Here is a 56,932-nt window from a genome sequence, read left to right as displayed (position 1 = left end):
GGCACCACGAACGCCGCGTACAAGCTCGACCTGCCCGCGACCCTGCTCGACGGCTACGCGCAGCAGCAGGCCACCGCCGTACCGGCCACGCCCGGCCCCGACGGCAAGCCGCCGGCCTGCAGCAACGGCACCGCCGTCGCGGGCAGTTACATCAAGCAGCAGACCAGCATGCTGCAGGTCGTCGGCTGCTACGGCTCGGTCGCGAGCCCGTCCCTCGTGATGACCGCGCTGGAGGCCGAGATCGTCGCGCCCAAGAAGATCGGCACCACCAGCATCACGTCCACCTGGCTCAGCAGGCCGACCGAGTACCCCGTGGGCCGGACGAACAGCTCCGGCGCGAAGCTCAAGTGCGGCGTCATCAACTCGTCCGCCACCAAGGCCGCCGCCGGGGGCACCACCGTCTGCTTCTGGGCCGACCGCTCGACCGCCGCCGAGGTGGTCTTCGGCGACCTGGGCCTCACCGGCAAGAAGCTCACGCCCGCCGAGGCCGCCGAGAAGACCGCCGCGATCCGCGAGGCCGTCCTCGTCAAGAAGTGAGCCCGCCGGCGGCCGCCGCGGCAGCCAGGCTCCTCGATCCCCTCGTCGAAAGGACGTCCGGTGTCCGAGCAGAATCCGTACGGTGCCCCACCCCCGCAGCCCCAGCCGTACGGGGCCCCGCCTCCCGCGTTCGGCCCGCCCCAGCCCCCGGCGTACGGATACCCGCAGCAGCCGGCACCGCCCTACGGCGCCCCGGCCGCGGGTTTCGGCGTTCCGCAGCAGCAGCAGCCGTGGGGCGGCGGGGTCGTGCCGCCGCCGCAGAAGTCGCGGCGCGGACTCTGGATCCTGCTGGGCTGCGTGGGCGGCGCGATCCTCGTCGGCGGCGGACTGCTGGGGTACTTCGTCTACGGCGTGACGTCGACGACGTCGAAGTACACCATCGCGCTGCCCCCGTCGTTCCAGGGGCTCCCGCGGGACGACTCCAACCCCCTCGCGCAGAAGCTCGAATCGGGCCTGGAGGACTCCCTCGGCAAGGGCGAGAACGCCTGGTCGCCGACGCCGGTCAGCACGGTGTACACCGACGGGAAGAAGGTCGTCGCGGTCTTCGGCGGCTACGGCACCGTGCTCTCCCCCCGCAGCCAGGTCGACGACTTCTACGTCAACTTCGAGGAAGGCGCCCGCACCCAGGGCACGACCTTCAGCGACCGCCGGGACTTCGACCCGGGCCCGCTCGGCGGACGGCTCACCTGCGAGATCATGCACGCCCCGGCCGAGGACGACAGCCTCTGCACCTGGGCCGACGGTTCGACGTTCGTCGCGATGCTCACCGGCGAGGTCGACCCGGACGGCGAGGTCGACCTCGACGAGGCCGCGGCCGCCGCGCTGGAGATGCGCAGGATCGCCGAAGTCCCCAAGTAGCCCTGCACCCACGGCACCCACGGCGAAGGCCCCCGCGGACCGGATGGTCCGCGGGGGCCTTCGCCGTGCAGGTCGTCGGGCGACGGTCAGGCGCTCTTCTCGCGCCGCTCCCGCTTGATCATGTCCCGCGGGACGAGGGTCGGGATCGCGTGCTTGGAGACGACGTCCCCGGTCACGACCACGCGGGCGACGTCCTGACGCGACGGCACCTCGTACATCACGGACATCAGCACCTCCTCCATGATGGCGCGCAGACCGCGGGCACCGGTGCCGCGCAGGATCGCCTGGTCGGCGATGGCCTCCAGGGCGTCCCGCGTGAACTCCAGCTCGACGCCGTCCAGCTCGAACAGCTTGCGGTACTGCTTGACCAGGGCGTTCTTCGGCTCGGTCAGGATCTGCAGCAGCGCCTCGCGGTCGAGGTTGTGCACGCTGGTGATCACGGGCAGACGGCCGATGAACTCGGGGATCATGCCGAACTTCACCAGGTCCTCCGGCATGACCTGCCGGAAGTGGTCGCTGGAGTCCGACTCGCGCTTCGAACGGATCGTCGCGCCGAAGCCGATGCCCTTGGCACCCGCGCGGCCCTCGATGATCCGCTCCAGACCCGCGAACGCACCGCCCACGATGAACAGCACGTTGGTGGTGTCGATCTGGATGAACTCCTGGTGCGGGTGCTTGCGGCCGCCCTGCGGCGGCACCGAGGCGGTGGTGCCCTCCAGGATCTTCAGCAGCGCCTGCTGCACGCCCTCGCCGGAGACGTCACGCGTGATCGACGGGTTCTCGCTCTTGCGGGCGACCTTGTCGATCTCGTCGATGTAGATGATCCCGGTCTCGGCCTTCTTGACGTCGTAGTCCGCCGCCTGGATCAGCTTGAGCAGGATGTTCTCGACGTCCTCGCCGACGTAGCCGGCCTCGGTCAGCGCGGTGGCGTCCGCGATCGCGAAGGGCACGTTCAGCATCCGGGCCAGCGTCTGCGCGAGCAGCGTCTTGCCGGATCCGGTCGGGCCGAGGAGCAGGATGTTCGACTTGGCGAGCTCGATCGCGTCCTCGCGACCCGCGCCGGTGCGGCTGCTCTCGCCTGCCTGCACGCGCTTGTAGTGGTTGTAGACGGCGACGGACAGCGCCTTCTTCGCCAGGTCCTGGCCCACCACGTACTGGTCGAGGAACTCGTAGATCTCGCGGGGCTTCGGCAGCTCCTCGAAACGGACCTCCGAGGACTCGGCGAGCTCCTCCTCGATGATCTCGTTGCACAGGTCGATGCACTCGTCGCAGATGTACACGCCAGGCCCGGCGATCAGTTTCTTCACCTGCTTCTGCGACTTGCCGCAGAACGAGCACTTGAGCAGGTCGCCACCGTCTCCGATGCGTGCCACGAGGTGCTTCCCCTTCGCCAGGGGCCCCGCAGCGGTCCGGGGCCTGGTGCTGTGGACCGGCTGCGCCATCGGCGGTCGGTCTCGCTATCCGACGGTACTCTGCCGAGGCGGCAATTCCGCCGACTTCGGCAGCTCTGCCCTACGCCCTGGGCGAATTGATACCGAACAGAAGCCGTCTCACGGGCATGGGCCCGTCTACTGCATTGTGCCCGTCCGACCACCCCGGCCGGAACGGATCGGGGCGGGGCGTACGTCACGGTGCCGTGTGCACCGTTGTACCACCCCGCCCCCGACTGCTCCGTGCTCAGGCCGTGAGCGACGACTTGCGCGTGGAGATGATCTGGTCGATCAGCCCGTACTCCAGGGCCTCCTCGGCCGTGAGGATCTTGTCGCGCTCGATGTCCTCGCGGACGACCTCGACCGGCTTGTTGGAGTGCTTGGCCAGCATCTCCTCCAGCTGCTCGCGCATCCGGAAGATCTCCTTGGCCTGGATCTCCAGGTCGGACACCTGACCGCGGCCCGTCTCGGTGTACGGCTGGTGGATCAGGATGCGGGCGTTCGGGAGCGCCATGCGCTTGCCCGGCGTACCGGCCGCCAGCAGCACCGCGGCGGCGGACGCCGCCTGGCCCATGCAGACGGTGGTGATGTCGGGCTTGACGTACTGCATGGTGTCGTAGATGGCGGTCAGCGCCGTGAACGAGCCGCCGGGCGAGTTGATGTACATCTGGATCTCGCGGTCCGGGTCCATCGACTCCAGGCACAGCAGCTGCGCCATGATGTCGTTGGCCGAGACGTCGTCCACCTGCGAGCCGAGGAAGATGATGCGCTCCTCGAACAGCTTGGCGTACGGGTCGTACTCGCGGATGCCCTGCGAGGTGCGCTCGACGAAACGCGGGACGATGTAGCGGCCCTCGGCACGGGCGCCCTGGAACTCGCCGCGCGGCGTGTAGGGAGTGTTCATGGGGTGTTGGGTCCTCCGAAGCGTACGGTCAGGGAGTCTGCTGGCGGGAGCGGTCAGGACGCTCCGCCGCCGGTGCCGCCGCCGCCCGGGACGTCCGCGGCGCTGTGCATGATCTCGTCGATGAGGCCGTACGCCTTGGCCTCCTCCGGGGTGAACCACCGGTCGCGGTCGGAGTCCGCGGTGACCCGGTCGAAGGTCTGGCCGCTGTGGTGCGCGATCAGCTCCGACATCCGCTTCTTGGTGCGGAGCAGCTGCTCCGCCTGGATCCGGATGTCGGAGGCCGAGCCGCCGAGGCCGGCCGAGGGCTGGTGCATCAGGATGTTGGCGTTGGGCAGCGAGAAGCGCTTGCCCTTGGCACCGGCGGTCAGCAGGAACTGGCCCATGGAGGCCGCCATGCCCATCGCGATGGTCACCACGTCGTTCTTGATGTACTGCATGGTGTCGTAGATCGCCATGCCGGCCGTGATGGAGCCGCCCGGCGAGTTGATGTACAGGAAGATGTCCTTCTCCGGGTCTGCGGCCAGGAGGAGGAGCTGCGCGGTGATCTTGTTGGCGATGTCGTCGTCGACCTGCTGGCCGAGGAAGATGATGCGCTCGTTGAGCAGCCGGTTGTAGACCTGGTCGCCCAGGCCGCCGAGCACGTCACCGGCGGCGGCGCGGGGCGCCGTCAGGCCATCCATCTGCATCTGCGGGAACGTCACTTAGCCACCTGCTCAGTCGATCTGCGTGTGTGTCGCTGTCCATCGACCCTAACGCGCAGGCCGGGCCGCAGAATCCCCCACGCAGAACTGTTCGCTGTGAGCGCAGGGTGCACGCGGGAATACGGCAGCGGCCCGGACACCGTGCGGTGTCCGGGCCACTGGAGGCCGATCGGCGGGATCGGCGCGGGGAGGATCAGGCCTCGTCCGCGACCTCGACGGTCTCGACGGCGTCGGACGCCTCGGTCTCGTCCTCGTCGTCCTCGAAGGAGACGGCCTCGCCGTTGCTGTCGGTCACCTTGGCGGCCTCGACGACCAGCGCCAGCGCCTTGCCACGGGCGACCTCGCCGACCAGCAGCGGAACCTGGCCGCCCTGGACGATCTGCTGCGCGAACTGGTCCGGGGTGAGACCCGAGCCGGCGGCGCGGCGGATGAGGTGCTCGGTCAGCTCCTCCTGGGAGACGTTGAGCTCCTGCTTGGCCACGATCTCGTCCAGGACGAACTGGGTCTTGATGCCCTTCTTCGCCTGGTCCGCGGTCTCCTGCTCGTAGTCCTCGACGGACTTGTCCTGGGTGGCCAGGTAGGCCTCGATGGTCAGGCCCATCGGCTCCAGCTGGTGGTGCTCCAGGTTGTGCTTGCGGGTCTCGACCTCGTCCTTGAGGAGCTTCTCCGGGTACTCCATCTCCACCCGGGTCAGCAGCTCGTCGAGGACCTTCTCCTGGGCCTGGGTGGCCTGGTCGAACTCCTTCATGCGCTCCAGGCGCTTGGTGGAGTCGGCCTTCAGCTCCTCCAGCGTGTCGAACTCGCTCGCCAGCTGGGCGAACTCGTCGTCCAGCTCGGGGAGCTCCTTCTCCTGGACGGCGGTCACGGTGACGGTGACCTCCGACTCCTTGCCGGCCTCGGTGCCACCCTTGAGCTCGGTGGTGAAGGTCTTGGACTCGCCGGCCGACAGGCCGACGACGGCCTCGTCGATGCCGTCCAGCAGGCGGCCGGAGCCGATCTCGTAGCTCACGCCGGTGGCGGTGCCGTCCTCCGGCACCTCGCCGTCGACCTTGGCCTCCAGGTCGACGACCACGACGTCGCCCTCGGCGGCGGCGCGCTCGACGTCCTTGACGGAGGAGAAGCGCTCGCGGAGCTGCTCCAGCGACTTGGCGACGTCCTCGTCCGACACCTCGATGGCGTCGACGGTGACGGAGATCTCCGAGAAGTCAGGCAGCGTGATCTCGGGGCGGACGTCGACCTCGGCGGTGAACTTGAGGTCACCACCGTCGGCGATCCGCTCGACACCCTCGATGTCCGTGATGTCGGGCTGGCCGAGGACATCGATCTTGATCTCGTCGACGGCCTGCGTGTAGAAGCGCGGCAGGGCGTCGTTCACCGCCTCCTCCAGCACGGCGGCACGGCCGAAGCGCTGGTCGATGACACGAGCCGGAATCTTGCCCTTGCGGAAGCCCGGGACCGAGACCTGCTGGTTGATCTTCTTGTACGCCGCGTCGAGGCTGGGCTTGAGCTCCTCGAAGGGCACCTCGACGGTGAGTCGAACCCGGGTCGGGTTCAGAGTCTCGACGGCGCTCTTCACGGTTAGGTCTCCTATTGGGCTTGCGGTCGGGTTGTCTCCGCCCGACGTCGCCGGCCGGTAGGCCGATCGGGCGAGACGGGCGATGGGCGGTTGGGGCTGCATCTCCCGTACGGGGGTGGACGGTGAGCGTGACTCCTCGCCCTCGGGCGGTCGCGGTCCGTGTAATCGCCACAGGCACCACCGCCAGCGGTCCATCCTACCGGTACCACGAAAGCAACAGGGCCCCGCCCGCCTGACGAGACCCTGCCGAAACTGTCGGGGTGGCCGGATTCGAACCGACGGCCTTCCGCTCCCAAAGCGGACGCGCTACCAAACTGCGCCACACCCCGTAGTGCCGAGAGGAAGAGTACACGCCGGTCCGGGGCCCCTCCGCGCAATATCGGAGGCCGCCCGGGCGAAAGCGGTGTGCATTTCGCCGACCCGACCAGGTAGGCTGGCCAACGTCCTCGCGGCCGACCCCGGCCCGGGGGCGACGTGCCGTCAACGCACGCATGCGGGCGTAGCTCAATGGTAGAGCCCCAGTCTTCCAAACTGGCCACGCGAGTTCGATTCTCGTCGCCCGCTCCACCGCCCCGGCCCCAGCTCAGCGACATGATCGCGGAGCTGGGGCCGTTGTCGTTCGACGGCCCGTCAGGGCGGCGTGCCCGTTCCGCGCCCGTGCCGCGCCCGGCCGGACCGGTCGTGGTCCCGCCCTGCCGCGCCCGGCCCCGCTCCGAGGAGGGCCGGGGCGCGCGGGAGTCCGCACGGGCGGGCGGGGCTGCCGGTGCACCCCCGGCGTGCGCGCGGTCGCACGGCCTGCCGCCGGTTCGGGCCACCCGTCCCGGAGCGGGCGGCGATCCCCGGACCCGGCCGGAACGGCCCGACGGAAACGGCCCGACGGAAACGGCCCCGGGTCGGCGGGTGGACCGCCGGCCCGGGGCCGTTTCCGTGCTGCGGCCGAGGTCAGCCCAGGTAGTGACGGACCACACGGGCGGCGTACGCGTCGGTGTCGAGCATGCCCGCGCGGGCGGAGTCGGAGCCGCCGTCGTTGGAGCCCACGGTGTTGTCCTGGCCGGCGTTGAAGATGTCGTCGCCCGCGAGCTGGTTGAAGTTGCCGATCACGATCGTCGGGTTGAAGGAGTCGCTGTCGGCGACCGCGGACGCGGCCGGCAGGCAGGCGGCTCCGGTGACGGCCAGGAGAACGGCGGCGCGGCGGAGTGCTCGGGTCATGAGGGGTTCCCTTCCACGTTCCACGACGGGGTTTGTCGTGGCTGCGACAGTAAAAGGAAGGGCGCGCGGCCCCGGGGACGTTCGGCCGGTCGGTGGCGTGTTGACGCCGCACGCCCCGGCACGGGAAGCGCCGCGAGGGCGGAGGCCGGGGCGGACCGGACCGGGACCGGGAACGCGACCGGGAACGGGACCGGGGCCGGGAACGGGACCGGAACGGGGACGCCCGGCGGAACGACGGAACGGCGGAGAGGAAAAGGCCGAGGCCCGGCCGGGGATCCGTGGATCTCCGGCCGGGCCTTCGGGTGGCGCGGGGTGCGTCAGACGCGGACGCCGTGGGCGGCGAGGTACGCCACCGGGTCGATGTCCGAGCCGTACGACGGGGTGGTGCGGATCTCGAAGTGCAGGTGCGGGCCGGTCACGTTGCCGGTGGCACCGGAGAGGCCGATGACCTGGCCGGCGGTGACGGTCTGGCCGACCGAGACCTTCAGCGCCGAGAAGTGCGCGTACTGGGAGTACTTGCCGTCGGCGTGCTTGATGACGACGTTGTTGCCGTAGGCGCCGCCCCAGCCGGCCTCGACGACGGTGCCCGCCGCGATGGCGTGGATCGAGGTGCCGGTGCTGACCGCGAAGTCGACACCGGTGTGGTAGCCGCTGGACCAGTTGGAACCGGCCTTGTGGTACGGGGTGCCGAGGCCGGAGGAGACCGGCGCGACGTAACCGGAGGTGGCGGCGGGCGCCTTGGCCTCGGTGGTCGGGGCGGCGGGCTTGGCGGCCTCGGTCTTGGGCGCGGCCGGCTTGGCGGCCTCGGTCTTGGGCGCGGCGGGCTTGGCGGCCTCGGTGGTCGGGGCAGCCGGCTTCGGGGTGCTCGCGACCGGGGCGCGGTGCTCGGAGCGGGAAGCCGCGGCCGAGTCGGCCTTCTTGGTCTCGGCCTGCGGCGCGGCCGCGGCGGCCTGACCGGAGACGGAGAGCTTCTGGCCCGGGAGGATGAGGTTCGGGTTGCCGCCGATGACCTGGCGGTTGTCGTCGTACAGCTTCTTCCAGCCGCCGTCGACGTGCTGCGCACCGGCGATCTTGGACAGGGTGTCGCCGTGGACGACCTGGTACGAGGCGGCCTGCGCCGGGGCGGCGGCCGGGGCCGCGGCCGGGGCGGCGGCCGGGGCGGCAGCGACGGGGGCCGCGGCCTGGGTGCCGGCGCTGTGGGCGCTGGCAGCGGTGACGGGGATGGCGATCGCAGCGGCGGCCACACCGGTGGCGACGGCGACGCGGGACAGACGGGTGCCCAGAACGGACATGGAGTTGTTCCTCTCCTACGCCTACGAGGTGAGCTGTCGGGTTCGGGCTGGGAGATCGCCCGGTCGCGGAAAATGACGCGACTTCACCCCAAGCCGTCCCGGAACTACCGGGCGCGGCACTTACCTTGGGTCCCCCGCTCCTGCCGTGCACAGATGGTGCGTGACCCCGGGCAGCGGCAGGACTCGGCGTTCCACCCGGTGGCCCGCCCGGTCGGTGGCCGGGCAGACCATGAGAAAAACCTATGGACCGCTCCGCTGGCAAGCCGCCCCCTCCGAGGGGCCGTCACGAGCACTCCCGGCGGTCACTCTCCGCCGGGGCGAGGTGGGCAGAGCGCAGTCGCCGCAGTGACCGTGCGTATCCGGATCATGTCCGCGCGGGAGATTCCGCACCCCGCGTGGCCGGCCGGTCGCGGCGGGGCACGGATCATGCGCACCCCGGTGACCCTGGTCACGAGGGCCTCCCGGAGGCCCTTTCCGGGCCCGCCGGACGTCCGGGGAACCGCGTCCGCGGACCGGTGTCACCGGGCGGACGTCCGGCCGATAGCCTCGCTCGCGAGCGATGTTCGACCCCTTTTCGAGCAAGGAGCCCCTTTTGCGGGCGCAGGCCAGGCTGGAGACGGTCCAGCGCAGCGTGATCCGGGAGATGGCCCGGTACGGGCAGCGGTTCACGGTGGACGGCAGCGTGCTGCGCGGGCCCGGCACGACGGCGGTGGCGGTCCGCGAGCACCCGGGCGAGGACGGCGCGGTCGGCCACGTCGACCTGGGCTTCGTCCTGCGGCTGGGGCAGGCGGACGGTCCGGTGATCTGGGACTGCACCGCCGGGCGCGGCCGCACGGAGGAGGAGAAGCTCGACAGCGCCGTGCGCATGTGGGCGACGACCACCGCGGCGGCCGTGGTGGAGATGCAGGAGCGCCGCGGCGAGCACGGCGACCACGTGCGGCCCGGGGAACTGCCCGGGTGGCACGCCGTGCAGGGCCCGGCGGCGGTGTTCGGCTTCGGGAGCGACCGGCTGGCGGAGTGGCTGGCCGGCAACCAGCTGCTGCCCGCACTGGCGGACGCCCTGCGGCCCGGGCTGCCGTCGACCGGGGTCACCGGGGTGAAGGTGTTCCTCGGCGGCCGGGCCGGCGAGGAGGTCGCGGAGGTGCGGGTCGACGGCACCGTGTCGGAGCCGGCGTCGGCCGCCCTGCGCGCCCTCGGCTGGCCGCGCGGCGAACGCCTCTGCTGGGCACGGCTGTTCGTCCTGCTGGTCCCGGACGGGCAGGAGGCGCAGGCGGTGCCCGCCGGGTCGGCTCCGGCCCCCGGGGCGGCACACGGCGGCCCGGGGGTGCTGCGGCGCGGCCTGCTCGCGCGCTGGCGGCAGGCGCGGCCCGGGCGCTGACCTGGCCGCGCGGAAGCGGCGGCCGGGTCGGCGCTGCGGTCAGCTGGCCACGGAGGAGATCGTCTTCGCGAGCTGGCTGAGGAAGTCCTGGATCGGCTTGGCCGCCGTGGACTGGCTCACCATGAAGCCGAAGAGTGCTGCGATGATCGCGTGACTGGTCTTCAACTGCTTGTTGCGGATGAAGATCACGACGATCACGCCGAACAGGAACAACGCGGAGACGGAGAAGGCCACCCGGACTCACTTCCTCAATCTGTGGCGGGGGTTCTTGCTGGAACCCCGTGTCGAAGCCGGACCGCGGCCTGCGCCGACCGTCCCTGGCACGAGTCGGCCGATCCCGTCGCCATGGAGGTGCCCTGCAGGACCCGGCCGCCTGCTGCCTGCCGCACGTGCCGCCCCCCATCCCCCGAGCTCCGACCAGCCCACCCGGACTCAGTGTGGTCGTTCGTGCTGCCTGCGTAAAGGACTTGCCGGAAGCACGGGGCCCGGATCCTGCCATGTGAGACGAATTTCCGCCGACCGAGACGATAGCGGAAGCCTTCTGACGAAGCGTCCGCGGGGGCGGGGTGAACACGCCTCATTGGCCAACAAGCAGGCCCGGGCGGTGTGATCCATCCGGGGGAGGCTCCGCCAGAATGGCCGAAGATCACCTCCCAGGGGTTGACAGGTGCTACTGCCGCCACACCAGCAGCACGGCGCGGTCGTCGTTGACGTCCTTGGCCACCGTCTCGATGAGCCGGCCGGCCGCGCCGCGGAAGCCGTTCACCACCAGCCGGTCGGCCTCGCCCATCAGCCGGTCCATGCCCTCGGAGAGGTCCCGCCCGGGGATCTCGACCATGCCGTCGGTGCAGAGCATCAGGAGGTCGCCACGGTCGAGCCGGCCGCGCACCGCCTCGAACTTCGCACCGTCGTAGATGCCGAGGAGCGGCCCCTCCTGCGACTCCTTGACCTCCCAGCGCCCGGCACCACCGAGGCGCTGCATGCCCGGCAGGTGTCCCGCCGACAGGAGTTCGTACTGGCCGGTGTCGAGGTCGAGCACGAGGTGGACGGCGGTCGCGAAGCCCTCCGCCCAGTCCTGGCGCAGCAGGTAGCCGTTGGCGGCGGGCAGGAAGTCGTGGGCGGGCAGCGATCCGAGGAGGCCGCCGAACGCGCCGGAGAGCAGCAGGGCGCGGGAGCCGGCGTCCATCCCCTTGCCGGAGACGTCGGCGAGCACGACCTCAAGCACCCGGCCGCCGGGGCCGGTGCGGGTGGCGACGACGAAGTCGCCGGAGAACGACTGGCCGCCGGCCGGGCGCAGCGCCATGTCGGCGTACCAGCCGTCGGGGAGCTGCGGCACCTGGCTCTGGACGCGCAGCCGCTCGCGGAGGTCGAACAGCATGGTGCCGCCGCCGCGCCAGGGCACGCCGACCCGGCTGCGGAACTGGGCGAGCAGCAGGCCGGCCACCCCGACCGCGCCGACCACCAGGGCGGCGCCGGGGGTGACGCCGTAGACGTAGGCGTCCGGGTCCTCGCTGGCGATCCGCTCGCCGGTGTGGACGAGCGATTCGGCGGAGAGTCCGAGTGCGGCGGCCGCGTACAGCAGGACGAGGGTGGCGGGGCGCAGCAGCAGGGAGCCGGCGAGCACCGGCAGCACCAGGGCGGTGGGCGGCACCCAGGCCGGGATCCAGATGTTGAGGACGACCAGCAGCGGGACGGCGGCGAGGAAGAGTGCGAAGGCGAGCCAGTCGGGGGCGGCGCCGCGGAAGTAGTCCACCCCGGTCCGGCGCAGGGTGCGGCGGGCCCGGCGGAGCCTCGCCCGCAGCCGGGCCGTCACGGGCTCCCCGGCCGCGTTCGCGGTGGGGCCCGTCGCAGTGCTCCCGGGCGTCGCGCCCTGCGTGCTGCCAGCCATGGGGTCCGACCTTATCCACCGGTGCGGTCCGGCGTCGACGCTCCTGCCGGGGTGGTGTGCGCAGTCGCGCCGGGCGGGGCGGGTTTCGGCCGGGTGCGCCGTGGGCTCCCGTGGAGCGTCCCGGGGGCGTGCGCGGGGCGCTGCGCGCCGGGTGGGGCCGGGGGGGCGGGCTTCCGGTCCGCGCCGGGGCGGCCGGGAAGGCCGGGTGCCGGGCGGGAGGAAGAGGAGGGGAGGCGGGCCGGGGTGCTCACGGCCGTCCGGACGCGGTCCGGTGGTGGTGCACGGTCGTTGCTGCCGCACGGCCCTTGCTGGACCGTGCGGCAACGGGTCGGAGGGATCAGCCCTGGGGGTGGTGGGCCGGGATCGGCGGGAGCTCGCCGGTGGTCTCGTACTCGCTCAGCATGTCGATCCGGCGGGTGTGCCGGGTCTCGCCGCTGTAAGGGGTGTTGAGGAAGATCTCGACGAACTTGGTGGCCTCGTCGGTGGTGTGCATCCGGCCGCCGACCGAGATGACGTTGGCGTTGTTGTGCTCGCGGCCGAGAGCGGCGGTCTGCTCGCTCCAGGCGAGCGCGGCACGGACGCCCTTGACCTTGTTGGCGGCGATCGCCTCACCGTTGCCGGAGCCGCCGATGACGACGCCCAGCGCCTCCGGGTCGGCGGCGGTGCGCTCGGCGGCGCGAAGGCAGAACGGCGGGTAGTCGTCCTCGGCGTCGTAGATGTGCGGGCCGCAGTCGACCGGCTCGTGGCCTGCTCCCTTCAGCCACTCGACGAGGTGGTTCTTCAGTTCGTATCCGGCATGGTCGGAGCCCAGGTACACGCGCATGACCACGAGTGTGGCATGCGCGTGCACGGGCCCGCGGGAGGGGGCCGGACGCAGTCGGCGCGGCGGGCCGACGGTGGGTCAGCGGCGGCCGGCGAGCTTCCAGGCCAGGGGCAGGGCGCCCATGGCGAGCAGGGCCTTGAGGGCGTCGCCGACGAGGTACGGGTAGAGGCCGAGCTCGGCCGCCCTGGCCGGCGACACGTCCAGCGAGACGGCCAGGTAGGGGACGCCGACGGCGTAGATGGCGAGGGTGCCCAGCACCATGGCGCCGGCGGTGCGCAGCGGGCTGCGGTCGGCTCCGCGGCGGGCGAGGGCGCCGGTGAGGGCGGCGGCGAGGACGAAGCCGATGACGTAGCCGAGGCTGGGGGCGGACCAGCCGGAGGTGCCCTCGGCGAACCAGGGCAGGCCCGCCATGCCGGCCAGGAGGTAGAGGCCGAGCGAGGCCACGCCGCGGCGGGTGCCGAGGGCGGTGCCGACGAGCAGGGCGGCGAAGGTCTGGCCGGTGACCGGGACGGGCGAGCCGGGGACGGGCACGGAGAGCTGGGCGGCGAGGCCGGTGAGGGCGGCGCCGCCGGCGACGAGGGCGAGTTCGCGGGCCTGGCTGCCGAGGCGGGTGGTGGCGCGGGGCAGCAGGTCGGCGAGGACGGGGGTGCCGGTGATCGGCGTGGCAGTGGCCATCGGGGGCTCCGCTTCGGGCTCGGCGCGCACGGCGGCGTGGCGCGGTCGGGTGATCACTCGTGAACCTACGCCGTGTCACCGGACCCGGTGGTCTCCGCATGCGACAAAGCGTCAGGGGCGGGAGTTGTGGGGTCCGGCCTGCGACGAAGCCCACATCGACGGGTGCGCGGGTGAAGGTGTAGGCACCGTGCGTGACGGACATGTCCGGATTTCGGGCTCCGGCCGGATCGCCTTGGCGTGTCCATCACCCATGCCGAATAGTGGACAGCTCGCTCCGGAATCCGACGACCACAGGACACGCCTGATGACGACCCCCTCCCCCACGCCCACCCTGGAGCGGCCGGCCGAAACGCCTGCCGCCGAAGGCCGGCTGGCACCGGGCCTCAAGCCTCGCCATCTGTCCATGATCGCGCTCGGCGGCGTCATCGGCGCCGGCCTCTTCGTCGGCTCCGGCGCCGGCATCGCGGCCGCCGGACCGTCGATCGTGCTGGCCTTCGCGCTCTCCGGGGTGCTCGTCATGCTGGTCATGCGGATGCTCGGCGAGATGTCGGCGGCCCGGCCCGCCAGCGGCTCCTTCTCCGTGCACGCGGAGCGCGAGATCGGCCCGTGGGCCGGGCTCACCGTCGGCTGGATGTTCTGGACGCTCCTCTGCGTCGGCGTCGCCGCCGAGGCGATCGGCGCCTCGAAGGTGATGCAGGGCTGGTTCCCCGGGGTGCCGCTCTGGGTGTGGGTGGCCGTCTTCATGGCCTTCTTCTGCGGCAGCAACCTCGCCGCGGTGAAGAACTTCGGCGAGTTCGAGTTCTGGTTCGCCGCGGTGAAGGTCGCCGCGATCGCCGCGTTCCTGGTGATCGGCGTGCTGGCCGTGCTGGGCCTGCTGCCCGGCAGCGACAGCCCCGGCACCGCGAACCTCACCGGTCACGGCGGCTTCCTGCCGAACGGCACGACCGGCCTGGTCACCGGCCTGCTCGCGTCCGTCTTCGCGTACGGCGGCCTGGAGACCGTCACCATCGCCGCCGCCGAGTCGAAGGACCCGCGGCGCAGCGTCGCCGTCGCGGTGCGCACCGCGATGTGGCGGATCGCGCTGTTCTACGTCGGCTCGATGGCGGTCATCGTCACCCTGGTGCCGTGGGACGACCCGTCCGTGCGCGAGCCCGGCCCGTACGTCGCGGTGCTGGACGCGCTGGGCATCCCGGGCGCCGGCCAGGTGATGAACGTCGTCGTGCTGATCGCCCTGCTGTCCGCGATGAACGCCAACATCTACGGCTCCTCGCGCATGGCGTACTCGCTGGTGCAGCGCGGCCAGGGCCCGAAGGCGCTGGCACGGACGGGCGGCGGGGTGCCCCGCCGGGCCGTGCTGGCCTCCTCGGCCTTCGGCTTCCTCGCCGTGCTCCTCAGCTACTGGTGGCCGGACACCGTCTTCACCTGGCTGCTCAACATGGTGGGCGCCGCGGTGCTGGTGGTGTGGGCGTTCATCGCGGTCGCGCAGCTGCGGATGCGCCGCCGGCTGGAACGCGAGGCGCCGGAGCAGCTGACCGTGCGGATGTGGGGCTTCCCGTACCTGACGTGGGTGGCGCTGGCGGGCATCCTGGCGGTGCTCGGGCTGATGCTGCTCGACGAGGACAACCGGGTGCAGCTCTGGTTCACCGCCGGTCTGGCCGCGGTGCTGGCCGTGACCGGGCTGGTCCGCGGGCGGCGGCAGGCCGCCTGACCCGGCGGCGGGTACGGCGAGGGCCCGGCGCGGAACGCGCCGGGCCCTCGCCGTACCGTCACTCGAAGGACGGGCCGGCGGTGCGGGTGCGCTTGATCTCGTAGAAGCCGGGGGTGGAGGCGACGAGCACCGTGCCGTCCCACAGGCGGGCGGCTGCCTCGCCGCGCGGGGCGGGGGTGACGACCGGGCCGAAGAAGGCGACCCGGTCGCCGTCGGGGCCGTCCACGGCGATGACCGGGGTGCCGACGTCCTCGCCGACCAGCGTGATGCCCTCCCGGTGGGAGGCGCGCAGGGCGTCGTCGTAGGCGTCGGTGTCGGCGGCGTCGGCGAGCTCGACCGGCAGGCCGGCGGCCTCCAGTGCGGCCTCGATGGTGGCGCGCTCGTTCGGCAGGCCCTGGTTGTGGAAGCGCAGGCCGAGCTCGGTGTAGAGCCGGCCGAGCACCTTGTCGCCGTGCGCCTGCGCGGCGGCGATCAGCACCCGGACCGGGCCCCAGCCCTGGTCCAGCAGCTCGCGGTACTTCTCGGGCAGGTCACGGCCCTCGTTGAGCACCGACAGGCTCATGACGTGCCAGCGGGTGTCCACCGGGCGCACCTGCTCGACCTCCAGCATCCAGCGGGAGGTCATCCAGGCCCAGGGGCAGATCGGGTCGAACCAGAAGTCGGCGATCTTGCGGGAGTCGGCAGTCGTCACGGACGGCGTCCTTCGGTCGAGGGGTCGGTACGGGAGTCCCGGAGCGTGCCCCGGTCCCCCGGATGGCAACAGCGCGCCCCTGCGGTTGATTCCGTGCGCACCACCCGGGTCCGTGCCGGGGCCGGGCGGACCCGCCGTGAAAGGATGCCCCAGGCCGGGCCCACCGGTCCGGCCACCGCATCACCTCACAGCGTGCGATCCGGACAAAGGAGTACCGCCGTGCCGGGCAAGAACCTGAGCCGCGAAGAAGCGCAGCAGCGGGCCGAGGCGATCGGGGTGGAGAGCTACCGCGTCCATCTCGACGTGACCTCCGCGCCCGACCCGGCGGCCGCCACCTTCCGCTCCACCACGACCGTCGTGTTCCGCTGCGCCGCGCCGGGCACCGACACCTTCGCGGACCTGCTGGCGCCGCGGGTGCACGCGGTCACCCTCAACGGCCGCGCGCTCGACCCGGCCGTGGTCTTCGACGGGGTCCGGGTCACCCTGCCCGGTCTGGCCGCGCACAACGAGCTGACCGTCGTCGCCGACTGCGCGTACAGCCGCACCGGCGAGGGGCTGCACCGGTTCGTCGACCCGGCGGACGACGAGACCTACCTGTACACGCACTTCGAGCCGGCCGACGCCCGCCGGGTGTTCGCGAACTTCGAGCAGCCCGACCTGAAGGCGCCGTTCACCGTGTCGGTGACCGCCCCGGCGGCGTGGGACGTGTACGCGAACGCGGTGCACGAGGAGATCACGGCGGACGGCGCGGCCCGCACCTGGCGGTTCGCCCCGACGAAGCCGATCTCCACCTACCTCACGGCGGTCGTCGCCGGGCCGTACCACGTCGCCCGCGACCACTACAGCCGCGAGCTGCCGGACGGCGGCGTGCTGGAGATCCCGCTCGCCGCGACCTGTCGCCGCTCGCTGGCCCCGCACTTCGACCCGGACGAGATCTTCACCGTCACCAAGCAGGGCCTGGACTTCTTCCACCAGGAGTTCGACTACCCGTACCCCTTCGGCAAGTACGACCAGTGCTTCGTGCCGGAGTACAACATCGGCGCCATGGAGAACCCGGGCTGCGTGACGTTCCGCGAGGAGTACGTCTTCCGCTCGAAGGTCACCGAGGCCGCGTACGAGGGCCGGGCCAACGTCGTGCTGCACGAGATGGCGCACATGTGGTTCGGCGACCTCGTCACCATGAAGTGGTGGGACGACCTGTGGCTGAAGGAGTCGTTCGCCGACTACATGGGCTCGCTGTCGCAGAACGAGGCGACGAAGTACCGGGCGGTGTGGATCACCTTCGCCAACCGCCGCAAGGCGTGGGCGTACCGGCAGGACCAGTTCCCGACGACGCACCCGATCACCGCGGACATCCGCGACCTGGAGGACGCGAAGCTCAACTTCGACGGCATCACCTACGCCAAGGGCGCCTCCGTCCTCAAGCAGCTGGTGGCGTACGTCGGCCGTGAACCGTTCCTCGCGGGCGCCCGGCAGTACTTCCGGCGGCACGCGTACGGCAACACCCGGCTCGCCGACCTGCTGGAGGCGCTGGAGACGACCAGCGGCCGCGACCTCACGGCCTGGGCCGCCGCGTGGCTGCAGACCTCCGGCGTCAACGTGCTGACCCCGCAGGTCACGGTGGACGCCGAGGGGCGCATCACCGAACTCGCGATCGTCCAGGACGGCTCGGTGCCGCGCCCGCACCGCGTCGCGGTGGGCCTGTTCGACCGGGACGCCGACGGCGGCCTCGTGCGCACCGCGCGGATCGAGCTGGACGTGACCGGCACCCGCACGGTCGTCGCCGAGGCCGCCGGGCGGCCGCGGCCCGCACTCGTGCTGGTCAACGACGACGACCTGACGTACTGCAAGGTCCGCTTCGACGAGGGCTCGCTGGAGACGCTGCGCACCTCGCTCGGCGAGATCCGCGACGACCTGGCCCGCGCGCTCGCGTGGTCCGCGGTGTGGAACCTCACCCGCGACGGCCTGATGCCCGCCCGGGACTACCTCGGCCTGGTGCTGCGCTTCGGCGGCGGCGAGTCCGACATCGGCGTGCTGCAGTCGCTGCACCTGCAGGCGAAGGCCGCGCTCGACCTGTACGCCGACCCGGCGTGGCGGGCCGCGGGCGGCCGGCTGCTCGCCGAGGGCGCGGTGCGCGAACTGCGGGCCGCCGAGCCGGGCAGCGACCACCAGCTGGCGTGGGCCCGCTTCGTCGCCGTCGCGGCCGACGGCCCGGAGCAGCTGCAGCTGGTGCGCGGCCTGCTGGAGGGCACCGCGCGCATCGACGGCCTGGACGTCGACCAGGAACTGCGCTGGACGCTCTGGCTGGCGCTCGCCGCCGGCGGGGCGGCGGAGGGCCCGGAGATCGAGCGGGAGCTGCAGCGGGACAACACCGCCAGCGGCCGCCGCCAGCTCGTGCAGTGCCTGGCCGCCCGCCCCACCCCGGAGGCGAAGGCCGCCGCGTGGTCGGCCGTCGTCGACTCCGACGAGCTGCCGAACGCCCTGGTGGAGGCCGAGATCGCGGGCTTCGCCCAGGCCGGCCGGCGGGACCTGACGGCGGGCTTCACCGCACCGTACTTCGCGGTGCTGGAGAAGATCTGGGAGCAGCGGTCGATCGAGATCGCGATGCGGATCGTCGGCGGGTTCTTCCCCCGTCACCAGACCGAGCCTGCCGTGCTCGCGGCGACGGACGAGTGGCTGGACGGGCATCCGGCGGCCGCGCCGGCGCTGCGCCGCCTGGTGACGGAGTGCCGTGACGACCTCGCCCGGGCGCTGCGCGCGCAGGAGTGCGACCGGGTCTGACCGCCGGAACGGCTGCGGCCCCCGGCACGGCTGCGGCCCCCCGGCCCGGAAGGGCAGGGGGGCCGTCGGCGTACCGGGCGGCTGCTACTTGAGCGTGGCCGAGGTGAGGCCGGACTGCACCTGGCGCTGGAAGGACAGGTACACCACCAGCACCGGCAGCATGGCGATCGTCATGCCGGCGAAGAGGGCCGGGGCGTCGCTCTTGTAGCCGGACTGCAGGGCGAGGTTGACCAGGCCCTGGGCGAGCATCGAGTGGTCGGACTCGCCGGCCGTGGTCGGCTGCATCAGGGTGACCGGCAGGATGTACTGGTTCCACTGGCCGAGCACGTTGAAGATGCCCACGCTGATCAGGCCGGGCTTGGCCATCGGCACCATGATCCGGAAGAACGCCCGGGTGTGCGAGCAGCCGTCCAGCATCGCCGCCTCGTGGACGGCGGTCGGCAGGGTGCGGAAGAACGAGTGCAGGAAGAACACGGTGAACGGCAGCGAGTACGCGACGTACACCAGGATCAGGCCGAGGTAGCTGTTCAGGCCGAGGTACGGCGAGATCTCACCGAGGTTGCGGACCATGAAGAACAGCGGCACGAGGGCCAGGTAGACCGGGAACATCGCACCGGCCACGAACGAGAAGTAGATCACCCGGTTGCCGCGGAACTCGTAGCGGGCAAGCACGTAGGCCGCCATCGCGCCGAGCAGCATGGTGAGGGTGAGCGAGCCCGCGAGCACGATGAGGGTGTTGGCGAAGAACCCGCCGATGCCCTTGGACCACGCCCGGGCGAAGGAGTCGAAGCCCCAGTGCGTCGGCCAGCTCCAGGCGGAGCCGTTGATCTGCGAGTCGGTCTTGAACGCGCCGAGCACGACCCAGGCCAGCGGGAAGAGGATCATCACGGCCCAGACCGCGAGGAAGCCGTGCGAGAAGACGTTGAGGATGCCGCCGCTCTCGGCGAAGCGCTCCGTCCGGCCGGCCGGACGACTGCGCTGGGCCGGTACGGCGGTGGACTTGTCGATGCTGGTGCTCATGGCCAGGCCCCGCTCAGTACTCGATCCGCTCGCGCCGGGTGACGCGCAGCGAGACGACGGACAGGATGAGGGTGAAGAAGAAGATCACGACACCCATCGCGCAGGCGTAGCCGGCCTCGCCGAAGGCGAGGAAGTTGCGCATCAGATACGTCGACATCAGCTCGCTGTGGTGGTCGGGTCCGCCGCCGTAGGTGCGGCCCGGGGTCATGCTGGCCACCAGGGCGAAGGCGTCCATCGCGACGATCGCGAGGTAGACCCAGGCCGTCTGCACGGTCTCCCACAGCAGCGGCAGGGTGATCGTGAAGAACGTCTGGCCGCGCTTGGCGCCGTCGAGCAGCGCCGCCTCGTAGATGTCCTTGGGGATCGACTGCATGGCCGCGGAGAAGAGCACGAGGTAGAAGCCGACACCGCCCCAGACCAGGATGCCCAGGATGCACCAGAGCACCAGGTCGGGGTCGGAGAGCCAGGCCACCGGGTGCTGGGCGTCGACCAGGCCGGCCTTGATCAGCACGCCGTTGAAGAGGCCGCTGCCGTCCGTGCGGTACACGGCCTGCCAGAGCACCGCGAGGATCGCGATGGAGAGCACCTGCGGGAAGAAGAACACGACCTTGTAGAAGGCGGCCCCGCGGACGCCCTGCACCCCGCCGGTGCCTCCCTTGCCGCCGACGTTGAGCATGAAGGCGAAGAAGAGCGCGATCAGGATCGTCGCGACGGGCAGCACCGCGAGCAGCAGGAGGTTGTGCCACAGCGCGCCGAGGAAGACCTCGTCACCGAAGAGTTTCGTGTAGTTGTCCAGGCCGACGAAGTTCATCTCCTGGCTCTGCCCCGACCAGTCGGTCAGGGAGTACCCGAAGGTCTGCGCGTAGGGCCAGAGCACCAGCCCCACGTACAGCACGATCGGGAGAAAGAGGAACCCCACGATGAAGGGGTACTTGCCGTGACGCATGGGTCACTTCTCCTGTCCGTCAGGGTGACGCACCGGGGGCGGTTCGGGGCCCCCGGTGCGTCCTGTTCCTCCGCCGGTCAGGCGGTCTTGTTCTTGGCGGCCGACTCCTTGGCGCGCTTGATCCACTCCGCCGGAGTGATGCGCTTGGCCATCAGCTCGCCCGAGGCGTTCTGCAGGTCCTCGTCGAACTTCGAGGCGGTGTTCGGGTACTGGTAGTTGAAGGTGTTCGCACCGGCGGCCGTGAGGGCGACGACGGTGGAGGCGGTGCCCGGCTTGAGCTTGACCTCGGGGCCGACGCCGTCCTTCAGGCAGGTGAGGCTGTTGGCGGTCTGGGCGAACTTGCCCGAGGCCTCCTTGGTCAGCATCATCCGGAGGAACTCGAGACCGCCGGCCACGTTCTTGGCCTTGGACGGGACGATGAAGGGCTCGCCCGCACCGGCGCGGATCGCCTCGAAGGGCAGCTTGTCGCCGGGCAGCGACGGCATGGGCAGGAAGACCATGTCGAAGTCGGCCGGGGTGGTGGCCAGCTGCTCGTTCTCCAGCCAGGAGCCGGACGGGATGAACGCGGCCTTGTACTGGTTCCAGGCGGTCTGCGACTCGGTGTGCGTCATGCCGTTGGTGCCGGGGAGGAGGAAGTCCTTCTCGACGATCTGGTAGAACGCCTCGACGACGGTCTTGACGGCCGGGTCGTCCCAGGCGGCGGCGTCGAGGGCGTCGATGCGCTTCATCAGGTCGAGGCCGCCCTGCTTGGCGATCATGTCCAGGAGCGCGACGTTGATGTAGTACGGGTACTTGCCCTGGTGGGCGAGGGGCGCGATGCCCTTGGCCTTGATCTTGCCGCAGAGCTCGATGAACTCGGCCCAGGTCTTCGGGGCCGTCCAGCCGTTGTCCTTGAAGAGCTTGCCGGAGTACCAGAAGCCCCAGACGGTGTAGACGTAGGACAGGTTGTAGACCTTGCCCTTGACCGTGCCGGACTCGATGGTGCCGGGCATCAGGACGTCGCGGATCTTCTTCGACGGGTCGTCGATGTACGGCGCGTCGAGGAGCGGCTGCAGGTCGGTGAGCTGGTTGGAGTCGGCCAGCACGTCGAGCTTGATCTGCTTGTTGCCCGAGTCGTCGATGACGTCCGGCGGGGAGCCGGCGTTGAAGCGCGGCTGCAGCTTGCCGGTGACGTCCTGGTCGGCCTGGTGGTTGATCTTGGCGCCGGGGTAGCTCTTCGAGTAGATGGCCTCGAAGGCCTTGGCGTAGTCGCTGCCGTAGCCGCCGTTGAAGATGAAGACCTCAAGGCCGTCGGCGTCCTTGACGCCGAACGGGTTCTTGGCGTCGGTCAGGTTGTAGCCGCCGGCCGCCTTGTCGCCCTTGTCGCTGCTGCCGCCGGTGCCGCCGGCACACGCGGTGAGCAGGGATCCGCCGGTGGCGGCCAGCACGGCGATGCCTGCGGCGCGCTTGAAGATGTCACGCCGGTTGTACTCGGTTGCAGAGCCCATGAGTGCCCCTAGCCCCTCGATGTCCAAGAAGATGGGTGATGCCTCGGGGTATGACGAGATGTCAATTCCCGTTGAGAAAGGCCCGCCTGGCGGCAAGTGCGCCGGTCAAAGGCGTGCGGTCGATGCGCAAAGGTATAGTCCACTGTTCATCCTGCGGCAATAGCAGGGCCGCTGGATGGGTCACGTTGGGAGTCAAAGCGTTGCGGGCGGTGCAGCATGTGCAATGCGCAGGGAGCCTGCCCGATAGCCGGTAGACGGCCCGGACACCGAGAAGATAGCGCGCTGATGCTCGTTTGGACATAGAAACGCGCAGCTTCGCGCATCGGCGATCGAAATCGTGATGCGAGACGCTGCGCGTGGAAGGGCGGAAGCGGGGGGCGCGCCGGGACCGGCACGCCCCCCGTCGGGTCACGGCCGCCCGAAGCCGCCCTGCAGACCCCTGTCGACGGCCGCCACCAGGGAGCCCTGGGCGTCGTCGTTGTCCAGCGACCAGGCCATCACCCCGCCGAGCCCGAGCGCCCGGACGTAGCGCGCCTTGCGGGTCAGCAGCTCGGGCGTGTCGTACGTCCAGAACTCCGTCCCGTCGTACTTCCAGGTCGCGCCGTGCAACCGGTCGTCGTGGACCGTGCCGGGCAGGTCCTTGATCAGGCGGTAGGGCAGGTTGCCGCCCTGCGCGAGGCCGGTCGCCGCCTGGTAGAGGCCCGCCGTGCCGCCGTCCGCCACGCCCGTCCAGCCGTAGCCGTAGAACGGCACGCCGAGCACCGCCTTCTCCGCGGGGAGGCCCCTGGACAGGTAGTGGCGCACCACGCGGTCCACGCTGTAGCCGGCGTTCTGCGGCGACGGGTCGGCCCGGTCGGAGAACAGGTTGGCCTGGTGGTTGGTCGGCCCCTGGGCCTCCCACGGGCCGTGCAGGTCGTACGTCATCAGGTTGAGCCAGTCGACCGAGCGGGCGACCCTCCCGATCTCCAGCTGGTCGGCCTTGGCCTCCCCCGCCGGGACGGCGGCCGTCAGCAGGTAGTGGGCGTGCCGCTTGCCGCCCAGCGCGTCCAGCTGGCGGCGGAACTCCTGCATCAGCAGCGTGTAGTTGCGGCCGTCCTCCGGACGGACGACGTTGCCCGGGTCGCCGCCGCCGCCCGGGTACTCCCAGTCGATGTCGATGCCGTCGAAGACCCCGGCCCCCGCACCGGCCCCGCCCTCGGCGGACCCGAGCTGCGGCAGGTCGCCCTTCACGTACAGGTCGATGCAGGACGCGACGAACTTCCTGCGGGCGGCGTCGGTGGCCGCGGCGTCCGAGAAGTACTTCGACCAGGTCCAGCCGCCGAGCGAGATCACGGCCTTGAGCTGGGGGTTCTTCGCCTTCAGCTTGCGCAGCTGGTTGAAGTTGCCCTTCAGCGGCTGCTCGGCGGTGTCGGCGACGCCGTCCACCGACTCCTCCGCGCCGACGGGCCGCTGGTAGTCGGCCCAGGCGTCACCGACGCCGGCGGCGTTGGCCTCGAAGCAGGTGCCGTCGGCGGAGACGTTGCCGAAGGCGTAGTTGATCACGGTGAGCCTGCCGGCCTGGCCGGACTCCTGGACCTTGCGGGCGGTGGCGCCGCTGTAGACGCCCCACTGGGTGAAGTAGCCGACCCGCTGGCCCTTCAGGCGGGGGGCGGGGTGGTCGTGGGCCTGTGCGGCCGCCGGTGCGGCGAGCACGGTGGCCAGTGCCACCGCGAGGACTGCTGAGGTGCGTCTGGGCATGCCCGTGGCCTTCTCCGAGTCGGCATCAAATGGTCTGGACCAAGCTGAGACAGAGGTTTAGTCCATCGGCCGGGCCGCGCACAAGGGGGCCGACGCACCGTCAACCGCCCACCGGCACAACGCCGGTCCCGCGGGCCGCCCCGCGGAAGGTCCGCGGACGGCCGTCAGCCGCGTGACGCCGGCGCCGGCACCCCGGCGCCCCCGCCGGCTCGCCCAGCGCCTCCTGCCGCCCCGTGCGCACCGTCAGGCAGGGCCGGCACCGGTCCGGCCACCTCCGGGCCATCCGCAGCGCGAAGCGCACCGGCGTCGTCCAGGCCGTCGCCGCCATGTGCGCCAGGGTCTCCTGCACCGTGCGCCCGGCGCAGAGCGAGGGCGTGGCCCGCTGTCCGGGCGTCGGCCGCTCGGCGTCGGCCGGCGGCGCCCGCCGCTCGGCACGGATCACGGGCCGGGGGTCACGCGGTGCCGCCACGCCTCCGCCGTACGACGACGAGGGCCGGGCCGCACCCCCTGCTGTCAGGGGGTGCGGCCCGGCCTCCGGGTCACTGCGGTGCTCAGCCGATCAGGCTGCGCAGCACGTACTGCAGGATGCCGCCGTTGCGGTAGTAGTCCGCCTCGCCGGGGGTGTCGATGCGCACGACCGCGTCGAAGGCCGTGCTGGTCCCGTCCGCGCCGACCGCGGTGACCTTGACGGTCTTCGGGGTGCGGCCCTCGTTGAGCTCGGTCACGCCGGAGAAGGAGAAGGTCTCCTCGCCGGTGAGGCCCAGCGAGTCGGCGGTCTGGCCGGCCGGGAACTGCAGCGGCAGGACGCCCATGCCGATCAGGTTCGAGCGGTGGATGCGCTCGTACGACTCGGCGATGACGGCCTTGACGCCCAGGAGCGCGGTGCCCTTGGCCGCCCAGTCGCGGGACGAGCCGGAGCCGTACTCCTTGCCCGCCAGGACGACCAGCGGGGTGCCGGCGGCCTGGTAGTTCTGCGAGGCGTCGTAGATGAACGACACCGGGCCGTCGGCCTGGGTGAAGTCGCGGGTGTAGCCGCCCTCGGTGCCCGGCGCGATCTGGTTGCGCAGGCGGATGTTCGCGAAGGTGCCGCGGATCATGACCTCGTGGTTGCCACGGCGCGAGCCGTAGGAGTTGAAGTCACGCTTCTCCACACCGTGCTCGGTGAGGTACTGCGCCGCCGGGGTGCCCGGCTTGATGTTGCCGGCCGGGGAGATGTGGTCGGTGGTGACCGAGTCGCCCAGCTTGGCCAGCACGCGGGCACCGGCGATGTCGGTCACCGGGCTCGGGGTCTTGGCCATGCCGTCGAAGTACGGGGGCTTGCGGACGTAGGTCGACTCGGCGTCCCACTCGAAGGTGTTGCCGGTCGGCACGGGCAGCGACTGCCAGCGGTGGTCGCCCGCGAAGACGTCCTGGTAGCCCTTGTCGAACATGGCCTCGTCGATGGAGCCGGCGACGGTGTCGGCGACCTCCTGCTCGGACGGCCAGATGTCGGCGAGGAAGACGTCGTTGCCGTCGGCGTCCTGGCCCAGCGCGTCACGGGTGATGTCGACGTTCATGTTGCCGGCGAGGGCGTACGCGACGACCAGCGGCGGGGACGCCAGGTAGTTCATCTTGACGTCGGGGTTGATCCGGCCCTCGAAGTTGCGGTTGCCGGAGAGCACCGAGACGACCGCGAGGTCGGCCTGGTTGACGGCGGCCGAGACCTCCTCGGGCAGCGGGCCCGAGTTGCCGATGCAGGTGACGCAGCCGTAGCCGACCAGGTTGAAGCCCAGCTTCTCCATGTACGGGAGGAGGCCGGCCTTCTCGTAGTAGTCCATGACGACCTTGGACCCGGGGGCCAGGGTGGTCTTGACCCACGGCTTGACCGTGAGGCCCTTCTCCACGGCCTTCTTCGCCAGCAGGGCGGCGCCCAGCATGACGGAGGGGTTCGAGGTGTTGGTGCAGGAGGTGATCGAGGCGATCACGACCGCGCCGTTGTCGATCTCGTAGGACGAGCCGTCGGGGGCGGTGACGGCGGTCGGCTTCGAGGCCTCGGCGGAGTAGGTCGGCAGCGCCTCCGCGAACCTGTCCGCGGCCTCGGCCAGGATCACGCGGTCCTGCGGGCGCTTCGGGCCGGAGATCGACGGGACGACGGTGGAGACGTCCAGCTCCAGGTACTCGGAGAAGACCGGCTCGACCGACGGGTCGTGCCAGAGGCCCTGCTCCTTGGCGTACGCCTCGACCAGGGCGAGCTGCTGCTCGTCGCGGCCGGTGAGCTTGAGGTAGTTGATGGTCTCGGCGTCGATCGGGAAGATCGCACAGGTCGAGCCGAACTCCGGCGACATGTTGCCGATGGTGGCGCGGTTCGCCAGCGGGATCGAGGTGACGCCCTCGCCGTAGAACTCGACGAACTTGCCGACCACGCCGTGCTTGCGCAGCATCTCGGTGATGGTGAGCACCAGGTCGGTGGCGGTGGTGCCGGCCGGGAGCTGGCCGTTGAGCTTGAAGCCGACCACGCGCGGGATCAGCATGGAGACCGGCTGGCCGAGCATCGCGGCCTCGGCCTCGATGCCGCCGACGCCCCAGCCCAGCACGCCCAGGCCGTTGACCATGGTGGTGTGCGAGTCGGTGCCGACACAGGTGTCGGGGTACGCCTGGCCGTTGCGGACCATGACGGTGCGGGCCAGGTGCTCGATGTTGACCTGGTGCACGATGCCGGTGCCGGGCGGGACGACCTTGAACTCGTCGAACGCGGTCTGGCCCCAGCGCAGGAACTGGTAGCGCTCCTTGTTGCGGCCGTACTCGATCTCGACGTTCTGGACGAAGGCGTCCGGGGTGCCGAACTTGTCGGCGATGACGGAGTGGTCGATGACCAGCTCGGCCGGCGCCAGCGGGTTGATCTTCGCCGGGTCGCCGCCGAGGTCCTTGACGGCCTCACGCATGGTGGCGAGGTCGACGACGCAGGGGACGCCGGTGAAGTCCTGCATGATCACGCGGGCGGGCGTGAACTGGATCTCCTCGCTCGGCTCCGCCGCGGCGTCCCAGTTGCCCAGGGCGCGGATGTGGTCGGCGGTGATGTTGGCGCCGTCCTCGGTGCGGAGGAGGTTCTCCAGCAGGACCTTGAGGCTGTACGGCAGCCGCTCGGAACCCTCGACGGCGGAGAGCTTGAAGATCTCGTACGACTCGTCGCCCACCTGCAGCGAGCTGCGGGCGTCGAAGCTGTTCGCGGACACGACTGACTCCTTCTGGGTCCACCCGATGGTAAGGTAAGCCTTAGCTAAGCCCACCCTGCCGATACGGAAGGCGTGCGGCTCTCGGCAACTATCTTGATATCAAGATAAATCATAGTGTGAACTTATCTCGATGTCGAGATAAACCATAGTGCATGCCCGCGCACGCCATCACCTCAGGCAGGGCCCTTCCGGGACGCGCCACGGCACCCCTCCCAAACTTCACCCGCCGCCCGTGCGGCGCAAGTGCGCGGGGGCGACGGAGCCCGGACACCTCCCCGGAACACCTCCCCGACACGCCGGCCGGACCCGCACCGCAGCTAGGGTGTCCCGATCCCCACCCGAGCCGCGCACGTCCCGCACCGGCACCGCCCGCAGGACGACGGCACCACGCCGCCGAGGAGCCCGCCCGTGATCGTCGTCGACGCATCCGCCCTCGTCCTCGCCCTGGCCGACGACGGCCCGCGCGGCGACGGGGCCCGCGCCGAACTCGCCCGCGACACCGCGTGGGCCGCACCCGACCACGTCCTCATCGAGTGCATGCAGTCGCTGCGCGGCCTGCTCCTCGCCCGCCAGGTCACCGCCGAACGCGTCACCGAACTCGCCGAACAGCTGCCCGCCCTGCCGATCCGGCGGGTCGACGTGGCCCCGCTGCTCCGACGCGTCTGGGAACTCAAGGACAACCTCACCCCGGACGACGCCGCGTACGTGGCGGTCGCCGAACAGCTCGGGGCCCCCCTCGTCACCGCCGACCTGCGGCTGATGCGGGCCAGCGGCCCCCGCTGCGAGATCCGCGGCATCGACGCGGGCGGCAACACCGCGGCAGGCCGGACCACCCCGTCCGGGTGACGCCACGGCACGCCGCCGCGCCACCCGCCCGGCCGGACGCCACCGTGGGACGGCCCACCCGAGCCGCGGCGGGCCCGCCCGACGAGAGGCCCCCGATGCCCGTGCCGTTCGCCCCCGCCCTGCCCGCACTGCTCCTCCTGCCCGCGCTGGCGGCACCCGCCACCGTCGTGGACGCGGACTTCGACCCGGCATCCGCCTTCGTACGGCCGACCGCCATCAGCCACGCACCCGACCTGGTGCCCTACGGGGCCCACGTCCGGCTCACCGCCACCCGGGCCCCGGGTGCCTCCACGGTCGCCCTGGAACTCCGCGGCCTCGCCCCCGCGCTCGACCTCGCCGCACACGTGCACACCGGCCGCTGCGGCGCCGACCCGGCCGCCTCCGGACCGCACTACCAGAACGTGCCGGACCCGGTGCAGCCCTCGACCGACCCTGCCTACGCCAACGACCGCAACGAGGTCAGGCTGGCGCTCCGCACCGACGGCACCGGACAGGCAGCCGCACGGACGGCGGTCGGCTTCGCCTTCCGCCCGGGCGGGGCGCACTCCCTGGTGCTGCACACCGGCCACCGGATCGGCACCCACCCGGCGGGCGAACGCATCGCGTGCGTCGACGTCGACCTCTGACCCGTCGGCACAGCGGCGCGACGGCGGGCAGGGCCCGGGGCCGGTGCCGGCGGGCGAGTGGGTCAGTGAGTGTGCGGGTGGATGGATGGGTGGGTGGGGGTCAGGAGCCGAGCGTCGCGACCATGACGGCCTTGATGGTGTGCAGCCGGTTCTCCGCCTGGTCGAAGACCACCGAGTGCGCCGACTCGAACAGCTCGTCCGTGCACTCCAGCTCGGCCATGCCGGTCGCCTCGTGCATCTGCCTCCCGATCTCGGTACCGAGGTCGTGGTACGCGGGCAGGCAGTGCAGGAAGCGGACGGCCGGGTTGCCGGTCGCCCGGACGGTGTCCATCGACACCTGGTACGGCCTGAGCATCTCGATGCGCTCCGCCCAGACCTCCTTGGGCTCCCCCATCGACACCCAGACGTCGGTGTAGAGGAAGTCGGCGCCGGCCACGCCGTCGGCCACGGACTCGGTCAGCGTGATCCGGGCACCGGAGGTCTCGGCGAGGGCCTGGGCGGCCTTCTGCACCTCCGCGGCGGGCCAGAGCTGCTCCGGCGCGACGATCCGGACGTCCATCCCGAGCAGGGCACCGGTGATGAGGAGCGAGTTGCCCATGTTGTTTCGGGCGTCGCCGAGGTAGGCCAGGGCGACCTCGGAGAAGGGCTTGGCGCAGTGCTCCTGCACGGTCAGCACGTCGGCGAGCATCTGGGTCGGGTGCCACTCGTCGGTCAGCCCGTTCCACACCGGCACCCCTGCGTTCGCGGCCAGCTCCTCGACGATGTGCTGGCCGTGGCCCCGGTACTCGATCCCGTCGAACATCCGGCCGAGGACCCGCGCCGAGTCCTTGATCGACTCCTTGTGGCCGATCTGCGAGCCCGCCGGGTCGAGGTAGGTGGTGGTGGCGCCCTGGTCGTGCGCGGCCACCTCGAAGGCGCACCGGGTGCGGGTCGACGTCTTCTCGAAGATCAGCGCGATGTTCTTGCCCCGGAGCCGGGGCTGCTCGGTGCCGGCGTACTTGGCGGCCTTCAGCTGCGCGGCGAGGTCCACCAGGAAGCGGAACTCCTGGGGAGTGAAGTCGAGCTCCTTGAGGAAGTGCCTGTTCCGGAGGTTGAACGCCATGCCGGGCTCCTGGGTCATCGGATACTTGAATGGGAAGTGTATACGACGGCCCGAATTTGTATGCAGATGGCGGCGTGTGATTCCGTCCGGCCGCGCGGGACACCGCCGGAGCGCGGCCGGACCAGGCCGGTCCGCCCCTGCCGCGTGCGGCAGGGCCGGACCGGCGGTCAGAGACGCGGGTCGACCGGCTCCGACTCCAGCGCGAGCACCGCGAAGACGGGCTCGTGGACCCGCCACAACGGCTCGTTCGCCGCCAGCCGGTCGAGCGCCTCCAGGCCGAGCGCGTACTCGCGGAGGGCGAGCGAGCGCTTGTGGCCGAGGAACCGCTGCCGCAGCACGTCCAGCGACTCGGTGTAGTCCGGGCCGTAGATGATCCGCAGGTACTCGCGGCCGCGGACCTTCACCCCCGGCTGCACCAGTCGGCCCGCGGCGTCGCGCACGAGGGAGGCCACCGGCTTGACGACCATGCCCTCACCGCCCGCCGCGGTCATCTCCTCCCACCAGGCGATGCCGGCGGCCACGGACGCGTCGTCGGCGGTGTCCACCAGCAGGCGGCCGGTGCCCTGCAGCACCGGCGCCTCCGGATCGTCCGCGGCGACCAGCCGGTCGATCCAGTCGAGGTGCCGGTCGTGCGGGAGCACCGCGAGGTTGGCCCCCTCGGCGGCGAGCAGCTGGAAGGGCGCGAGCCGGATGCCGCTGAGCCCTTCGGTGGGCCAGCAGTAGCGCCGGTACGCGGCCGTGAACGCCTCCGCGTCCAGGGCACGGCGCCGCTGCCGGGCCGTCAGGTCGGCGACGTCCAGCCCGCGGGCGGCCGCACGCTCCAGCGCGTCCACCACCTGCGGCAGCGCGGCGCCCGCGGCCGCGCCGACCGCGGCGTACTGGCGGCGCAGCAGGTCGGCCGCCTTGAGGGACCACGGCATCAGCTCGGCGTCCAGGAGCAGCCAGCCGGTGCCGAGCTCGTCGAAGAGCCCGGCCCGCTCGGCGGCCGTCCTGACCCGGTCGAGGACCGCCCCGGTGAGCCCGTCGTCCCCGAGGAAGGCCCGACCGGTACGGGTCCAGATCGCGCCCGGGCCGGAGAGGCCGAACCTCTTCTCCAGCGCGGCCTCGTCCCGGGCGACCAGCACGACGGCCCGGGAGCCCATGTGCTTCTCCTCGCAGACCACGTGCTGCACCCCGTCGTGGCGGTACGCCAGGAACGCCTCCTCCGGGTGCTCCAGATAGCCCTCGCGCCGCGAGGTCGCGGACGGGGCCATCGTCGGCGGCAGGTAGGCGAGCAGCCGCGGGTCGAGCGCGAAGCGGCTCATCACCTCCAGCGCCGCGGCGGCGTTCTCCTCCCGGACGGCGACCCGGCCGTGGTGCGCGGTCTCCACGATCCGCCGTCCGGAGACGTCGGCGAGGTCGAGCGGACGGCCCTCGCGGCCACCCGGCGCGTCCGTGTGCAGCGGCCGCGTGGGGGCGTACCACTCCTGCTCCGCCGGGACGGAGACGAGCTCGCGCTCGGGGTAGCGCAGCGCGGTCAGGCTGCCGCCGAAGACGCAGCCGGTGTCCAGGCAGATCGTGTTGTTGACGAAGCTCGCCGAGGGCACCGGGGTGTGGCCGTAGACCACCAGCGCCTTGCCCCGGTACTCCTCCGCCCACGGGTAGCGGACCGGCAGCCCGTACTCGTCCGTCTCGCCCGTCGTGTCGCCGTACAGCGCGTGCGAGCGGACCCGGCCGGAGTTGCGGCCGTGGTACTTCTCCGGCAGACCGGCGTGGCAGACCACCAGGGCGCCGCCGTCCAGCAGGTAGTGGCTGACCAGGCCCCGCATGAAGGTGCGGACCTCGGCGCGGAACTCCTCGGACTCGGCGGCCAGCTGGTCGATCGACTCCTGCAGGCCGTACGCGACCGTGACCTTGCGGCCGTCCATGTGCCGGCCGAGCTTGTTCTCGTGGTTGCCCGGCACGCAGACGGCGTGGCCGGCAGCGACCATGCCCATCACCAGGCGCAGCACGCCCGGCGTGTCCGGGCCGCGGTCGACCAGGTCGCCGACGAACACCGCGGTGCGGCCGTCCGGGTGGACGGCGTCGACCGCCCGGCCCCGGGCGTCGCGGGCCAGGTCGTAGCCGAGGCGGGCGAGCAGCGTCTCCAGCTCGGAGCGGCAGCCGTGGATGTCGCCGACGATGTCGAAGGGACCGGTGAGGTGCCGCAGGTCGTTGTACCGCTTCTCCGTCACGATCTCGGCGGTGGCGACCTCCTCCTCGCCGCGCAGGAGGTGCACCTTGCGGAAGCCCTCGCGCTCCAGGCCCTTGAGGGAACGCCGGAGCTCGCGCTGCTGGCGCGGCAGCACGTGGTCGGGCAGCTGCCGGTCCGGGCGGTGGCGGTTGCGCTCGGCGCACACCGCGAGCGGGACGTCCAGGACGATCGCGATCGGCAGGACGTCGTGCTCCCGGGCGAGCCGGACGAGGGCCTTGCGGGACTCGGGCTGCACGTTGGTGGCGTCGACGACGGTCAGCCGGCCGGCCGCCAGCCGCTTGCCGACGATGTAGTGGAGCACGTCGAAGGCGTCGGCGGAGGCCGACTGGTCGTTCTCGTCGTCGGAGACGAGAGCGCGGCAGTAGTCGGAGGAGACGACCTGCGTGGGCTTGAAGCGGGAGCGGGCGAAGGTCGACTTCCCGGAGCCGCTGGTGCCGATCAGCACGACGAGGGACACGTCGGTGACGGGCAGCCGCCGGGCGCGCTGCGCCGCAGCGGGCGCGTCGGCCGGTGCGTCGGCCGGTGTGCCGGACGGTGTGCCGGACGACGCGGGGTCGGGGGCAGGAGCGGGGTCGGGGGCAGGAGCGGGGGCGGGGGCGACGTGGGTGGTGTCGCCGGCGGTCGTCCCGTCGGCGGCGCGGCGGTCGTCGGTGGTCATCGGGTCACGCTCCCTTCGGGGGCCTGGTCGGTCGTGGCACTGCCGGACGCGAGGAACAGGGCGAGCTGGGTCGGCGCCCCGACCTCCTCGTCCGACGGGCCGACGGGCCGGAGGTCGACGGTGTACCCGTACGTGCGGGCGACCTGCTCGGCCCAGGTGCGGAACTCCGCCCGCGTCCATTCGAAGCGGTGGTCCGCGTGCCGTACATGGCCCGCCGGGAGGCTCTCCCACCGGACGTTGTACTCCACGTTGGGGGTGGTCACGACGACCGCCCGGGGGCGGGCGGCGCCGAAGACCGCGTACTCCAGGGCGGGCAGTCGCGGCAGGTCGAGGTGCTCGACGACCTCGGAGAGCACCGCGGCGTCGTAGCCCTTGAGCCGGGCGTCGGTGTAGGTGAGCGCACCCTGCACCAGCTGCACCCGCGCGGCCTGACGCTCCGGCATGCGGTCCAGCCGAAGTCGGCGCGCGGCGGCGGCCAGGGCGCGGGAGGAGACGTCGACGCCGACCACCTCCTTCACACGGGTGTCCTTCAGCAGCGCACCGACCAGCTCGCCCTGGCCGCAGCCGAGGTCGAGCACCCGCGCCGCACCGGTCTCCGCGAGGGCGGCGAGGATCGCCTCCCGGCGCAGCTCGGCGAGCGGTCGGGAACGGCCCGCGTGGGCGTCGTCGGACGCCGTCGGCCCGTCGACGGTATCGGTGGTGGCGGTGGTATCGGTGGTATCGGTGGTGGCGGTGGCAGGCGCGTCGGACGCACGGGCCGTGCCGGATGCGTCGGCCGTGCCGAACGCCTGGAGCTCCCCGGATGCGTGGACGTCCTCGGCCGCGCCGGGCGCCTCGGACTCGTCGTCGGACACGGCGTTGTCCAGCTCCTCCGCTTCCTGGTCGTCCGCCTCGGCGAGGCGGGCCAGCGCCAGCCGCTCCATGGCGAGCCGGGTGAGCGACCAGCGGCGGGCCAGGTAGCGGCGGGTGATCAGTGCCCGCTCGGGGTGCCCGGCGAGCCATCCGTCGCCGGCGGCCAGCAGCTTGTCGACCTCGTCCGGTGCGACCCAGTAGTGCTTGGACCCGTCGAGGACCGGCAGCAGCACGTAGAGGTGCTGCAGCGCGTCGGCGAGCCGCAGTTCGCCGGTGAGCTGCAGCCGCACGTAACGGCTGTCGCCCCATGCGGGGAACACCTCGTCCAGCGGCACCGCGGTGGCGTAGACCTGCCACCCGAGCGGCTCGAAGAGCCTCCGGACCATGGCGGGTCCGCCGTCGCTGCCGCCGTTGGCGGGCACCGCGGGCAGGGCGATCCGCAGCGGCATCGGGAGGTCGGCCCGACCGGGCAGCTTCTCGCAGTCGCCCTTCATCGCCGTCCGGAAGACGGTGCGGAGCGCGACGGCCAGCAACGAGGACGCCGCGTAGGGGCGGTCGTTCACGTACTGCGCGAGCGCGAGGTCGGGCGAACCACCGCGGCCCCCCTTGCCCCGGTTCTGGCGGACGAGGGCGACCGGGTCGATGTCCAGCAGCAGGGCTGCGGTGCAGGCCTCGTCGGTCGCCTCGGGGTAGAAGACGTGCGCCACGCCGTGGGCGGTCGAGAAGCGCTGCACCTTGTCGGGGTGCTTGTGCAGCAGGAAGCCCAGGTCGGTGGCGGGACCGTCCGCGGTGGCCGTGGTGGAGATCGAGATGAACACCCGGCCGAGTATGGCCGACCGGGGATCGGCAGGTCATCGCATTTTGGCCGGTCCGCGCGGTCGATGGCGTCCGGACGGTGAGCGCGTTCGGCAGTGCCTCCCCCGATTCGTTAACGTGCTCGATGTGACTGCTGAAACCTCCTCCCTCCCCGGCGGCGCCGTCGCTGTCGGCCTGGCGACGATCGCCGCCGACGGCACCGTGCTCGACACCTGGTTCCCCGCTCCCGAACTGACCGCCGCGCCCGGCCCGGCCGGCACCGTCCGGCTCACCGCCGAGCAGGCCGAGGCCGCGCTGGGGAGCGGCGCCGCGGAAGCGCTGCGCACCGACGCCCGCCGCGGCGTCGAGGTCGTCGCGGTGCGGACCGCCATCTCCTCGCTGGAGGACAAGCCGCTGGACGCGCACGACGCGTACCTGCGGCTGCACCTGCTGAGCCACCGCCTGGTGAAGCCGCACGGGCAGAACCTGGACGGCATCTTCGGGCTGCTGGCCAACGTGGCGTGGACGAGCATCGGGCCGGTACCGGTCGCCGGTGTGGAGCAGGCCCGCCTCGCGGTCCGCTCGCAGGGCGGCCAGCTCGCCGTGTACGGCATCGACAAGTTCCCGCGGATGACCGACTACGTCGCGCCGAGCGGCGTCCGGATCGCCCACGCGGACCGCGTCCGCCTCGGTGCCCACCTGGCCGAGGGCACCACGGTGATGCACGAGGGCTTCGTGAACTTCAACGCCGGCACGCTCGGCACCTCGATGGTCGAGGGCCGGATCAGCGCGGGTGTCGTGGTGGGCGACCACAGCGACATCGGCGGTGGCGCATCGATCATGGGCACGCTGTCGGGCGGCGGCAAGCAGACCGTGTCGGTCGGCGAGCGCTGCCTCCTCGGTGCCAACGCGGGTATCGGCATCTCGCTGGGCAGCGACTGCGTGGTGGAGGCCGGTCTGTACGTGACCGCCGGCACCCGGGTCACCACCCCCGACGGCAAGATCGCCAAGGCGGTGGAGCTGTCCGGCCAGGACAACCTGCTGTTCCGCCGCAACTCCCAGAGCGGCGCGGTCGAGGTGATCGCGCGGTCCGGCTCGTGGGGCGGCCTGAACGCGGAGCTGCACGCGCACAACTGATCCTCTGTGCTGCCGGCGGGCCCGGCTCGCGTACGGACCGTACGCGAGACGGGCCCGCCGTCGTGCCGGGACGGGACGGCGGCTCTGCCTGCGGGCGGGCCAGGACCGCGGACCCGGCCGCGATCGCGACATCGGGCCCGGACCCGGGCCCCTGCTCCGGCTCGGGCTCGGGCTCGGGCCGGACGGGCGCCGGGTCCGGGTCCGGGTCCGGGTCCTGCGTACGGCGGAACGCGGACCGGCGCGCAATCCGGCCTCACTCCTGGGGCTGACGGCCGGACACGGTTGGACCTCAACGGGTGGTGCGAGGTGACCGGCGGCGTGCGGGGGTCGTTGGAGGGTGGGCGCCGGTGTCCGGCGCCGCACACCGCACCACCGAGTCGGAAGGGCACTCTCATGTCCGATCGCACGTCCGAGCCGAATCCCGAAGCCTCGCAGTCGCTCTCGTACGACTTGTCCGCGGCCGTGGCGTCCAAGGGTCTCCTCCAGCAGATGGAGGAGCTGCTGGCGACGGTGAGCGCCAACCTGGCCGGGCTCGGCGCCGACCTGCGCTCCTCGGGTGTCACCCGGACCGATGACCCGGAGGACGAGGCTCCGGAGGCCGGCGCTCACCGCTGAACCCCGGTCGGGGATCCGTGCGCCCCGGCCGCGGCGGGCGGCCGCACACCGGTGCGTGGCCCCCGGCCGCGGCCCGCCGGAGCTGCGGCCGTCCCGGATGCTGCCTGCCGGCGGTCCAGCGGCCGCGCCGCAAGCGGGTCGGGCAGGTCGGACACCCCCGGCGCATCGGGCTGCACGGGCAGGTCGGGCAGGGCTGGCGGATCTGCCGTTCCGGGGCACCCGGCCGGGGGCCGGTCGTCGTCGGCCTCGCCCGTGCCCTGCGGCGGCGCACCGCTGTCGCGGCGGACGGTGCGGAGCAGCTCGGCCACGAGGTCCTTGCACTCCGCGCCGGCGTCGACACCGTCGATGCACTGCCAGTACACGGTCTCGGCGTCGGCGCCGCAGGCGAGCACGACCAAGGCCTCGGCCACCTCGTGCAGCAGACTGCCGAGTTCGTGGAGCAGCGGTTCCAGCTCCCCGAGACCGTCGAGGCGCTCGGCCCTGACAGCCGCCGTCCGGTCCACGGAGGACCGTTCGACGCGGGCTCCGTCGAGCGACGGATCGTGGGGATCCCCGGCGTGGTCCGTCGTGGGGCCGGCCTCCTCCGTGTCGTCCGGCGGCCGGGCCAGGCAGGCGACCGCATGGGACCCCGCGTCACGCAGCAGTTGCCCGAGCGCGCCGATCTCACCGGTCTCCCGGTGGGCGATCCGGATGCCCACGGCCTCGATGAGGAGCACCGTCTGCCGGGCCTCCTCCAGCACGTCGGACGCCGTCCTGGCCTGGGCCAGCGCGTGCCGGGCAGTCTTGATCAGTCGCAGCGCGTCCATGCCGCCGTTCCCTTCGCTCGTGTCCGTCCGCCGTCGCCGGCGGTGTGTCACGACGCAAGGGTGCCCGCGGCACCGGACCCCGCCCGGCCGGTCCCGACGTCCTGTGGACAAACCCCGCCTGTGGACAACCGAGGTCCCCCACACGGCGGAAAGCCGTCACCCGCACGGCGGACAGGCGGAACGAGAAACAGGGAGGGAGGAGGGACCGGGACGGGAGCACACGGTCCGTCAGCCGACGGCGGCACCGCCCGGCGCCGCATCGGCGCCCGACCCGGACCCGGACCCCGACCCCGACCCCGACCCCGGTGCAGCGTCGTCGCCCGGGACGGGGAAGCGCTTCTCGTTCCGTTCGATCTTCGCCGCCAGGGCCTCCGCCGGGTCCACGCCCACCGCCGTGCAGAACTGCAGCAGGTAGGCGAGGACGTCGGCGACCTCGTCGCGTACCCGGTGGGCCCGCTCGGGGTCGGCCATCACCGCGTCGGCCTGTTCGGGTGTCAGCCACTGGAAGATCTCCAGCAGTTCGGCCGCCTCCACGCTGAGCGCCGCCGCGAGGTTCTTCGGCGTGTGGAAGGGCTGCCAGCGCCGGGCGGCCGCGAACGCGGTGAGCCGGTGCCGGAGCGCCTCCAGGGCATCGGGCCCGGGACCGGGAGCAGGAGCAGGAGCGGGACCGGGACCGGGAGCAGGAGCAGGACCGGGAGCAGGAGCGGGTCCGGCCGGGTGCAGGGCGTGGGTGTGGGTGTCGTCGTCGCTCACGCCCCCAGGTCTACCCCATCACCACCGACCCGCCCGCCCTGCGGTGGCACGCGCGGCCGGTCCGGCAGCACCAGGACGCTGTGGCCGGTGGCCGGATCCCGTCGGCACTCGACCAGTTCGACGCCCTCCACGTCGTGGGCCGCCGCGGGCTCCTGGAGGGCGGCGAGCACCCTGACGTCCTCCTTCGCGCAGACGTCCCGGGCGACCCGGAGCAGCGAGGCGGTCTGTTCGGTGCCGAGGCCGGCGCCGAGGTCCTCGGCGAGCACGGTGAGCTGCCGGTGCGCGGACGGCACCTCGGCGGCCGCGTCCACGTCGAGCACGCCGGCCCCGGTGAGGAGTACGGCGGCGAAGGCGAGCAGTCGCAGCATGCCGTCGGAGGCCTGGTCGGCGCCGGTGCGGCCGAGCACGCCTTCGTCGAAGACCGCCATGAGGCGCTCCTGCGTGTCCGCGCCGCGGCGGGCGACCTGCAGCCCGAGCAGGGGGTGCGGGGCTGCCGCCTGGACGGCTTTGAGGAGGCGCCCGTAGCGGCGGCTGCACTCCTGCTCCAGCCGGGCGAGCACGGCGGAGATGTTGGAGGCGGTGCCGACGAGCCGGGCCTGTGCCTCGGGCCTGGTCCAGCTGCGCATCGCTGCGGGCACCGGGTGCAGCGGGAAGACTTCGCGCAGCGCGGTGAGCAGGTGCTCGGCGGCGGCCAGCACCTTGCGTTCGCCCGGCGACGACCCGGCGACGCGCAGGGGGAGCTGGGCGGTGATCAGGCTGTCGCTGGGGAAGGGCGCGCGGATGTCTCCCTGGCGGGTGTCGTTGTGCCAGGTGACGTTCACCCGGCCGTGGGTGGTGTCCTGCTCGCCGGTCTCCACCAGGGTCTCGCCGGCGAGGGTCAGCCACTCGCGGGCGACGCGGACGCGGCCGTCGGTGCGGACGACGAGTTCCAGCCGGATCGGGCCGGCGTCGGAGCGGACGGTGCAGCCGAGGATGATCGCGTTCCGGCCGTGCGGGACGCAGCCGGCCAGCCCGCCGCGGATCGGTGCGGCCAGCGGCCCGGAGGTGCCGCCGAGGCCGTCGAGCGAGAGGCCGATCTCCTCGCCGAGGGCGAGCCGGGAGAGGACCGCGAGGGCGTCCAGTGCGTTCGACTTGCCGACGCCGGAGGGCCCGTGGAGCAGCGTCAGCGCGGTGAGCGGCAGGGTGGTGCGGCGGTACGACTTGAAGGAGGTGAGCCGTAGTTCCTCGACGGCGGGACGGCGGGTGGCGGTTCGGGTGACCGGGGCGGCGGTCACGGCGGCTTCGCTGGTCACTCCGGGACCTTAGCGGCCGTCCTGGCAGGTGAAACGTCCCTGCTCGGGCGGGTTCACACGAACGGCTCAGCGCCCGCGGCACCGCGCACCCCCTGCCCCGAGCGGCCCGGCCGCCACCACCCCCCGGCCATCGGACCCCACCGCCGGATCCCACCACCGAACCCGGCGCGCGGCCTGCATACCGAGAAGGCGGAGAGGCGGACCAGGCGGACAGACGGACGGACCGCACGAACGGACGGACCGCGCGGCGCAGCCTCAGCCGTAGACCGACAGCCGCACGGAGCCGGTCACCTCGACGGGGTCCGGGAGTTCGGCGAGCGCCGCGGCGAGCCGGTCGGGCGCGGTGTGCCAGGCGTTGGGGCCCATGCCGACGACGGCGGCCGCGTCGGTGTGGGAGAGCCGGAGGGTGAACTCCACCTCCGTCCGGTCGAGGGGCTGCAGCCAGGGGTTGAGCTTCTCGTCGATGCGGCGCTCCTTCTCGTCGTCCACGGACAGCAGGCCGAGGCCGTCGACGAGCTCGCGCAGGTGGCGGCCGGTGGGGGCGACGAGCAGCAGGCGGCCGCCGGGGCGCAGCACGCGGCGGATCTCGGGACCGTTGCGCGGGGCGAAGACGTTGAGGACGAGGTCGGCGCAGCCGTCGCGGAGGGGCAGCGGGCGCCAGGCGTCGCAGACGACGGCGCCGATCCGCTGGTGGGCCCTGGCGGCGCGGCGCAGCGCGTACTTGGAGATGTCGAGGGCGGCGCCCGCCGGGCCGGCGAGGCGGTCGAGGACGTGGGCGAGGTAGTAGCCGGTGCCGGCGCCGAGGTCGGCGACCAGGCCGTCGTGGGGGACGGTCCCGGCGGCGTCGGCGAGTGCGTCGGCGATCGGGCGGTAGTGCCCGGCGGCGAGGAAGTCGCCGCGGGCGGCGACCATGGGGGCGGTGTCGCCGGTGCCGGTGTGGGCGTCGCCGGCGAGCAGGCTGACGTAGCCCTGCCGGGCCTGGTCGAAGCTGTGCCCGGCGGGGCAGCGGAGGGTGCGCCCGTCGAGGGTGAGGTGCCGCGCGCAGTGGGGGCAGGCCAGATGGTGCTCGATGTCCTGCAGCAACGTCGCGTTCCTCGGGCTCGGGGGGTGGGCTCCCAGCCTAACGAGTCAGCTCGACGGGTCAGTCGGTGTCGGTTCCTTCGTCGTCCTCCCCGCTGACTTCCTCCTCCTCGGGTTCGTCGACGACCCAGGCGGCGAGGCGTTCGGCGACCCCGCTGACGCCGATCTTGCCTTCGCGGATGCCGCGGGCGAGGCTGCGGACCTCGCGCGCGGTGGTGGCCACGGTGCAGCCGCTGGCGACGAGGTACGCGTAGGCGACGGCGGTGGCGAACAGCTCGTTGTTCCGCTCCAGCGAGGGGATGCGGATCAGCTGGTGCATCAGGGCCGCGGCCCGGTCGTAGGGTTCGGGGTAGACGGCGATGTCGAAGATCTCGGCCTGGTGCCGGGCGACCGCGGCCAGGAGCGACCCGTAGTCGGTGACCTGGGGGTCGCCCGGGGTGTACTGCTCAGCGGTCATGAGCAGCCACGAGAGGTCGACCTCAAGTTTCAACGGCGCACGTCCTGTGCGCCCGGCTCTCCGAACTCGGCCAGGAAGGCCGTCTCGTACTCCTTCATGAACTGCGCGGCGGTGTCGACGAAGAGGCGTCCGGCCTCTCCCATGTCCTGCTGCACGAGGCGTTCGATGTACTGATTCATGCTGATCCCCTGCTGTTCGGCCCTTTCGCGGGCCATCTCGGCGGTGGTGGCGTCCACCCTGACGTTGAGCTGTTTCTTGGCCATGCATTCAAGCTAGCGCCGAGGTGCTAGCACAGCAAGGGCGCTTTCCGGCCGCCTCTCCGCCCCCGCTCCCCTCAGATGTCCGTTCACGCCCCGTCGGAAACCAGCCACCCGGTGCACGGACCGGCCGCAACACGCCGGACGGCGGGTACGGGAGTCGTTCCTCCCGTACCCGCCGTCCGGGTGGTGGCTGCGGTCACTGCGCGCCGATCGGCTCCAGGATCGCCACGCACTCGAAGTGGTGGGTCATCGGGAACAGGTCGAACGCCCGCAGCGAGACCGGCCGGTAGCCGCCCTCGCGGAAGAACGCCAGGTCGCGCGCGAGCGCCGCCGGGTCGCAGGCGACGTACGCGATGCGCCGCGCCTCCAGGCCCGCCAGGTGCGCCACGGTCTCCCGGCCCGCACCGGCACGGGGCGGGTCGAGGACGATGAGGTCGGTGGCGGTGATGCCGGTCCGCGGGAGGAGCGTCTCCACCCGGTCGCACTCGATCCGGACGTTCTCCAGCGCGGCGAGGTTGTGCCGGGCGTCCTCGACGGCCCGCTTGGACGACTCGATGCCGAGCACCGCACCCTCCTCGCCGACCCGGTCGGCGAGTGCACCGGCGAACAGCCCGACGCCGCAGTACAGGTCGAGCGCCATCTCGCCCCACTGCGGGTCGAGGCCGTCCATGACCGCGTCGACCAGGGTGTCCGGGGCCTCGGGGTGGATCTGCCAGAAACCGCCGTCGGAGACGCGCCAGGTGCGGCCTGCGGCCCGCTCGCGGACGAAGGTGCGGCCGTGCACCCGGTGGAAGAGGTCCTGCTCGTCGACGCGGGTGATCGACACCGGCTTGTCGAGCTCGACCAGCGGCAGCTGCTCGCCCGGGGCGGGCCGCAGGATGACCTGCCGGTCCGAGGAGCCGGTCGCGGCGATCGCGTCGACCGAGGCGAGGCCCGTCCAGTCACGCGACTCGATGCCGAGCTCGGTGACGCCCTCGGCGGCGATCAGGCAGCGGTCGATCGGCTGGATGTCGTGCGAGCGGTGCTTGCGCAGGCCGACGCTGCCGCTCTCCCGGTCGACCGCGTACTGGACGCGGGTGCGCCAGGCCGGCACCTCGCCGGCCGGGAGCTTGCCGCCCACCGGCTCCACCGAGCCGTCCCAGCCGGCCTCGGCCGGGGTCAGGCCGGCGAGCTTGGCCAGCTGCTCGGTGAGCACCTGGCCCTTGAGCTTGCGCTGGCCGCCCGGGGTGACGTGCTGCCAGTCGCAGCCGCCGCACAGGCCGGGGCCGGAGAACGGGCACGGCGCGGCGATGCGGTCCTTGGCGGCGTCGAGGATCTCGACGGCGTCGGCCCGCAGGAAGCGCGAGGTGGTCGTGCCGTCGGTGATCTCGGCGATCACGCGCTCGCCGGGCAGCGTGTGCCGCACGAAGAGCACCCGGCCCTCGTGCCGGGCCACGCAGTGCCCGCCGCCGTGCGCGACCGGGCCGACCTCGACCTCGTAGCGCTCGCCCACCAGCGAGTCGCCACCGGGCACCTTGGGCGTCTTGGGCGCCACCGGGGCCTTCGGCTCCCTGGGCGACTTCGACGCCCGCGGGGCGCTCCCGTCGGTGCGCAGCGCCTTGGGCGGGCGGACGGCCTGCTTGGCCGCCGTGCGGCCCTTCGGCCGGTCCGTGCCGCCCTGTGCCCGGTCCTGCTGCGGCCGGGGGGCGGCCGTGCGGTCCTCGGGGGCGCGCCGGGCCCGGGGCTCGTCGGCCGGGGCGGTCTCGCGGGGCGCGAGGGGCGCGGTCTGGGCGGTGTAGCCCTCGCGGTCGGTGGCGGCCGGGCGGGCGGCCCGGTTGCTCCAGCGCGGGTGGGCGACCTGTCCCGGCCTCGCGCCGGACTTGCCGGCCTTGCCGGTCTTGCCGGCCTTGCCGGACTTGCCGCCCGATCGGGGCGGGTTGTTGCGGGTCACGGTGATCCGTCCTTGCTGCTGGACTGTGCGGAGTCTGAGGTCTCGAAGGCCCGGTTGACCTGGTGCCGGGGCTCGCCGCGTCGGACGGCGCCCGGTGCCGACCATGCCTTCTGCGGCTTGCGCCGCTCGGAGGACTCCAGCTGCCAGGGTACGGACGTCACCATCACCCCGGGCTTGAAGAGCAGGCGGCCCTTGAGCCGGAGCGCGCTCTGGTTGTGCAGCAGGTGCTCGTACCAGTGGCCGACGACGTACTCGGGGATGTAGACGGAGACGACGTCGCGGGGGCTGCTGCGGCGCAGGTTCTTGACGTAGTCGAGGACCGGTCCGGTGATCTCGCGGAACGGCGAGTCGAGGACCTTCAGCGGGACGTCGATGCCGCGGGCGTCCCAGTCCTGGCGGAGGGCCTCGGTGTCGGCGAGGTCGACGTTGACGGTGACGGCCTCCAGGGTGTGCGCGCGGGCCAGCCTGGCGTAGGCGAGGGCGCGCAGGGCCGGCTTGTGCAGCTTGGAGACCAGCACGATGGCGTGCACCCGGGTCGGCGGGGCGACGTCGTCGGGCTCCTCGGCGGCGACGAGCTCGTGGGAGACCCGCTCGTAGTGGCGGCGGATCGCCTTCATCAGCACGAAGAGCACGACCATCGTGGCGATGGCGATCCAGGCGTGGCTGATCTTGGTGGCGAGCACCACGATGAGCACGGCCATCGTCATGACCAGGCCGAAGGTGTTGATGGCCCGGCTGCGCTGCATGTGCGCGCGCTTCTTCGGGTCGGTCTCGCTGCGCAGCAGGCGCGTCCAGTGCCGGATCATGCCGGACTGGCTCATGTTGAACGACACGAAGACGCCGACGATGTACAGCTGGATCAGCCGGGTCGGGTCGGCGTTGAACGCGACGATGAAGAGGATCGCCACACCGGCCAGCAGGATGATGCCGTTGGAGAACGCGAGGCGGTCGCCGCGGGTGTGCAGCTGGCGGGGCAGGTAGCGGTCCTGCGCGAGGATCGAGCCGAGCACCGGGAAGCCGTTGAAGGCGGTGTTGGCGGCGAGCACCAGGATGAGGCCGGTCACGGCGGCGACGAAGTAGAAGCCGGGCGTGAAGTTGGAGAACACGGCCTCGCTGATCTGTGCGAGCGCGGTCTTCTGGTGGTAGTCGGCCCCGGCCCCGACGAGCTGCTCGGCCGGGTCCTCGGCCATCTGCACGCCGGTCAGGCGGGCCAGCCAGATGATGCCCATGAACATCACGACGGCGATGCTCGCCATCAGCAGGAGCGTGGTGGCGGCGTTCTTGCTCTTCGGCTTGCGGAACGCGGGCACGCCGTTGGAGATGGCCTCCACGCCGGTCAGCGCGGCACAGCCCGAGGAGAAGGCCTTCAGCAGGAGGAAGACCATGGCGAAGCCGGCCAGCGAGTCGTTGCCCGGTGTGGCCTCCAGGTGGAAGGCGGAGCTCTCGGCGTGCATGTCCTGGCCGAGGGCGGAGCGGATCGCGCCCCACACCACCATGCCCATCACGCCGATCATGAAGGCGTAGGTGGGAACGGCGAACGCGCTGCCGGACTCCCGCACACCGCGCAGGTTCACGCCCATGAGCAGGATGACGACCACCACGGACAGCACCAGCTCGTGGCCGCGCAGCGACGGCACGGCCGAGACCACGTTGGCCACGCCCGAGGTGGTGGAGACCGCCACGGTGAGCACGTAGTCGACGAGCAGGGCGCTGGCCACCACGAGGCCCGAGTTCGGGCCGTGGTTCACGGTCGCGACCTCGTAGTCGCCTCCGCCGCTGGGGTACGCGTGCACGTTCTGCCGGTAGGAGGCGACCACCGCGAGCATCACGACGGCGACGACCAGCCCGATCTGCCACGAGAAGTGGATCGCGGACGCCCCGGCGATGGACAGCGTGAGGAGGATCTCCTCGGGGGCGTAGGCGACGGAGGACAGCGCGTCCGAGGCGAACACGGGCAGCGCGATGCGCTTGGAGAGGAGAGTCTCCCCCAGCTTGTCGCTGCGGAGCGCTCGCCCGATCAGGATGCGTTTCGGGAGATCGGCAGGCATAGGCACATCAAGGAATCGTAGGGGCTCCCCCCGGATGTGCCGACGACCGGTGCCCCCTCCGTCGAGACTGTGTTCGGCGGACCGGCTAGCGTGTCGGATGAAGGATTTGCGGGCAACACCCGGTTGCCCGGTGCGCCGGGGTTGAAGGCGCGGATGACGATCCACCCCCGAAAGCGGGGGTGCGGAAGGATGATGAGCGGTGTTTGCGCAGGTCATGACCCCAACGGATCGGGTGAGGTAGCGTCCCGTGCACATCGTCATCATGGGCTGCGGACGCGTGGGCTCGGCCCTCGCGAGAGCCCTGGAGAAACAGGGCCACTCGGTCGCCGTCGTGGACCAGGACCCGACCGCCTTCCGCCGGCTCGGCGCCGGGTTCAACGGTCGGCGAGTCACCGGCGTGGGCTTCGACCAGGACACCCTGCGCGAAGCGGGCATCGAGGAGGCCGGCGCGTTCGCCGCGGTCTCCAGCGGTGACAACTCCAACATCATCGCCGCCCGCGTCGCCCGCGAGAACTTCGGCGTCGAGAACGTCGCCGCCCGGATCTACGACCCGCGTCGTGCCGAGGTCTACCAGCGCCTGGGCATCCCGACCGTCGCCACCGTGCGCTGGACCGCCGACCAGATGCTGCGCCGACTGCTGCCGAGCGGCGCGGAGCCGCTCTGGCAGGACCCGTCCGGCAGTGTCCAGCTCGCCGAGGTCGCGTACGCGCCGGCGTGGATCGGGCACAAGCTGACCGCGATGGAGGAGGCCGCGGGCGTGCGCGTGGCGTTCCTCACGCGGCTCGGCGAGGGAGTCCTCCCGACGCCGCACATGGTGGTGCAGGAGGGCGACCTCGTCCACGTGACCCTGCGCCGGTCCGAGCTGGACGCGGTCGAGGCCGCGTTCGCCAAGGGCCCCGAGGAGGAGGGTCACTGATGCGAGTCGCCATTGCCGGGGCCGGTGCCGTCGGCCGCTCGATCGCGGGCGAGCTGCTGGAGAACGGCCACGACGTCCTCCTGATCGACAAGAACCCCAACTCCATCTCGGTGGAGCGCGTGCCGATGGCCGAGTGGCTGCTGGCCGACGCCTGCGAGATCACCTCGCTCGACGAGGCCGCCCTGCAGCGCTGCCACGTGGTGATCGCCGCCACCGGCGACGACAAGGTCAACCTGGTCGTCTCGCTCCTCGCCAAGACCGAGTACGGCGTGCCGCGGGTCGTCGCCCGGGTGAACAACCCGAAGAACGAGTGGCTGTTCAACGAGTCCTGGGGCGTGGACGTCGCCGTCTCCACCCCGCGCCTGATGTCGGCCCTGGTCGAGGAGGCCGTCAGCGTCGGCGACCTCGTGCGGCTGATGCGCTTCAGCCAGGGCAACGCCAACCTCGTCGAGCTGACCCTCGCCCCCGACACCGAGCTGGTCGGCACCCGGGTCGCCGACGTGCCCTGGCCCGACGACACCGCCCTGGTGACGATCATCCGTGAGGGCCGGGTGCTGGTGCCGGGCAAGAACGACACCCTGGAGGCCGGCGACGAGCTGCTCTTCGTCGCCGCCCAGGAGCGCGAGGAGGAGCTGGAGAACCTGCTGTCCGCAGGCTCCGGCGCCCAGTAGCGCGCACGAGCGAGGGCCGTACCCGCCGGGTACGGCCCTCGTGTCATTCCTCCTCGGCGATCTCCGCCTTGATCGGCGGCGGCGCCTTCAGCAGGATCTGCCAGGTCACCCACATCGCCAGCAGCATCGGCGGGATGCCGAGCGCGACCTTCAGCCAGCCCAGCAGGTTGACGTTGCCCGTGAAGTACAGCGGGAAGAGGATCAACGGCTTGATGCCCATGATCGCCACCCACGCCCAGGTCGCCTTGGTGTACGCCGCGAGCCGGCCCGGGTTCTGCCTGCGCCAGGTGAACATCTCGCCGGTGGGCGGGCCGAGGATCACGCCGACCAGTGGCCAGCGGACCAGCGCCGACACCGCCAGCGTCACGCAGTAGCCGACGCTGTAGAGCAGGCCGGGCAGGTAGAAGTTCTCCGCCTTGCCGGTCTTCATCGAGATCCACGCGCCGATCGCGACGCCGAAGACGCCGCCGAACGCGTGCTGGATCGTCTCCCGCTTGAACAGCCGGATCACCACGAACAGCGCGCTCAGACCGAGCGCCGACCACGCCGCCGTGGCCACCACGTGCGTCAGGTTGAACGCCACGATGAAGACCAGGCCGGGCAGCGTCATGTCGACCATGCCGCGGACGCCGCCGAAGGCCTTCAGGACCGTCTCGGCCGCCTCCTTGGAGGCGGCGGCGTCCCGCGCCGCGGCCTCCTCGGCCGAACCGGGACCGGGCTCGGCCGTACCGGGACCGGCCTGGGCCGGATCGATCCCGTCGGCCACGCCGACGGTGGGGGCGGCGGACTCGCCGCCGGGCAGGTTGCTCACGCGGATTCGCTCCCGTGTCCGACCGGACGCAGCTCATAGCGGGGGTTGAACAGCACGCGGCGCCCGCGTGCGTGACTGATCCGACCGGTGGCGATCAACCGCCGGCCGGTCTCTATGCCCACGATCGAGCGGCGGCCGAGCCAGACGACGTCCAGCGCGTCCGTACCGTCGAACAGCTCGGCCTCCAGGGCCGGCACACCCGCCCGGGGGCGGAGTGTCACGGTGCGCAGCGTCCCCGCCACGGTGACCACCTCGCGGTCACCGCAGCTGGCGATCGGTGTGCATCCCGACTCGGCCGTGTCCTGGCGCAGTTCCTCCGCCTCCAGCTCCTCGGAGGAGGAGGTCAGACGGTTGATCATGCGTCGGAAGCGGCCCTGCGGCTGATCGCTGCGGATGTCACCACTCATGTCGGAAGGGTACCGGGTGGCAGGCCCCCAGCGGCAGGGTCGCAGGTCACAGCGGCCACGGCGGCACCGCCGCCGCCCACCCGGGCCGCTTCACGCCGCCGCCACGCCCGTGCAACACCCTGCTGGGACCATCGACCGCATGCTCTCCCTGGTCGCCTCCCCCACGTTCGGACGCACCCCGCTGCCCGCCGAGGGCGGCGGCGCGGGCGCGGTGCTGCGGCAGGTCCTCGCCGGAGGGCCGATGACCCGCCCCGCGGTCGGCCTGGCCGCCGGACTCAGCCCGGCCGCCGTCTCCCGGCACACCGCCGACCTCATCGCCCTCGGCCTGCTGCGCGAACTCCCCCCGCCCGACGGACCGCCCCGCGCCGGCCGCCCACGGCTCCCCCTCGGCATCGACACCCGCCACCACCTCGCCTGCGGCGTGCACATCGGCGTGCCCTGGCTCACCTTCGCCCTGCTCGACCTGCGCGGCCGGGTCGTCGCCCACGAACGCATCCCCCGCCAGGGCGACGCCTCCGACGTCCTGCGCGCCGTCCGGGCCCACCTCCCGGGCTTCGCCGCCCGCCGCGCCGCCGGCCGCTCCCTGCTCGGCGTCGGCGTCGTCACCGGCGGCTGGGTCGACCCCGAGCGCGGCGTCGTCGTCGAGCACGGCCCGCTCGGCTGGCACGACGTCCCCGTCCGCGAACGGCTCGCCGGGGTCACCCGGCTGCCCGTGCACGTCGACGGCCACGCCCGCGCCCTCGCCCGCGCCGAGCTGCTCTTCGGAGCCGGCCGCGAGGCCACCGACCTCGTGCAGCTCTTCGTCGGCAACGTCGTCGACGCCGCCATCGCCACCGGCGGCGAGGTGCTGCGCGGCCCGCGCTCCCGGGCCGGCGACATCGGCCACCTGCCCGTGCCCGGCTCCACCGAGCCGTGCCCCTGCGGCCGCACCGGCTGCCTCCAGGCCACCGTCTCCGACCGCACCCTCGCCCGCCGCGCGTACGAGGAGGGCATCGTCCCGCAGCCCGACCTCGACCTGCTGCTCGCCCGCGCCGCCGCCGGCGACCGGCCCGCACTCCGGCTGTTCGACGAACGGCTGCGGATCGTCGCACCCGCCGCCGCCCTCCTGCTGAACGTCCTCAACCCGGAGGTCCTCGTCGTCAGCGAGGCCGGCCTGGCCGTCGCGCCCGAACTCGGCCGCACCCTCCGCACCCAGGTCCTCGCCCACTCCCGGCCCGAACCGGCGCCGCTCGTCGCCCCCGGCTCCTTCGGCCTCGACCTGCTGGCCGTCGCCGCCTGCGCCGGCGTGCTCGACAGCGCCTACCGGCGGCCCATGGAGCTGCGGACGGCACGGGCCTCCTGACCGGCACCGCCCGTCCGGCAGCAGCACCCGTCCGCAGCACCGCCCTGCGCCGGACCGGGCGCCGGGCGCTGCTGCCGGACGGGACGGCCCGCGCCGGGGCCCTGCCGCGGCCGGGCGGGACGGCGCTGCCGGGGCCGGGGGCGACCACGGCCGGGGGACGTCGCAGCCAGGTCAACGCCGCATTAATTCCCCCGCCCGGCGAATCGTTGTCCGCCGCACGCACGGCCCGGAGGATGGCAGGGATCCCTTCCCTCCTCCTCCGAGCCGGAGCCCTCCGCCATGCCCGAGAACGACCGCCACCTGCACTTCAACCTCTTCCTCATGGGCGTCGGCCACCACGAGGCCGCCTGGCGCCACCCCCGTACCGACCCGGCGCAGGCCGCCGACGTCACGCACTTCCAGAACCTCGCCCGGCAGGCCGAGGCGGCGTCCTTCGACTCCGTGTTCCTCGCCGACGGCGTCGAGGCCCGCTCGGACGGCGGCTGGGGCCTGATCAGCCACTTCGAACCGTTCACCCTGCTGACCGCCCTCGCCGTGGTGACCGAGCGGATCGGCCTCATCGGCACCGTCTCCACCGGCTTCTCCGAGCCCTACAACCTGGCCCGGCAGTTCGCGTCCCTCGACCACATCAGCCGCGGACGCGCCGGCTGGAACATCGTCACCTCCGCCGGCGACCGCGCCGCCCAGAACTTCGGCCGCGACGCCAACCAGGAGCACGCCGTCCGCTACCGGCGGGCCGAGGAGTTCCTCGACGTGGTCACCGCCCTGTGGGACAGCTGGGAGGACGACGCGCTGCTGCTGGACCGGGCGTCCGGCGCCTTCGCCGACGCCGGTCGCGTGCACGAGATCGACCACGCCGGCGAGCACTTCCGCGTCCGCGGGCCGCTGAACATCCCGCGCAGCCCGCAGGGCCACCCGCTGCTCGTCCAGGCGGGCTCCTCCGAGAACGGCCGCGGCTTCGCCGCCAGCTGGGCGGAGGCCGTGTTCACCGCCCAGCAGACGCTCGCCGAGGGGCAGGCCTTCTACGGCGACCTCAAGCGCCGGGCGGCCGCCGCCGGGCGAGACCCGCGCCTCGTCAAGATCCTCCCCGGCGTGGTGCCCGTCATCGGCTCCACCGAGGCCGAGGCCCGCCGCCTCGACGAGGAGCTCGACGGCCTGATCAGCCCCGACCGCGCCGTCTCGGTGCTCTCCGGCGTGCTGGGCGTCGACCTCACCGACCACCCCCTGGACGCGCCGCTGCCGCCGCTGCCGCCCGTCACCGCGATCAACGGCGCGAAGAGCCGCTTCGAACTCGTCCGCGACCTGGCCGAACGCGACGGCCTGACGCTCCGGCAGCTCATCGGCCGGCTCGGCGGCGGCCGCGGCCACCAGGTGGCCGTCGGCACCCCCGAACAGATCGCCGACCACATCGAGACCTGGTTCACCCAGGGCGCCGCGGACGGCTTCAACGTCATGCCGCCGATCCTCCCCGACGGCCTCACCGACTTCGTCGAGCAGGTGCTGCCGATCCTGCGCAGGCGCGGCCTCTTCCGCGAGGGGTACACCGGCCGCACGCTCCGCGAGCACTACGGCCTGCCGCGCCCGGCCGGCCGGTACACCGCCGCGGCGTGACCCGCGCCGTCAGGGGCGGTGCGGCCACCGGGCCGCACCGCCCCTGCGGCATGCGCGCACCCGCCTGCCCGCACCCGGCCTGCACTCGCCCCGCCTGCACTCGCCCTGCCTGCCCGCACCCGGCCGGGCCGTCGCGGCAGCCCGGACCGGCCGACCGCACGTCTGCCCGCCCGCACATCGTCCGCCCGCGCGTCCGCCCGTCCCCGGACATGCGGGTGCGCCGCAGGGCGGCAAGGCCCTGCGGCGCACCCGCGCCGGACACCGGTCCGGGCGTCAGCCCGTGTAGTGCGCCGCGTCGTCGCCCTCGACGACGTAGCTCGGCTCCCCCGACACCGCGACCGGCACGTCGCCCGCGACGGTCACCCGGTGCAGGCGGCGCGGCAGGTCGTCGTAGTCGTCCGGCGCGTAGTGCTGGGTCGAGCGGTTGTCGAAGAGCACCACGTCGCCCACGGCCCAGCGCCACCGCACCACGTTCTCCGGCCGGGTGACGTACGACTGCAGGGTGCGCAGCAGGTCGAGCGAGGCGCCGGAGGGCAGGCCGAGGATGCGCTCCGCGAACCCGCCGACGAACAGGCCGCGCTCGCCGCTCTCCGGGTGGACCCGGACGACCGGGTGGGCGGTGCGGTAGGTGCGCGACGTGAAGACGCGGCGGCGCTCGGCCTCCGCGTCGTCGAGCTCCTTGCCCTGGGCGTAGTCGTAGTCGTTGGTGTGCACGGCCCACAGCCGGTCGGCCAGGTCGCGCAGGGCGTCCGGGAGGTCCTGGTAGGCGGTCTGGGTGTTGGCGATCAGCGTGTTGCCGCCGTACGGCGGGACGACGAGGCTGCGCAGCGTGGACGCCTTCGGCGGCGTGCGGACGAACGTGACGTCGGTGTGCCACTGGTTGGCGCGGCCGCCGTCCTCGCTGTCGACGGCGAGGACGTGCGGCTGCCCGTCGAGCGAGGGGACGGTCGGGTGGGCGGTGGTGAGCGGCCCGAAGTGGCCGGCGAACCGGGTCTGCCCCTCGTCGTCGAGGTGCTGGCCGCGGAAGAAGAGCGCCTTGTGGGCCACCAGCGCGTCGTTCAGCGCCGCCACGGTGGCGGTGTCGAGCGGGGCGGCGAGGTCGAGGCCGGTGATCTCGGCGCCGATCCGGCCGCCGACCTTGTGGATCTCGAATGCGGTCACGGTGTGCCTCTCTCAGGAGTCGCGGGAGGTGGGGCTTCAGGACGTGATGGGTGTGGTGCCGAGGGTCGGCCCGACGGCGAGCAGCGAGCCGGGGGTGCGGCCGTGTCCCCAGCCGATCAGGGCGCGGTAGCTGCCGAGCAGTCCGGCGTCGGCGAGCTGCTGCTCGTCCTGCGGGCTGCGGTGGGTGGTGGGGGCGACGAACAGCGCGTCGACGGGGCAGTTGGCCTCGCAGTGGAAGCAGGTCTGGCAGTCGGCGTGCCGGGCGATGACCGGGACGCCGTCCGGGCCGCGGTCGAAGACGTCGGTCGGACAGACCTTGATGCAGCGGTCGCAGGCGATGCAGCGGTCGGCGGAGACGAGTTCGATCACACGGGCTCCTTCAGGGGGCGGGTCCACACCTCGTCGAGGCCGCCGGTGGCGATCCGGTGGTGCTGGGCCGGGTCCTGCGCGGGGAAGTCGAGGCGGCGGGCCATGCCCCGGCTCTCGGTGCGGGCGAGTGCGGAGCGATACATCCAGCGGGCGTTCGCGGCGAGCGCCGCCGCCTCGCGGGCCCGGACGGCGTCGCGGCCGCTGCCGGACAGCCCGGCCCGGGCCGACCGCCAGGCGTCGTCCAGCACGTCCAGTGCGGCGGTGAGGGTGTCGCCGTGCCGCAGGTAGTTCTTGTCGTACGGCAGCACCTCGCCCTGCACGGTCGTGATCATCTCGCGGTGGTCGGTCCGGCCGGCCGGGCCGGTGGGCCGCAGTCCGGCGCCGCCCGCGCCCCGCACGGCCCGCGTGGCGGCCTTGGCGCCGAGTCCGGCCGCGTGGCGGGCGGCGCCCTGCCCGGCCCACGTGCCGGACGACATCGCCCAGGCCGCGTTGTGGCTGCCGCCGCCGGTGAAGCCGCCGCAGATCAGCTCGCGGGTGGCGGCGTCGCCCGCCGCGTACAGGCCGGGCACCGTGGTCCGGCAGTCCTCGCCCGCGATCCGGATGCCGCCCGTGCCGCGCACGGTGCCCTCGGCGAGCAGCGTCACCGGGAACCGCTCGGTGAACGGGTCGATCCCGAGCCGGTCGAAGGTGAGGAAGAAGTTCGGCTGGGCGAGGCGCATCGCCCGCCGCGCGGCGTCGTCCGCGCGGTCGAGGGTGCAGTACACCCGGCCGGTCAGCAGCTCCCGGGCGATCACCGAGCGGCCGCCCTGGCTCGCCGCGCCCTCCAGCACCGTGCCGTCCTCCCGGTGGAAGGTGGCGAAGGAGTAGAAGGCGGTCTTGGTGACGGAGGTGTGCTCGGGGGCGATGCCGTAGGCGTTGGAGAACTCCATGCCGGAGAGCTCCGCGCCGACCTCGGCGGCGTACAGCGCACCGTCGCCGGTGTCGGTGTCCGTGCCGAGGGCCTTGCTGAGGAACGCGCAGCCGCCGGTCGCCAGGACGACGGCACCGGCGCGCACCCGGTACGCGTGCCCGGCCTGGCGGCGGTAGCCGGCCGCGCCGGCCACCGACCCGTCGTCGGCGGTGAGGAGTTCGGTGACCGGGCTGTGGTCGAGGATCCGCACACCGGCACGGCGGACCTTGATGCGCATGCCGCGCATGTACGCCGGCCCCTGGAGGCCGTTGCGCAGCGGGCGTCCGTCCGGGCCGGTGGGGAACCGGTAACTTCCGCTCTCCGCAAGCTCGTTGATGTTGGCGAACGTCCGGTCGAGCACCCGGCCCATCCAGCCGCGGTCGGCGAGGTACCCGCCGAGCGCCTCCCGGCTCGCCATCGCGGCCTCGCGGGCGGCGGGTTCGGGGGCGACGTACCAGACTCCGGTGCCTCCGGCCGCGGTCGCCCCGCTGGTGCCGCAGTAGCCCTTGTCGGCGAGGACGACGTCGGCGCCGGCCCGTGCCGCGTCGAGCGCCGCCCAGGTGGCGGCCGGTCCGCCGCCCACCACCAGGACGTCCGCGGTGAGTTCGGCCGTTTCGGTGGTCACCGGGCCACTCAGCCGTTCACCGGTGCGCGCCAGGCCGTGAACCTGCGCTCAAGGGCGACGAGCACCTGGTTGAAGGCGACGCCGATCAGGGAGATCGTGACGATCCCGGCGTACATCTCCGGGATCGCGAAGTTGTACTGCGACGCGTTGATCAGGTAGCCCAGGCCCGCCTTGGCGCCGACCATCTCGGCCGCCACCAGGACGAGGATGGAGACCGCCCCGGCCAGCCGGATACCGGTGAAGACCGTCGGCACGGACGCCGGCAGGATCACCTTCTGGAACAGTCGCAGCGGTGACAGGTTGAGCGAACGGGCCAGCCGCAGCAGGGTCGGATCGACCGTGCGGACCGCGCTGATGGTGTTCAGCAGCACCGGCCAGATGCACGCGTACAGCACGATGGAGATCTTGGACGTCTCGCCGATGCCGAGGATCAGGACGAACACCGGCAGCAGGGCCAGCGCCGCGGTGTTGCGGAACAGTTCGAGCAGCGGGCTCAGCAGGTTCGCGACCGGCTTGTACCAGCCGATCAGCAGGCCGAGCGGCACCCCGATCGCCACGGAGAGGCCGAAGCCGCTCAGCGAACGCGTCAGGCTGGCCTGTGTGTTGGCGACCAGCTGCCCGTTGCCGAGGAGGCCGGTCCATGCGCCGACCACCTCGCTGAACGGCGGCAGGAACGTCGGGTCGACCAGTTCCAGGCGTGGTGCGAGCTCCCACAGCCCCAGCAGCAGGGCGATCGCCAGGCTCTTGGTGAGTCCGGTCAGCAGCAGCGCGCGCAGCCGGCTCAGCGGGCCCGGCCGGCCCGGCCGTGCCGCAGGGGACGCGAGGGGCTGCGAGGCGGCACGGGACGCCGGGACTGCGGGGGACGACGCAGGGGCTGCGGCGGCTGCGGCGGCCCGGGGCACGGTGTCGGCCGGCGGGCCGGACCGGGCGGGAGCGGCGGGCGCCTTCGGCCTCGCCAGGACGGACGGAGCGGGCGGGCTGACGTCGGTGCTCATGCGGCGCTGACCTCTTTCTCCAACTGCTGGGCCCTGCTGACCTCGTCGTGCAGCAGGTTCCAGATCTCGTGCCGGTAGCGGGCGAATTCGGGGCTGGAGCGCAGGTCGTGGACCGCGCCGCGGTCGCCCAGATCGATCGGCACGACCTCCTTGACCCGTCCGGGCCGGGAGGTCAGCACCGCCACCCGCTGCCCGAGGTAGACGGCCTCCTCGATGCCGTGGGTGATGAAGACGACGGTCTTGCCGGTGCGCTCCCAGATCCGCCGCAGCTCGTCCTGCAGCGACTCCCGGGTCTGCGCGTCGAGTGCCGCGAACGGCTCGTCCATCAGCAGCACCTCGGGGTCGTAGGCGAGGCTGCGGGCGATGGCGACGCGCTGCTTCATGCCGCCGGAGAGCTCGTGCGGGTGACGGTCCTCGAAGCCGTGCAGGCCCACGAGCTCCAGGTACTCCCTGGCCCGCGCGGCCCGCTTCCGGCGCGGCACGCCGATCGATTCCAGGCCGAACTCGACGTTGCCCTGCGCCGTACGCCACGGCAGCAGCGCGTACTGCTGGAACACGGTGGACCGGTCCGGGCCGGGCCCCGTCACCGGGCGGCCGTCGAGCAGGATCTCGCCGCCGTCCGGCGAGGTCAGGCCGCCCAGCAGGTCGAGCAGGGTGGACTTGCCGCAGCCGCTCGGCCCCACGATCACCGCGAACTCGCCCGGTGCGATGTCGAGGTCGACGGCGTCCAGGGCGGTGAACTCGCCACCCCCGCGCACGGTGAAGGTCTTGCTGACGGAACGGAAGGAGATTCCGGCGCTCATCGCTCAACTCCTGCTGGGAGACGGGGAGGTGGCAGCGGCTGCGGAGTAGCCGTTGAACTCGTTGGTGTACAGGTCGGACGCCTTCACCTGGCCGGCCTTGATGTCGCCGTGCGCCACCAGCCAGTCGATCCAGGTCGCGAACTCCGCGTCGGTGACCCGGCCACCGGTCTCCGCGACGCCTGCGGACTTCCAGTACTTCAGCGTCGCGGTGTCCTCGTTGCGGCCGCGCTTCTTGACGATCTCGACGCTCCGCGCGACGACCTCCTCGCGGGGTGTCGTCCTCGTCCACTCGATCGCCTTGGCGACACCCGTCACGAAGGCCCGCGCGGTGGTGGGGTTCTCCTTGAGGAAGCGCTTGGTGATCACGTACGTGCCGGCGCTGAACTTGCCGAGCAGGTCGAAGTCGCTGAAGAGCGGACGGATCCCGCCCGTGGCGAGCGCCTTGTCACGCAGGACGCCGCCGAGCACGCCCACCTCGATCTGCCGCTGCCGCAGCGCCTGTTCGGTGTTCACCGGCGGCACCACGATCGGCTCCACCTTGCCGATCTCCGCCGCCGTCAGCCCGTTGCGCTGGAGGTAGATGTCCAGCACGGCCTCGGCGTGGGCGCCCAGCGTGTTCATCCCGACCTTCTTGCCCAGCAGGTCGTGGGCGGAGTGGAGCGGGCTGTCCTGCAGCACGTAGTAGCCGTTGTACGCGGCCTCGTCGACGCCGTAGTAGCTGATCACGGCCTTCACCGGGGCGCCTGCGGCGATCAGCTTCACGACGGCGCCGTTGAAGGCGCCACCGAAGTCGATCTGACCGGTCGCCGCCGACTGGATGTCCTGCGGGCCGCTGATCGTGTTGCCGACCCACTCCAGCTTCACATCGCCGAAGTACCCGAGGTCCTCGGCGAGTTCGGGCAGGGTGACCTGGCCGGCCCAGCCCTGGTAACGGAGCTTGCGCGTCTCGCCCGTGCCGCCCCCCGACGCGGTGGCCCGCCCGCAGGCGGTGGCGGCCGCCCCGACGGCGGCGAGGGCGAGGAACGAGCGGCGGGAGGTCGCGGGCATGGCGGATCCTTTGCGGGACGGCAGGAGAGACTCCCGGTCGGCAGCGGCGCCCCGCAGAACGTGCACGGGGAGGGGACCGGCCGACGGGCAGGAGAGGTGACGCGTGACGGGGTGCGCGGTACCGGCCCGGCGAGGCCGTCGGACGGACGGCCCGGGTGGGGCGGCGGTCAGCGCAGATGGTGAGGGGAGCAGGGCGACGCGGCGGCGCGGGGGCCGTCAACGACAGACGGCACAGATCGCGCTCGCGTGACGTCGCAGATCGACGTGCAGGCGGCCCACAAGGCTCTCGGACTGGCTCACGCTCCAAGCGTTCCAGCCGCCGGGCACCGGGTCAACGAATGTTCCCGGCCTGCAAGAAACCTGTCGTCGGGGGAAACACCCGGGCAGTGCTCGGCCCCTGCGGCAGCCCGCCGGCCGCCGTCCACCGACATCGACACCGATATCGGCACCTGGTCCGGTCGTGTGGTGAATACCGGCCGGAAACTGGGCCGGAAACGCAGAGAAGCCCCCTCCCGGCAAGGGGAGGGGGCTTCTCTCGAAGAATTGTTCGGCGGCGTCCTACTCTCCCACAGGGTCCCCCCTGCAGTACCATCGGCGCTACGAGGCTTAGCTTCCGGGTTCGGAATGTAACCGGGCGTTTCCCTCACGCTATGACCACCGAAACACTATGAAACTGTCACCACCCACCCGCGGACCGGCCAAATACCGGTGCGATGGGGGTCGTTGTTTCAGAACAACACAGTGGACGCGAGCAACTGAGGACAAGCCCTCGGCCTATTAGTACCGGTCAACTCCACCCCTTACAGGGCTTCCATATCCGGCCTATCAACCCAGTCGTCTACTGGGAGCCTTACCCTCTCAAGGAGGTGGGAGTGCTCATCT

49 protein-coding genes, 2 tRNA genes, 2 rRNA genes and 1 riboswitch (1 of these 54 cut by a window edge) are annotated in these 56,932 nt (G+C 72.3%); of the genes, 14 read left to right on the top strand and 39 right to left on the bottom strand.

Translation table 11 applies throughout. The annotated features are described in order from the left end of the window. Both SNE206_RS05835 and SNE206_RS05830 read left to right on the top strand, forming a co-directional pair. Nucleotides 1–537: the 3' portion of a hypothetical protein gene (locus tag SNE206_RS05835; RefSeq protein WP_407912270.1), read on the top strand. 504 nt of this gene lie to the left of the window's left edge; the window shows 537 of its 1,041 coding nt (coding positions 505–1,041); the start codon falls outside the window, past its left edge; its stop codon occupies nt 535–537. A 60-nt stretch (nt 538–597) separates the two neighbouring features. Continuing rightward, on the top strand, nt 598–1,395 hold the full coding sequence (locus tag SNE206_RS05830) for a hypothetical protein (RefSeq protein ID WP_407912269.1): 798 nt from the start codon (nt 598–600) through the stop codon (nt 1,393–1,395). Between the two features lie 86 nt (nt 1,396–1,481). Here SNE206_RS05830 and clpX read toward each other — a convergent pair whose 3' ends face one another. From clpX to SNE206_RS05805, 5 genes are all read right to left on the bottom strand, one after another. Beyond that, nucleotides 1,482–2,768, bottom strand: a complete 1,287-nt coding sequence (gene clpX, locus SNE206_RS05825) for an ATP-dependent Clp protease ATP-binding subunit ClpX (RefSeq protein WP_405013329.1) — start codon at nt 2,766–2,768, stop codon at nt 1,482–1,484. Between the two features lie 304 nt (nt 2,769–3,072). Beyond that, on the bottom strand, nt 3,073–3,729 hold the full coding sequence (locus SNE206_RS05820) for an ATP-dependent Clp protease proteolytic subunit (protein WP_407912268.1): 657 nt from the start codon (nt 3,727–3,729) through the stop codon (nt 3,073–3,075). A gap of 53 nt (nt 3,730–3,782) precedes the next feature. Then, the gene (locus SNE206_RS05815; protein ID WP_405015517.1) at nt 3,783–4,409 is read right to left on the bottom strand and encodes an ATP-dependent Clp protease proteolytic subunit; all 627 of its coding nucleotides are present in this window, start codon (nt 4,407–4,409) and stop codon (nt 3,783–3,785) included. 214 nt (nt 4,410–4,623) lie between these two features. Continuing rightward, nucleotides 4,624–6,006, bottom strand: coding sequence for a trigger factor (gene tig / locus SNE206_RS05810; protein WP_405013327.1), 1,383 nt, complete (start codon nt 6,004–6,006; stop codon nt 4,624–4,626). 255 nt (nt 6,007–6,261) lie between these two features. After that, nucleotides 6,262–6,335 (bottom strand) — tRNA-Pro (locus SNE206_RS05805). 164 nt (nt 6,336–6,499) lie between these two features. Here SNE206_RS05805 and SNE206_RS05800 point away from each other — a divergent pair. Continuing rightward, nucleotides 6,500–6,573 (top strand) — tRNA-Gly (locus SNE206_RS05800). A 375-nt stretch (nt 6,574–6,948) separates the two neighbouring features. On the opposite strand, the gene SNE206_RS05795 is transcribed toward SNE206_RS05800, so the two are convergent. Together SNE206_RS05795 and SNE206_RS05790 are read right to left on the bottom strand one after the other, a co-directional pair. Then, nucleotides 6,949–7,215, bottom strand: coding sequence for a hypothetical protein (locus tag SNE206_RS05795; RefSeq protein WP_407912267.1), 267 nt, complete (start codon nt 7,213–7,215; stop codon nt 6,949–6,951). Nucleotides 7,216–7,532: 317 nt separating this feature from the next. Continuing rightward, on the bottom strand, nt 7,533–8,507 hold the full coding sequence (locus SNE206_RS05790) for a peptidoglycan DD-metalloendopeptidase family protein (RefSeq protein WP_407912266.1): 975 nt from the start codon (nt 8,505–8,507) through the stop codon (nt 7,533–7,535). Between the two features lie 5 nt (nt 8,508–8,512). Then, nucleotides 8,513–8,706: riboswitch (cyclic di-AMP (ydaO/yuaA leader) on the bottom strand. A gap of 360 nt (nt 8,707–9,066) precedes the next feature. Here SNE206_RS05790 and SNE206_RS05785 point away from each other — a divergent pair. Next, nucleotides 9,067–9,885 (top strand): DUF6348 family protein, encoded by an 819-nt coding sequence (locus SNE206_RS05785; RefSeq protein WP_407912265.1) that lies wholly within the window; start codon nt 9,067–9,069, stop codon nt 9,883–9,885. A gap of 39 nt (nt 9,886–9,924) precedes the next feature. Here the strand turns inward: SNE206_RS05785 and SNE206_RS05780 are convergent, their stop codons facing one another. From SNE206_RS05780 to SNE206_RS05765, 4 genes are all read right to left on the bottom strand, one after another. Further along, nucleotides 9,925–10,119: a hypothetical protein gene (locus SNE206_RS05780; RefSeq protein ID WP_407912264.1), complete on the bottom strand. Its 195-nt coding sequence runs from the start codon at nt 10,117–10,119 to the stop codon at nt 9,925–9,927. 436 nt (nt 10,120–10,555) lie between these two features. Beyond that, the gene (locus SNE206_RS05775) at nt 10,556–11,773 is read right to left on the bottom strand and encodes a PP2C family protein-serine/threonine phosphatase (RefSeq protein ID WP_407912263.1); all 1,218 of its coding nucleotides are present in this window, start codon (nt 11,771–11,773) and stop codon (nt 10,556–10,558) included. A 337-nt stretch (nt 11,774–12,110) separates the two neighbouring features. Next, the gene (locus SNE206_RS05770) at nt 12,111–12,596 is read right to left on the bottom strand and encodes a ribose-5-phosphate isomerase (protein ID WP_405013321.1); all 486 of its coding nucleotides are present in this window, start codon (nt 12,594–12,596) and stop codon (nt 12,111–12,113) included. Nucleotides 12,597–12,674: 78 nt separating this feature from the next. Continuing rightward, nucleotides 12,675–13,271, bottom strand: a complete 597-nt coding sequence (locus tag SNE206_RS05765; protein ID WP_407912262.1) for a biotin transporter BioY — start codon at nt 13,269–13,271, stop codon at nt 12,675–12,677. 304 nt (nt 13,272–13,575) lie between these two features. Between SNE206_RS05765 and SNE206_RS05760 the strand changes: the two genes are divergently transcribed. After that, nucleotides 13,576–14,979: an amino acid permease gene (locus SNE206_RS05760; protein WP_407912261.1), complete on the top strand. Its 1,404-nt coding sequence runs from the start codon at nt 13,576–13,578 to the stop codon at nt 14,977–14,979. Between the two features lie 58 nt (nt 14,980–15,037). Here SNE206_RS05760 and SNE206_RS05755 read toward each other — a convergent pair whose 3' ends face one another. Further along, a complete protein-coding gene (locus tag SNE206_RS05755) occupies nt 15,038–15,604 on the bottom strand; it encodes a disulfide bond formation protein DsbA (protein WP_407912470.1) in 567 nt (188 codons plus the stop codon). 285 nt (nt 15,605–15,889) lie between these two features. Here SNE206_RS05755 and pepN point away from each other — a divergent pair, with 285 nt between their 5' ends. Continuing rightward, nucleotides 15,890–18,451 (top strand): aminopeptidase N, encoded by a 2,562-nt coding sequence (pepN, locus tag SNE206_RS05750; RefSeq protein ID WP_407912260.1) that lies wholly within the window; start codon nt 15,890–15,892, stop codon nt 18,449–18,451. Between the two features lie 84 nt (nt 18,452–18,535). Here the strand turns inward: pepN and SNE206_RS05745 are convergent, their stop codons facing one another. The 5 genes from SNE206_RS05745 to acnA all read right to left on the bottom strand — a co-directional run bounded on the left by SNE206_RS05745 (nt 18,536) and on the right by acnA (nt 26,853). Further along, nucleotides 18,536–19,471, bottom strand: coding sequence for a carbohydrate ABC transporter permease (locus SNE206_RS05745; protein ID WP_407912259.1), 936 nt, complete (start codon nt 19,469–19,471; stop codon nt 18,536–18,538). Nucleotides 19,472–19,484: 13 nt separating this feature from the next. Further along, on the bottom strand, nt 19,485–20,417 hold the full coding sequence (locus SNE206_RS05740) for a carbohydrate ABC transporter permease (RefSeq protein WP_407912258.1): 933 nt from the start codon (nt 20,415–20,417) through the stop codon (nt 19,485–19,487). A gap of 77 nt (nt 20,418–20,494) precedes the next feature. After that, nucleotides 20,495–21,904: an N-acetylglucosamine/diacetylchitobiose ABC transporter substrate-binding protein gene (gene ngcE / locus SNE206_RS05735; protein ID WP_407912257.1), complete on the bottom strand. Its 1,410-nt coding sequence runs from the start codon at nt 21,902–21,904 to the stop codon at nt 20,495–20,497. 408 nt (nt 21,905–22,312) lie between these two features. Next, nucleotides 22,313–23,641: a glycoside hydrolase family 18 protein gene (locus SNE206_RS05730; RefSeq protein ID WP_407912256.1), complete on the bottom strand. Its 1,329-nt coding sequence runs from the start codon at nt 23,639–23,641 to the stop codon at nt 22,313–22,315. Between the two features lie 551 nt (nt 23,642–24,192). Next, nucleotides 24,193–26,853 carry an aconitate hydratase AcnA gene (gene acnA / locus SNE206_RS05725; RefSeq protein WP_407912255.1) on the bottom strand — a complete coding sequence of 887 codons (2,661 nt, stop codon included), beginning with the start codon at nt 26,851–26,853 and terminating at the stop codon, nt 24,193–24,195. 408 nt (nt 26,854–27,261) lie between these two features. Between acnA and SNE206_RS05720 the strand changes: the two genes are divergently transcribed. Both SNE206_RS05720 and SNE206_RS05715 read left to right on the top strand, forming a co-directional pair. After that, the gene (locus SNE206_RS05720) at nt 27,262–27,699 is read left to right on the top strand and encodes a type II toxin-antitoxin system VapC family toxin (RefSeq protein ID WP_407912254.1); all 438 of its coding nucleotides are present in this window, start codon (nt 27,262–27,264) and stop codon (nt 27,697–27,699) included. Nucleotides 27,700–27,794: 95 nt separating this feature from the next. Next, nucleotides 27,795–28,325 (top strand): superoxide dismutase family protein, encoded by a 531-nt coding sequence (locus SNE206_RS05715; RefSeq protein WP_407912253.1) that lies wholly within the window; start codon nt 27,795–27,797, stop codon nt 28,323–28,325. A gap of 100 nt (nt 28,326–28,425) precedes the next feature. Here SNE206_RS05715 and argF read toward each other — a convergent pair whose 3' ends face one another. The 3 genes from argF to SNE206_RS05700 form a co-directional block, all read right to left on the bottom strand. Beyond that, complete coding sequence (gene argF, locus SNE206_RS05710; protein WP_407912252.1) at nt 28,426–29,427, bottom strand: ornithine carbamoyltransferase; 1,002 nt, start codon at nt 29,425–29,427, stop codon at nt 28,426–28,428. Nucleotides 29,428–29,594: 167 nt separating this feature from the next. Further along, a complete protein-coding gene (locus SNE206_RS05705) occupies nt 29,595–32,318 on the bottom strand; it encodes a polynucleotide kinase-phosphatase (protein ID WP_407912251.1) in 2,724 nt (907 codons plus the stop codon). Continuing rightward, nucleotides 32,315–33,988, bottom strand: a complete 1,674-nt coding sequence (locus tag SNE206_RS05700) for a 3' terminal RNA ribose 2'-O-methyltransferase Hen1 (RefSeq protein ID WP_407912250.1) — start codon at nt 33,986–33,988, stop codon at nt 32,315–32,317. Before SNE206_RS05700 ends, SNE206_RS05705 begins: the two co-directional genes overlap by 4 nt. Nucleotides 33,989–34,112: 124 nt before the next feature. Here SNE206_RS05700 and dapD point away from each other — a divergent pair, with 124 nt between their 5' ends. Continuing rightward, nucleotides 34,113–35,102 (top strand): 2,3,4,5-tetrahydropyridine-2,6-dicarboxylate N-succinyltransferase, encoded by a 990-nt coding sequence (dapD, locus tag SNE206_RS05695; RefSeq protein ID WP_407912249.1) that lies wholly within the window; start codon nt 34,113–34,115, stop codon nt 35,100–35,102. Between the two features lie 393 nt (nt 35,103–35,495). Further along, nucleotides 35,496–35,717: a hypothetical protein gene (locus tag SNE206_RS05690; RefSeq protein WP_407912248.1), complete on the top strand. Its 222-nt coding sequence runs from the start codon at nt 35,496–35,498 to the stop codon at nt 35,715–35,717. Here SNE206_RS05690 and SNE206_RS05685 read toward each other — a convergent pair. The 8 genes from SNE206_RS05685 to SNE206_RS05650 all read right to left on the bottom strand — a co-directional run bounded on the left by SNE206_RS05685 (nt 35,708) and on the right by SNE206_RS05650 (nt 44,343). After that, the gene (locus SNE206_RS05685; RefSeq protein ID WP_407912247.1) at nt 35,708–36,523 is read right to left on the bottom strand and encodes a DUF6099 family protein; all 816 of its coding nucleotides are present in this window, start codon (nt 36,521–36,523) and stop codon (nt 35,708–35,710) included. The two genes, SNE206_RS05690 and SNE206_RS05685, sit on opposite strands and share 10 nt — an antisense overlap. 228 nt (nt 36,524–36,751) lie before the next feature. Then, entirely contained in the window at nt 36,752–37,150 is a 399-nt protein-coding gene (locus tag SNE206_RS05680; protein WP_407912469.1) for a nucleotide pyrophosphohydrolase, read from the bottom strand. Between the two features lie 122 nt (nt 37,151–37,272). Next, on the bottom strand, nt 37,273–38,568 hold the full coding sequence (locus SNE206_RS05675) for an AAA family ATPase (RefSeq protein ID WP_407912246.1): 1,296 nt from the start codon (nt 38,566–38,568) through the stop codon (nt 37,273–37,275). 255 nt (nt 38,569–38,823) lie between these two features. Beyond that, on the bottom strand, nt 38,824–39,651 hold the full coding sequence (locus SNE206_RS05670) for a putative RNA methyltransferase (protein ID WP_407912245.1): 828 nt from the start codon (nt 39,649–39,651) through the stop codon (nt 38,824–38,826). 58 nt (nt 39,652–39,709) lie between these two features. Continuing rightward, nucleotides 39,710–40,138 (bottom strand): fic family toxin-antitoxin system, toxin component, encoded by a 429-nt coding sequence (locus SNE206_RS05665; protein ID WP_407912244.1) that lies wholly within the window; start codon nt 40,136–40,138, stop codon nt 39,710–39,712. Beyond that, nucleotides 40,135–40,368, bottom strand: coding sequence for a toxin-antitoxin system HicB family antitoxin (locus SNE206_RS05660; RefSeq protein ID WP_030270443.1), 234 nt, complete (start codon nt 40,366–40,368; stop codon nt 40,135–40,137). The genes SNE206_RS05665 and SNE206_RS05660 overlap by 4 nt, the downstream gene beginning before the upstream one ends. A 193-nt stretch (nt 40,369–40,561) precedes the next feature. Continuing rightward, nucleotides 40,562–41,878 (bottom strand): class I SAM-dependent RNA methyltransferase, encoded by a 1,317-nt coding sequence (locus SNE206_RS05655; RefSeq protein ID WP_407912468.1) that lies wholly within the window; start codon nt 41,876–41,878, stop codon nt 40,562–40,564. Nucleotides 41,879–42,291: 413 nt separating this feature from the next. Then, on the bottom strand, nt 42,292–44,343 hold the full coding sequence (locus tag SNE206_RS05650; RefSeq protein ID WP_407912243.1) for an APC family permease: 2,052 nt from the start codon (nt 44,341–44,343) through the stop codon (nt 42,292–42,294). A gap of 247 nt (nt 44,344–44,590) precedes the next feature. On the opposite strand from SNE206_RS05650, the gene SNE206_RS05645 reads away from it, so the two are divergent. Further along, entirely contained in the window at nt 44,591–45,259 is a 669-nt protein-coding gene (locus SNE206_RS05645; RefSeq protein WP_407912242.1) for a potassium channel family protein, read from the top strand. Then, on the top strand, nt 45,259–45,930 hold the full coding sequence (locus SNE206_RS05640; protein ID WP_405013297.1) for a potassium channel family protein: 672 nt from the start codon (nt 45,259–45,261) through the stop codon (nt 45,928–45,930). The genes SNE206_RS05645 and SNE206_RS05640 overlap by 1 nt, the downstream gene beginning before the upstream one ends. 43 nt (nt 45,931–45,973) lie before the next feature. Here SNE206_RS05640 and SNE206_RS05635 read toward each other — a convergent pair whose 3' ends face one another. Further along, complete coding sequence (locus SNE206_RS05635) at nt 45,974–46,741, bottom strand: DUF3159 domain-containing protein (RefSeq protein ID WP_407912241.1); 768 nt, start codon at nt 46,739–46,741, stop codon at nt 45,974–45,976. Continuing rightward, nucleotides 46,738–47,148: an OB-fold nucleic acid binding domain-containing protein gene (locus SNE206_RS05630; protein ID WP_405013295.1), complete on the bottom strand. Its 411-nt coding sequence runs from the start codon at nt 47,146–47,148 to the stop codon at nt 46,738–46,740. Before SNE206_RS05630 ends, SNE206_RS05635 begins: the two co-directional genes overlap by 4 nt. A gap of 139 nt (nt 47,149–47,287) precedes the next feature. Between SNE206_RS05630 and SNE206_RS05625 the strand changes: the two genes are divergently transcribed. Together SNE206_RS05625 and SNE206_RS05620 are read left to right on the top strand one after the other, a co-directional pair. Continuing rightward, nucleotides 47,288–48,490 (top strand): ROK family protein, encoded by a 1,203-nt coding sequence (locus SNE206_RS05625; RefSeq protein WP_407912240.1) that lies wholly within the window; start codon nt 47,288–47,290, stop codon nt 48,488–48,490. 279 nt (nt 48,491–48,769) lie between these two features. Next, nucleotides 48,770–50,101: an LLM class flavin-dependent oxidoreductase gene (locus tag SNE206_RS05620; RefSeq protein WP_407912239.1), complete on the top strand. Its 1,332-nt coding sequence runs from the start codon at nt 48,770–48,772 to the stop codon at nt 50,099–50,101. A gap of 273 nt (nt 50,102–50,374) precedes the next feature. Here SNE206_RS05620 and SNE206_RS05615 read toward each other — a convergent pair whose 3' ends face one another. The 9 genes from SNE206_RS05615 to SNE206_RS05575 all read right to left on the bottom strand — a co-directional run. Then, complete coding sequence (locus SNE206_RS05615) at nt 50,375–51,262, bottom strand: TauD/TfdA dioxygenase family protein (RefSeq protein ID WP_405013291.1); 888 nt, start codon at nt 51,260–51,262, stop codon at nt 50,375–50,377. 36 nt (nt 51,263–51,298) lie between these two features. Further along, complete coding sequence (locus tag SNE206_RS05610) at nt 51,299–51,631, bottom strand: 4Fe-4S dicluster domain-containing protein (protein WP_407912238.1); 333 nt, start codon at nt 51,629–51,631, stop codon at nt 51,299–51,301. After that, nucleotides 51,628–53,205 carry an FAD-dependent oxidoreductase gene (locus SNE206_RS05605; protein ID WP_407912237.1) on the bottom strand — a complete coding sequence of 526 codons (1,578 nt, stop codon included), beginning with the start codon at nt 53,203–53,205 and terminating at the stop codon, nt 51,628–51,630. The genes SNE206_RS05610 and SNE206_RS05605 overlap by 4 nt, the downstream gene beginning before the upstream one ends. Before the next feature lie 8 nt (nt 53,206–53,213). Beyond that, on the bottom strand, nt 53,214–54,200 hold the full coding sequence (locus SNE206_RS05600; protein WP_407912236.1) for an ABC transporter permease: 987 nt from the start codon (nt 54,198–54,200) through the stop codon (nt 53,214–53,216). After that, nucleotides 54,197–55,003, bottom strand: a complete 807-nt coding sequence (locus tag SNE206_RS05595; RefSeq protein ID WP_407912235.1) for an ABC transporter ATP-binding protein — start codon at nt 55,001–55,003, stop codon at nt 54,197–54,199. Before SNE206_RS05595 ends, SNE206_RS05600 begins: the two co-directional genes overlap by 4 nt. Nucleotides 55,004–55,006: 3 nt before the next feature. Then, entirely contained in the window at nt 55,007–56,050 is a 1,044-nt protein-coding gene (locus SNE206_RS05590) for an ABC transporter substrate-binding protein (RefSeq protein ID WP_407912234.1), read from the bottom strand. Nucleotides 56,051–56,266: 216 nt separating this feature from the next. Further along, nucleotides 56,267–56,350 carry a putative leader peptide gene (locus tag SNE206_RS05585; RefSeq protein WP_380231234.1) on the bottom strand — a complete coding sequence of 28 codons (84 nt, stop codon included), beginning with the start codon at nt 56,348–56,350 and terminating at the stop codon, nt 56,267–56,269. 245 nt (nt 56,351–56,595) lie between these two features. Continuing rightward, nucleotides 56,596–56,712, bottom strand: a 5S ribosomal RNA gene (rrf, locus tag SNE206_RS05580). Between the two features lie 95 nt (nt 56,713–56,807). Further along, a 23S ribosomal RNA gene (locus tag SNE206_RS05575) occupies nt 56,808–56,932 on the bottom strand; the annotation flags it as partial.

It is taken from the genome of Kitasatospora sp. NE20-6, from assembly GCF_045862635.1.
This window is presented reverse-complemented; position numbering and strand designations above follow the sequence as displayed.

Bases quoted from the DNA above. Each gene is read 5' to 3' on its own strand.
- SNE206_RS05820 (WP_407912268.1), bottom strand. From the start codon at position 3,729: ATGAACACTCCCTACACGCCGCGCGGCGAGTTCCAGGGCGCCCGTGCC.
- SNE206_RS05815 (WP_405015517.1), bottom strand. From the start codon at position 4,409: ATGGATGGCCTGACGGCGCCCCGCGCCGCCGCCGGTGACGTGCTCGGC.
- SNE206_RS05795 (WP_407912267.1), bottom strand. From the start codon at position 7,215: ATGACCCGAGCACTCCGCCGCGCCGCCGTTCTCCTGGCCGTCACCGGA.
- SNE206_RS05790 (WP_407912266.1), bottom strand. From the start codon at position 8,507: ATGTCCGTTCTGGGCACCCGTCTGTCCCGCGTCGCCGTCGCCACCGGT.
- SNE206_RS05785 (WP_407912265.1), top strand. From the start codon at position 9,067: ATGTTCGACCCCTTTTCGAGCAAGGAGCCCCTTTTGCGGGCGCAGGCC.
- SNE206_RS05775 (WP_407912263.1), bottom strand. From the start codon at position 11,773: ATGGCTGGCAGCACGCAGGGCGCGACGCCCGGGAGCACTGCGACGGGC.
- SNE206_RS05770 (WP_405013321.1), bottom strand. From the start codon at position 12,596: ATGCGCGTGTACCTGGGCTCCGACCATGCCGGATACGAACTGAAGAAC.
- SNE206_RS05765 (WP_407912262.1), bottom strand. From the start codon at position 13,271: ATGGCCACTGCCACGCCGATCACCGGCACCCCCGTCCTCGCCGACCTG.
- SNE206_RS05760 (WP_407912261.1), top strand. From the start codon at position 13,576: ATGACGACCCCCTCCCCCACGCCCACCCTGGAGCGGCCGGCCGAAACG.
- SNE206_RS05755 (WP_407912470.1), bottom strand. From the start codon at position 15,604: ATGACCTCCCGCTGGATGCTGGAGGTCGAGCAGGTGCGCCCGGTGGAC.
- SNE206_RS05745 (WP_407912259.1), bottom strand. From the start codon at position 19,471: ATGAGCACCAGCATCGACAAGTCCACCGCCGTACCGGCCCAGCGCAGT.
- SNE206_RS05740 (WP_407912258.1), bottom strand. From the start codon at position 20,417: ATGCGTCACGGCAAGTACCCCTTCATCGTGGGGTTCCTCTTTCTCCCG.
- ngcE (WP_407912257.1), bottom strand. From the start codon at position 21,904: ATGGGCTCTGCAACCGAGTACAACCGGCGTGACATCTTCAAGCGCGCC.
- SNE206_RS05730 (WP_407912256.1), bottom strand. From the start codon at position 23,641: ATGCCCAGACGCACCTCAGCAGTCCTCGCGGTGGCACTGGCCACCGTG.
- SNE206_RS05715 (WP_407912253.1), top strand. From the start codon at position 27,795: ATGCCCGTGCCGTTCGCCCCCGCCCTGCCCGCACTGCTCCTCCTGCCC.
- argF (WP_407912252.1), bottom strand. From the start codon at position 29,427: ATGGCGTTCAACCTCCGGAACAGGCACTTCCTCAAGGAGCTCGACTTC.
- SNE206_RS05705 (WP_407912251.1), bottom strand. From the start codon at position 32,318: ATGACCACCGACGACCGCCGCGCCGCCGACGGGACGACCGCCGGCGAC.
- SNE206_RS05690 (WP_407912248.1), top strand. From the start codon at position 35,496: ATGTCCGATCGCACGTCCGAGCCGAATCCCGAAGCCTCGCAGTCGCTC.
- SNE206_RS05685 (WP_407912247.1), bottom strand. From the start codon at position 36,523: ATGGACGCGCTGCGACTGATCAAGACTGCCCGGCACGCGCTGGCCCAG.
- SNE206_RS05660 (WP_030270443.1), bottom strand. From the start codon at position 40,368: ATGGCCAAGAAACAGCTCAACGTCAGGGTGGACGCCACCACCGCCGAG.
- SNE206_RS05650 (WP_407912243.1), bottom strand. From the start codon at position 44,343: ATGCCTGCCGATCTCCCGAAACGCATCCTGATCGGGCGAGCGCTCCGC.
- SNE206_RS05640 (WP_405013297.1), top strand. From the start codon at position 45,259: ATGCGAGTCGCCATTGCCGGGGCCGGTGCCGTCGGCCGCTCGATCGCG.
- SNE206_RS05630 (WP_405013295.1), bottom strand. From the start codon at position 47,148: ATGAGTGGTGACATCCGCAGCGATCAGCCGCAGGGCCGCTTCCGACGC.
- SNE206_RS05625 (WP_407912240.1), top strand. From the start codon at position 47,288: ATGCTCTCCCTGGTCGCCTCCCCCACGTTCGGACGCACCCCGCTGCCC.
- SNE206_RS05620 (WP_407912239.1), top strand. From the start codon at position 48,770: ATGCCCGAGAACGACCGCCACCTGCACTTCAACCTCTTCCTCATGGGC.
- SNE206_RS05600 (WP_407912236.1), bottom strand. From the start codon at position 54,200: ATGAGCACCGACGTCAGCCCGCCCGCTCCGTCCGTCCTGGCGAGGCCG.
- SNE206_RS05595 (WP_407912235.1), bottom strand. From the start codon at position 55,003: ATGAGCGCCGGAATCTCCTTCCGTTCCGTCAGCAAGACCTTCACCGTG.
- SNE206_RS05590 (WP_407912234.1), bottom strand. From the start codon at position 56,050: ATGCCCGCGACCTCCCGCCGCTCGTTCCTCGCCCTCGCCGCCGTCGGG.